Source organism: Bradyrhizobium sp. HKCCYLRH1030, assembly GCF_051168395.1.
In the GTDB taxonomy this organism is placed as follows: Bacteria; Pseudomonadota; Alphaproteobacteria; order Rhizobiales; family Xanthobacteraceae; genus Bradyrhizobium.
The window spans coordinates 1-56599 of sequence record NZ_JBNPUY010000016.1; the positions used below are offsets into that span (position 1 = coordinate 1).

General features: G+C 62.7%; 53 protein-coding genes and 1 pseudogene (1 of these 54 cut by a window edge). 39 read left to right on the plus strand and 15 right to left on the minus strand.

Translation table 11 applies throughout. From position 1 onward, the window contains the following. On the plus strand, positions 1-220 hold a 220-nt coding region (locus tag ACQR1E_RS31265), incomplete at its 5' end, for a hypothetical protein (protein ID WP_316171876.1). A gap of 1195 nt (positions 221-1415) precedes the next feature. Here the strand turns inward: ACQR1E_RS31265 and ACQR1E_RS31270 are convergent. Together ACQR1E_RS31270 and ACQR1E_RS31275 are read right to left on the minus strand one after the other, a co-directional pair. Continuing rightward, entirely contained in the window at positions 1416-2078 is a 663-nt protein-coding gene (locus ACQR1E_RS31270) for an SOS response-associated peptidase (protein ID WP_315718658.1), read from the minus strand. Between the two features lie 2 nt (positions 2079-2080). Next, positions 2081-2542 (minus strand): hypothetical protein, encoded by a 462-nt coding sequence (locus ACQR1E_RS31275; protein WP_316171875.1) that lies wholly within the window; start codon positions 2540-2542, stop codon positions 2081-2083. A gap of 612 nt (positions 2543-3154) precedes the next feature. Between ACQR1E_RS31275 and ACQR1E_RS31280 the strand changes: the two genes are divergently transcribed. The 20 genes from ACQR1E_RS31280 (at position 3155) to ACQR1E_RS31375 (ending at position 22706) form a co-directional block, all read left to right on the plus strand. Next, positions 3155-3433, plus strand: coding sequence for a DNA -binding domain-containing protein (locus ACQR1E_RS31280; protein ID WP_315718652.1), 279 nt, complete (start codon positions 3155-3157; stop codon positions 3431-3433). Positions 3434-4089: 656 nt separating this feature from the next. After that, positions 4090-4392: a helix-turn-helix transcriptional regulator gene (locus ACQR1E_RS31285; RefSeq protein ID WP_315770026.1), complete on the plus strand. Its 303-nt coding sequence runs from the start codon at positions 4090-4092 to the stop codon at positions 4390-4392. 2 nt (positions 4393-4394) lie between these two features. Beyond that, positions 4395-5276, plus strand: coding sequence for a replication initiator protein A (locus tag ACQR1E_RS31290; protein WP_315770028.1), 882 nt, complete (start codon positions 4395-4397; stop codon positions 5274-5276). A gap of 289 nt (positions 5277-5565) precedes the next feature. After that, positions 5566-6030, plus strand: coding sequence for a DUF2840 domain-containing protein (locus ACQR1E_RS31295; protein ID WP_315828462.1), 465 nt, complete (start codon positions 5566-5568; stop codon positions 6028-6030). 26 nt (positions 6031-6056) lie between these two features. After that, positions 6057-6539 (plus strand): S26 family signal peptidase, encoded by a 483-nt coding sequence (locus tag ACQR1E_RS31300; protein ID WP_316176343.1) that lies wholly within the window; start codon positions 6057-6059, stop codon positions 6537-6539. Between the two features lie 463 nt (positions 6540-7002). Further along, positions 7003-8763 carry a relaxase/mobilization nuclease domain-containing protein gene (locus ACQR1E_RS31305; RefSeq protein ID WP_316171874.1) on the plus strand — a complete coding sequence of 587 codons (1761 nt, stop codon included), beginning with the start codon at positions 7003-7005 and terminating at the stop codon, positions 8761-8763. Positions 8764-8780: 17 nt separating this feature from the next. Further along, on the plus strand, positions 8781-10775 hold the full coding sequence (locus ACQR1E_RS31310) for a conjugal transfer protein TraG (protein WP_316171879.1): 1995 nt from the start codon (positions 8781-8783) through the stop codon (positions 10773-10775). Positions 10776-10785: 10 nt separating this feature from the next. After that, on the plus strand, positions 10786-11214 hold the full coding sequence (locus ACQR1E_RS31315) for a CopG family transcriptional regulator (RefSeq protein ID WP_316171873.1): 429 nt from the start codon (positions 10786-10788) through the stop codon (positions 11212-11214). A gap of 158 nt (positions 11215-11372) precedes the next feature. Beyond that, positions 11373-11912: a hypothetical protein gene (locus ACQR1E_RS31320; protein ID WP_316171872.1), complete on the plus strand. Its 540-nt coding sequence runs from the start codon at positions 11373-11375 to the stop codon at positions 11910-11912. A 34-nt stretch (positions 11913-11946) separates the two neighbouring features. Continuing rightward, on the plus strand, positions 11947-13320 hold the full coding sequence (locus ACQR1E_RS31325) for an MFS transporter (protein WP_316171871.1): 1374 nt from the start codon (positions 11947-11949) through the stop codon (positions 13318-13320). A gap of 275 nt (positions 13321-13595) precedes the next feature. Then, positions 13596-14567 (plus strand): P-type conjugative transfer ATPase TrbB, encoded by a 972-nt coding sequence (trbB, locus tag ACQR1E_RS31330; protein WP_316161034.1) that lies wholly within the window; start codon positions 13596-13598, stop codon positions 14565-14567. Then, a complete protein-coding gene (locus tag ACQR1E_RS31335) occupies positions 14564-14890 on the plus strand; it encodes a TrbC/VirB2 family protein (protein ID WP_316166672.1) in 327 nt (108 codons plus the stop codon). The genes trbB and ACQR1E_RS31335 overlap by 4 nt, the downstream gene beginning before the upstream one ends. Then, positions 14890-15153, plus strand: coding sequence for a VirB3 family type IV secretion system protein (locus ACQR1E_RS31340; protein WP_315773483.1), 264 nt, complete (start codon positions 14890-14892; stop codon positions 15151-15153). The genes ACQR1E_RS31335 and ACQR1E_RS31340 overlap by 1 nt, the downstream gene beginning before the upstream one ends. A 7-nt stretch (positions 15154-15160) precedes the next feature. Next, complete coding sequence (trbE, locus tag ACQR1E_RS31345; RefSeq protein ID WP_316171869.1) at positions 15161-17602, plus strand: conjugal transfer protein TrbE; 2442 nt, start codon at positions 15161-15163, stop codon at positions 17600-17602. Next, positions 17599-18327 (plus strand): P-type conjugative transfer protein TrbJ, encoded by a 729-nt coding sequence (gene trbJ / locus ACQR1E_RS31350; RefSeq protein WP_434897979.1) that lies wholly within the window; start codon positions 17599-17601, stop codon positions 18325-18327. The genes trbE and trbJ overlap by 4 nt, the downstream gene beginning before the upstream one ends. Before the next feature lie 76 nt (positions 18328-18403). Further along, the gene (gene trbL, locus ACQR1E_RS31355) at positions 18404-19615 is read left to right on the plus strand and encodes a P-type conjugative transfer protein TrbL (protein WP_316204426.1); all 1212 of its coding nucleotides are present in this window, start codon (positions 18404-18406) and stop codon (positions 19613-19615) included. Between the two features lies 1 nt (position 19616). Continuing rightward, positions 19617-20300 carry a conjugal transfer protein TrbF gene (trbF, locus tag ACQR1E_RS31360; protein ID WP_315716441.1) on the plus strand — a complete coding sequence of 228 codons (684 nt, stop codon included), beginning with the start codon at positions 19617-19619 and terminating at the stop codon, positions 20298-20300. Positions 20301-20332: 32 nt separating this feature from the next. After that, the gene (trbG, locus tag ACQR1E_RS31365; RefSeq protein WP_434897980.1) at positions 20333-21265 is read left to right on the plus strand and encodes a P-type conjugative transfer protein TrbG; all 933 of its coding nucleotides are present in this window, start codon (positions 20333-20335) and stop codon (positions 21263-21265) included. Positions 21266-21339: 74 nt separating this feature from the next. Then, complete coding sequence (locus ACQR1E_RS31370) at positions 21340-22467, plus strand: TrbI/VirB10 family protein (protein WP_434897981.1); 1128 nt, start codon at positions 21340-21342, stop codon at positions 22465-22467. Between the two features lie 5 nt (positions 22468-22472). Further along, positions 22473-22706 carry a DUF2274 domain-containing protein gene (locus tag ACQR1E_RS31375; RefSeq protein WP_316166678.1) on the plus strand — a complete coding sequence of 78 codons (234 nt, stop codon included), beginning with the start codon at positions 22473-22475 and terminating at the stop codon, positions 22704-22706. Positions 22707-23004: 298 nt separating this feature from the next. Here the strand turns inward: ACQR1E_RS31375 and ACQR1E_RS31380 are convergent, their stop codons facing one another. Beyond that, on the minus strand, positions 23005-23721 hold the full coding sequence (locus ACQR1E_RS31380; protein WP_316204428.1) for an acyl-homoserine-lactone synthase: 717 nt from the start codon (positions 23719-23721) through the stop codon (positions 23005-23007). A 703-nt stretch (positions 23722-24424) separates the two neighbouring features. Between ACQR1E_RS31380 and ACQR1E_RS31385 the strand changes: the two genes are divergently transcribed. Together ACQR1E_RS31385 and ACQR1E_RS31390 are read left to right on the plus strand one after the other, a co-directional pair. After that, positions 24425-25231: a helix-turn-helix transcriptional regulator gene (locus ACQR1E_RS31385; protein ID WP_434897982.1), complete on the plus strand. Its 807-nt coding sequence runs from the start codon at positions 24425-24427 to the stop codon at positions 25229-25231. A 408-nt stretch (positions 25232-25639) separates the two neighbouring features. After that, positions 25640-27232, plus strand: coding sequence for an ABC transporter substrate-binding protein (locus tag ACQR1E_RS31390; protein WP_434897983.1), 1593 nt, complete (start codon positions 25640-25642; stop codon positions 27230-27232). Here the strand turns inward: ACQR1E_RS31390 and ACQR1E_RS31395 are convergent. Continuing rightward, positions 27219-28202, minus strand: a complete 984-nt coding sequence (locus tag ACQR1E_RS31395) for a LysR substrate-binding domain-containing protein (protein ID WP_315754364.1) — start codon at positions 28200-28202, stop codon at positions 27219-27221. The genes ACQR1E_RS31390 and ACQR1E_RS31395 overlap by 14 nt on opposite strands. Before the next feature lie 20 nt (positions 28203-28222). Here ACQR1E_RS31395 and ACQR1E_RS31400 point away from each other — a divergent pair, with 20 nt between their 5' ends. The 7 genes from ACQR1E_RS31400 (at position 28223) to ACQR1E_RS31430 (ending at position 34904) form a co-directional block, all read left to right on the plus strand. Beyond that, entirely contained in the window at positions 28223-29341 is a 1119-nt protein-coding gene (locus tag ACQR1E_RS31400; RefSeq protein WP_315754366.1) for an NAD(P)/FAD-dependent oxidoreductase, read from the plus strand. Further along, entirely contained in the window at positions 29322-29615 is a 294-nt protein-coding gene (locus tag ACQR1E_RS31405; RefSeq protein ID WP_315716423.1) for a (2Fe-2S)-binding protein, read from the plus strand. Before ACQR1E_RS31400 ends, ACQR1E_RS31405 begins: the two co-directional genes overlap by 20 nt. Continuing rightward, on the plus strand, positions 29612-31009 hold the full coding sequence (locus ACQR1E_RS31410) for an FAD-dependent oxidoreductase (protein ID WP_315754286.1): 1398 nt from the start codon (positions 29612-29614) through the stop codon (positions 31007-31009). Before ACQR1E_RS31405 ends, ACQR1E_RS31410 begins: the two co-directional genes overlap by 4 nt. 76 nt (positions 31010-31085) lie before the next feature. Further along, positions 31086-32024 (plus strand): ABC transporter permease, encoded by a 939-nt coding sequence (locus ACQR1E_RS31415; protein WP_315754288.1) that lies wholly within the window; start codon positions 31086-31088, stop codon positions 32022-32024. Further along, entirely contained in the window at positions 32021-32890 is an 870-nt protein-coding gene (locus tag ACQR1E_RS31420) for an ABC transporter permease (protein WP_315716420.1), read from the plus strand. The genes ACQR1E_RS31415 and ACQR1E_RS31420 overlap by 4 nt, the downstream gene beginning before the upstream one ends. A gap of 5 nt (positions 32891-32895) precedes the next feature. Then, on the plus strand, positions 32896-33891 hold the full coding sequence (locus ACQR1E_RS31425; protein ID WP_315716419.1) for an ABC transporter ATP-binding protein: 996 nt from the start codon (positions 32896-32898) through the stop codon (positions 33889-33891). Next, entirely contained in the window at positions 33891-34904 is a 1014-nt protein-coding gene (locus tag ACQR1E_RS31430) for an ABC transporter ATP-binding protein (protein WP_315754290.1), read from the plus strand. Before ACQR1E_RS31425 ends, ACQR1E_RS31430 begins: the two co-directional genes overlap by 1 nt. Before the next feature lie 127 nt (positions 34905-35031). Here the strand turns inward: ACQR1E_RS31430 and ACQR1E_RS31435 are convergent, their stop codons facing one another. Beyond that, positions 35032-36012 carry a response regulator transcription factor gene (locus tag ACQR1E_RS31435; RefSeq protein WP_315754292.1) on the minus strand — a complete coding sequence of 327 codons (981 nt, stop codon included), beginning with the start codon at positions 36010-36012 and terminating at the stop codon, positions 35032-35034. A gap of 329 nt (positions 36013-36341) precedes the next feature. Between ACQR1E_RS31435 and ACQR1E_RS31440 the strand changes: the two genes are divergently transcribed. From ACQR1E_RS31440 to ACQR1E_RS31465, 6 genes are all read left to right on the plus strand, one after another. After that, complete coding sequence (locus tag ACQR1E_RS31440) at positions 36342-37265, plus strand: sugar phosphate isomerase/epimerase family protein (RefSeq protein ID WP_434885781.1); 924 nt, start codon at positions 36342-36344, stop codon at positions 37263-37265. Positions 37266-37629: 364 nt separating this feature from the next. Beyond that, positions 37630-38733, plus strand: a complete 1104-nt coding sequence (locus ACQR1E_RS31445; RefSeq protein WP_315754296.1) for an NAD/NADP-dependent octopine/nopaline dehydrogenase family protein — start codon at positions 37630-37632, stop codon at positions 38731-38733. Positions 38734-38764: 31 nt separating this feature from the next. Then, the gene (locus ACQR1E_RS31450; RefSeq protein WP_315754299.1) at positions 38765-39727 is read left to right on the plus strand and encodes a DMT family transporter; all 963 of its coding nucleotides are present in this window, start codon (positions 38765-38767) and stop codon (positions 39725-39727) included. 215 nt (positions 39728-39942) lie between these two features. Beyond that, positions 39943-41322 carry an MmgE/PrpD family protein gene (locus tag ACQR1E_RS31455; protein ID WP_316171862.1) on the plus strand — a complete coding sequence of 460 codons (1380 nt, stop codon included), beginning with the start codon at positions 39943-39945 and terminating at the stop codon, positions 41320-41322. A 1236-nt stretch (positions 41323-42558) separates the two neighbouring features. Continuing rightward, positions 42559-42753 (plus strand): transcriptional regulator domain-containing protein, encoded by a 195-nt coding sequence (locus ACQR1E_RS31460; RefSeq protein ID WP_315754303.1) that lies wholly within the window; start codon positions 42559-42561, stop codon positions 42751-42753. Between the two features lie 4 nt (positions 42754-42757). After that, complete coding sequence (locus tag ACQR1E_RS31465) at positions 42758-43333, plus strand: DUF2285 domain-containing protein (RefSeq protein WP_434897984.1); 576 nt, start codon at positions 42758-42760, stop codon at positions 43331-43333. Positions 43334-43443: 110 nt separating this feature from the next. On the opposite strand, the gene ACQR1E_RS31470 is transcribed toward ACQR1E_RS31465, so the two are convergent. Continuing rightward, positions 43444-43920, minus strand: coding sequence for a helix-turn-helix domain-containing protein (locus ACQR1E_RS31470; protein ID WP_316187372.1), 477 nt, complete (start codon positions 43918-43920; stop codon positions 43444-43446). Positions 43921-44087: 167 nt separating this feature from the next. Here ACQR1E_RS31470 and ACQR1E_RS31475 point away from each other — a divergent pair, with 167 nt between their 5' ends. Next, positions 44088-44867: a hypothetical protein gene (locus tag ACQR1E_RS31475; protein ID WP_316187373.1), complete on the plus strand. Its 780-nt coding sequence runs from the start codon at positions 44088-44090 to the stop codon at positions 44865-44867. A 31-nt stretch (positions 44868-44898) separates the two neighbouring features. Then, entirely contained in the window at positions 44899-45270 is a 372-nt protein-coding gene (locus tag ACQR1E_RS31480; RefSeq protein WP_316187374.1) for a nuclear transport factor 2 family protein, read from the plus strand. A gap of 152 nt (positions 45271-45422) precedes the next feature. Here the strand turns inward: ACQR1E_RS31480 and ACQR1E_RS31485 are convergent, their stop codons facing one another. The 8 genes and pseudogenes from ACQR1E_RS31485 to ACQR1E_RS31520 all read right to left on the minus strand — a co-directional run bounded on the left by ACQR1E_RS31485 (position 45423) and on the right by ACQR1E_RS31520 (position 54002). Further along, positions 45423-46721 carry an alkaline phosphatase family protein gene (locus tag ACQR1E_RS31485; protein WP_316171860.1) on the minus strand — a complete coding sequence of 433 codons (1299 nt, stop codon included), beginning with the start codon at positions 46719-46721 and terminating at the stop codon, positions 45423-45425. 2 nt (positions 46722-46723) lie between these two features. Beyond that, on the minus strand, positions 46724-48001 hold the full coding sequence (phnA, locus tag ACQR1E_RS31490) for a phosphonoacetate hydrolase (protein ID WP_316187375.1): 1278 nt from the start codon (positions 47999-48001) through the stop codon (positions 46724-46726). Continuing rightward, positions 48001-49347, minus strand: a complete 1347-nt coding sequence (locus tag ACQR1E_RS31495) for an amidase (RefSeq protein WP_434897985.1) — start codon at positions 49345-49347, stop codon at positions 48001-48003. Before ACQR1E_RS31495 ends, phnA begins: the two co-directional genes overlap by 1 nt. Then, positions 49344-50396 carry a branched-chain amino acid ABC transporter permease gene (locus tag ACQR1E_RS31500; protein WP_316166925.1) on the minus strand — a complete coding sequence of 351 codons (1053 nt, stop codon included), beginning with the start codon at positions 50394-50396 and terminating at the stop codon, positions 49344-49346. Before ACQR1E_RS31500 ends, ACQR1E_RS31495 begins: the two co-directional genes overlap by 4 nt. A 6-nt stretch (positions 50397-50402) precedes the next feature. Further along, positions 50403-51257 (minus strand): annotated as a pseudogene (locus tag ACQR1E_RS31505) (branched-chain amino acid ABC transporter permease); the annotation flags it as partial. 6 nt (positions 51258-51263) lie between these two features. After that, complete coding sequence (locus tag ACQR1E_RS31510; RefSeq protein ID WP_316186196.1) at positions 51264-51989, minus strand: ABC transporter ATP-binding protein; 726 nt, start codon at positions 51987-51989, stop codon at positions 51264-51266. Continuing rightward, complete coding sequence (locus ACQR1E_RS31515) at positions 51982-52791, minus strand: ABC transporter ATP-binding protein (protein ID WP_316171856.1); 810 nt, start codon at positions 52789-52791, stop codon at positions 51982-51984. Before ACQR1E_RS31515 ends, ACQR1E_RS31510 begins: the two co-directional genes overlap by 8 nt. 2 nt (positions 52792-52793) lie before the next feature. Beyond that, on the minus strand, positions 52794-54002 hold the full coding sequence (locus ACQR1E_RS31520; protein ID WP_434885779.1) for an ABC transporter substrate-binding protein: 1209 nt from the start codon (positions 54000-54002) through the stop codon (positions 52794-52796). A gap of 159 nt (positions 54003-54161) precedes the next feature. Here ACQR1E_RS31520 and ACQR1E_RS31525 point away from each other — a divergent pair, with 159 nt between their 5' ends. Beyond that, the gene (locus tag ACQR1E_RS31525; protein WP_316166700.1) at positions 54162-55148 is read left to right on the plus strand and encodes a sugar-binding transcriptional regulator; all 987 of its coding nucleotides are present in this window, start codon (positions 54162-54164) and stop codon (positions 55146-55148) included. A gap of 95 nt (positions 55149-55243) precedes the next feature. Here ACQR1E_RS31525 and phnY read toward each other — a convergent pair whose 3' ends face one another. Continuing rightward, positions 55244-56599: the 3' portion of a phosphonoacetaldehyde dehydrogenase gene (phnY, locus tag ACQR1E_RS31530; protein WP_316171854.1), read on the minus strand. It continues 87 nt past the right edge of the window; only the last 1356 of its 1443 coding nucleotides appear in the window; its start codon lies beyond the right edge, outside the window; its stop codon occupies positions 55244-55246.

A 56599-nucleotide genomic window follows, 5' to 3' on the forward strand; every position in this document is an offset into this window, starting at 1 on the left:
AACCACAACGCGCCAATTCGTCCTCGAAACAGATGGCGTTCACGACGAAACTACTGCCGACTTTTTCAACGGAATCGGTCAAAAGCGTTCCTATGATCCTTTGACGGCCTGCTTCCAGTCCGCTCCGGGAGCGGACGTCGCGAGCGCCAACCGAGAAGATCCGCGAGGCGACGTCTCGAATCGGGCTCTCGGCCGGGCCATCTCAGCGCTCCTGAAATAGTCGCGCGGCGTGCCGTTGACGCGCACGCACTCGACTCAGAAAGGTGCCGAGGTGTCTATTCGTCGTCGACCCAAGCGCAACGATGCTAAGGGAGTCGCTTTAGTGCCTTCCTCCCAATCGATACGCGGCCGTCACTCATCATTGTGGGGCCGCCGTCCTTCTCAGCAGCGACATGTCTCGGCTACGTGGGGCACCGAATAGTGGCCATTAAACCAGAAATGGATTGGCTCTGCCGATTGCTAGGCCATGCTGGGGTACTGTGGATGGAGGACCGAAGCACGTCTGGCAAGGCGAACCGGGTTCGCATTCCACACATCCCGGTGCCCTAATCGACCCATAGCTTTGCCCTTCGAGGGCAGGATGGGTATGTCCGCCGAAGCCTACGGCTTGCTGTTCTGCCAGATCCCTGAGAGCGGGTTCGGCAGCGGGACATAATCGCGCGTGTTCTAAAGGGCAGATCGAGGGTGAAGATGGTAAAAGGGTCGCGCCGGCCGGGCTGTCGTGAACGGAGTCGCTAGCAAGTATGGACGCGTCTCCGCCATTCGGCTTTCATCCCTGGCGCATCATGATGGATCGCTCGCCGGGGGCAGTCGGTCCCGCGTCCCGGCTTCGCCGTCGCATGCTGACGCTCCTGCGGCTGCCCTCTTGACTGGTCTCGCGATCGCAGTCGGTCCCGCGCCGCAAAGCGGCGCTCCTGCGGCTGCTCTTTCGCGTTCCGCGCCCTGGCGGCTGATCGCCGCGCCTTCTCTTCAAAGAAGATCCCAGGGCAAAGAGGTTCCCAGGAGCAAGCGGCGCCTCGCGTAAGGCGGCTTCGATTCCCTTGATCTCTATCGTGGTAGGCGTTCGCCCAGCGGCGATCATTCATTCCGACCTTCGGCCGGACGCACGAGGCTGCGGATCGTGAGCTCGTCGTGTAGATGCCGAAATCTGGCAGGCTCACCTCCGCGATGCTTGGCCGGCCTGACCACTTTGTGCGCGACCGATCGTCTTGCAGTCCGGCTGTCCGAAGCCGTGCCGCGTGGTCTAGAATCGTTTTCCTTTGGTTCCGTCAGCTTCGCGGCAGCGACGCTACAACGCCACCCGATGACTCCACACGAGCGAGCGCTTCGAGTCTCGGACGCGGAAAAGGTTGTCGCCGGGAGCTGTAGGATTGGGGCGCAAGGCGAGCCCGTCTTTGTGCAATCCGCCGGCTCGTTCAGGCCGCAGGTATATCTTCCTTGGCCGGCCCGCGTGCGACGATCTCGAGCGCGCCATCGGGCAATGGACGTTGCAGCTCCTTGGCCTCGTTCCATGGCGCACGCAGCCAGACCTCCCTCTCTTCTTCTGTCGTCAGGATGACCGGCATCGCCTTGGGGTGGATAGGTGCGACCACGGCGTTGGGCTCCGTAGTCAGGAAGCCGTAGACCAAATGAGGGCCTGGCAGCGGCTTGGATTTCGTGCCGCGGTCGCCTTTGAACTCGGTCCAAATGCCCGCGAAGCTGGTCAAGGGGCGATCATCAGACAAGGCAAACCAGACCACGTCCTTCTTCTTCGTCTCCGGGTTCGGCTCGGGCGCATATTCGGCGAAGCTGTTGAAAGGCACAAGGCACCGGTTCTCGGGCTTGAGCCAGCCGCGCCAATGCGGAGACGACGTGTTGCGGATGTTGGTCACGGGTGGCCCGCCAGTCCGCGGAGGTGGTGGCATTCCCCACCGCATCATCATCATCTCGCGGTCGTCTCCGGTGCCGCGAATGATCGGAGCCGGATAGTCGGGGAAGACGCCCGGCATCGAGGGGAGATTGCCCGCGAACTGGCGAACGATCCGAAAAAGCGCGGCGATGGCGGCCTGATTGGTGGTGATCGAGTAGAGATTGCACATCGTCAAGATGATCCCGGAACCAAGCGTCTCGCGGTCGGCATGTGGTGAGAGTAGATGTGCTCGGTACTTGTCTTCAGGTCGATCACCGCGCCGCAGAAGCAGCGCGAGCAACCTGACTTGGTTTGGGTCGGCTGAGGACATCCGGCCTCCCGCATCTGATCCTTCCAGGCGACGAAGGCCCGGTGCTGGCGCCATTCGTCGAAATCTTGCTGTGACCGATTCGATAGGAAGACGTTCCATGCTGCCTGGAACGCGTCGCGCGCCTGCTCATAGGTGCTGGCGCCGCCAAGCTGTTGCTCGCCTGGGTGACTGCCTGGATAGAAGCCGCAGAACCACTGCCAGACGGGCGAACCGGAGGGGCCTTCGGGGCGCTCTGCAATCGTTCCCGCCTCGACGTCTCCGAAGTAAATGCGCCAGGTCTCGTTTGGCGAGTGCGGATCGCGGCGACGGGTGAGTGTAGGCATGCCGCATTGATTCCAGTCCCGCGGCTGAAAGTGAAGCCGCTACGCCTTGGGTGCAACTACATCGTCGTCCTCAATCTCTGGGACGGGCGCTTCGGGAACCTGAACGGGAGCGCTTGGTCTTGAGCTCGATCGAGAGCTGGATTCCACAGCGCTGTGCGCTCCTGTTTGGCGGCGAGAGGTCGTGGCCACTCTGCCGCTCACGGAACTCCATTTGGAAAGACGGTTCTCAGATACCGATCGTCAGCCCTCCCCGCGCGGGAATTCGCGAGCGTCGCCGGCGCTTTGGCAACATCGGCCGTGAGTATTATTCTCAAGATGAAATGTGGACGTGCGTCGGCTACACGAACGCAGGCGACGAGCCAAGCGTGAGCGAGCGCTTGCAGCAAAACGCCTTGGATTAGACGCAAGCGCTTCATGGTGGCGGCAAAGACGCGTCGAATTGTCTTCTCAAACAGCTCCGGCTTTGCCGGCATTTCAACACGGACATCTTTCTCTCACGCGGGAGCGACAGCTGAAGACGTTTGGAAGGCGGTCTCGTGCCCGGATCTCGACGGGGTCCGTGCTGCTTTTTCAGGTCGACAGGTTGTGTTCGCTCCAAACAGGTTCTGACCAATGCCCATTCCACCGCTCGATCCCGCTGTCGCCGACCTCGCGCCGACTGATTCCGTTCTGACAGCCTATGATGAAGAACATGCTGTGACGTATCTCCGCCTTCTGGATGCAGCATCCGAGGGCGCGGACTGGGAGGAGGTTGCCCGGCTCGTCTTGCACATCGATCCGGTCAACGAACCCCAGCGTGCCCGCCGCGCCTTCGATAGCCATCTGGCGCGGGCGAGGTGGATGTCTGAGAAGGGTTATCATCAGTTGCTACGCGGATCGGATCAGACGTAGCTCTGAGCTCCTGAGGCTGCGGCAGGCCCGCTTGGACTGGAAACAAGCCGCGGTCCGTCGCGAGCATGGACGGGCTCGCGAGATCATACGCAGGCAACCAAACTCAAGTTGCGGTAGAAGCGATCGAACATGCGGCGCAGCTTCAGCCAGCTTCGAAGCCGCCTTCCGGCATGCGCCGCGATCCACGGTCTTGGCCGTCACTCAGATCCTTCTCCAGGCGACTGAGGGCGTGGACAAGAGATCAGGGCGGAAGCCGCACGCGGAGCGTCCCTGGGTCGCGCCTGAGGCATCATCTGGCTGCCGCTCGCGCTTGATCCTGCCGGTGGGTCTGCGAGCTCACCCAATGGCAGCGGGCGGGCGATCGCTATCCGAGGATTTTCGGAACTGCCCTTGAGCGCGGCATTCAGCATGCCACTGATCGGCCTCCCATGCTCAGCTGCACTGGTCACCGGTGAAAAGACGGCTCGTGGCCGATAGGGGCTGTCACTAAGGCCGCGCCCGCCGCCGCAAAGACGAGTCGCTTCCTTGAGGCGAGGGGGTGCCGAAACCGCGCCCCTCGATCTCCGGCATCCCCCCTCGCTGCCCTGCGCGTCGATCATGTCCGTCGACGCGCCGAACGACCCGTGAGGGCGCGAACCTGTCCCGGAGGATGCTCGATGCCCGATCCGATAGCCGGTCCCCCGCCGCGCTTTCTTCGTACACCCGAAGCTGCGCGTTACCTTGGACTGTCCGGCCGCACCCTGGAAAAGCACCGCACCTACGGCACCGGCCCCTTATATCGCAAGATCGGCGGCCGCGTCGTGTATGCGCTCGACGATCTGAAAGCCTGGGCCGATCGCGGCACCAAGACGTCGACGGCTGATCCCGGCCAGGGCACCGTTCTGCCGGCGAAGCGACATCCAGGTCTCATTCCCTATGCAGGGCAGGAGCGTCGCGCGTCGCGGGCTGGGCGGGCTTGAACGTGCGAGGTTTGCGCAAATCCGAGCGCGATCAGCTCGATCTGTTTCGCGCGCTGCCTGGCGATCTGGCGCCGCGCGATGCGCAGGATCTGATGGCCTATCCGTTCTTCTCGCTGGCCAAGAGCAAGCGCGTCGTGCCGATCGACTTCCGCGCGGGGCCTGTCGCCATTCGGGTCGAGGCCGTCCCCGAACATGGCATGGCGACGATCTGGGACGCGGATGTTCTGATCTGGGCGGCGTCACAGATCGTCGAGGCTCGCGACGCCGGACTGAAGACGTCGCGCCTGATGGCCGCCACGCCGTATGAGATCCTGACGTTTGTCGGTCGCGGCACCGGCGTGCGTGACTACGACCGTCTGAAGGCAGGACTTGATCGGCTGCAGTCGACGACCGTGCTCACCTCGATTCGTCAGCCGGCCGAGCGGCGGCGGCACCGCTTCTCCTGGATCAACGAGTGGAAGGAGACGGCGGATGCCCATGGCAGGCCGTCCGGATTGCAGCTGATCCTGCCGGACTGGTTCTATTCGGGCGTCATCGATGACGCGCTCGTGCTGACGATTGATCGGGCCTATTTCGCGCTGACGGGCGGGCTGGAGCGCTGGCTGTATCGCCTCGTGCGCAAGCATGGCGGCCATCAGGATGGCGGCTGGAGCTTCGATCTCGGCTATCTGCATGCCAAGTCCGGCAGCCTCTCGCCGCTGAAGCATTTCGCCTACGACCTTCGCGAAATCGTCCGCCGCCAGCGCCTGCCGGGCTACGAACTGGTCCTCACCCGCGATCCAAACGGCACCGAACGGCTGAACTTCGCAGCCGCCGTTACTGACCCGGTCGCAAGGCGTTTCGCCAGGCATCGCCCCTCGAGCTCCGCAGGGGACAAGCTGTGAATTGTCTCGTGCTATCGGGGACCGGAGGACGCGTGCCATCGAGGACCGGATCGTCGTGCCATCGGGGACCGAAGTCGACCCTAAGCCTTTGGTCTGGCGCGTCCTTTCCGCCTTCTAACTTACCTAACCGCAAAATCCTTCGGATTTTGTCTAACGGGCCCGCGCTTTGGGGCGCCGGTGCACGCTGGCTTCTCCTGCTGTCGACAGCGGAGACCGCGCGAGACGCCCCCGGTTTCCTCATTCCCGGCCCGCAGAGCCGTCCAGATTTCGTCAACCTCAGAGTTTGCCAATGAGCGAGCTGACGCGTGTCCAATTGCTATGGCTGCAGGGAAAGATCGAAAACCGCATACGCTTCGGTCGAACTGTGCGGGAGCTTCGCCTCGACCATTATCGCCGGGAGGTCGCGTTCACGCCGGGAAGCGTCTTTGCGTTCGTGCGCTGGTCGTCGAACGATTACGGCACGGTGCTGTCGCGGATCAACGTTCTGCAGGCCGTTGGCCCCGGAGAAGCCTGTGCGACCGTGCCCTTCGTCGCTCCGGGAGCAGCGATCCTGTTGCAGGTGTTTGGCTGGCCGAAGGTCGAGCGGGTGCTGCAGCAGATCGACGCGATCGAGGCGCTCGGCATCGATCCGGCGGATGTCGCACCGGATCATTGGTGGCACGTTCAGAACCGCATGGCCGCCGGACAACCGCCGCGTCCCTACACGGATCTGCGCCATCGGGCCTGGCTGCATCGAAGGACGATCATGCCATGACGAAAGGGCTTGTCATTGGCGTCGCGATGCTCGCCGGGGTGTGGCTCGTGACGGAGGTCGGGCGACCAAGGTTGCGTCCGCTGCTCATCTGGAATGTCTCCGGCAGCGTTCCGATCGGCCTCTATCTGGTTCGGCCGGTCCGGCAATGGGTCACCAACGAGATCGTCGTTGTCCTGCCCCACGGCGTGTTGGCCGGATGGCTTGCGGACGAAGGCTACCTGCCGAGGGGCGTACCGATGCTGAAGCGCATTCTTGCTCTTCGCGGCCAGGCCGTTTGTCGTCGCGAGCATGTCATCCTGATTGATGGAGTCGAAGTCGGCATCGCGCAAGAGAGCGACAGACAGGGCCGGCCGCTACCGGCTTGGCAGGGATGCCGCATCGTCGGCGATGCCGAGCTCTTTCTGATGAACAGGCAATCGGATAGTTCGCTGGATGGACGCTATTTCGGTCCGACGGCGACATCGGACGTCATCGGGCGTGCCATTCCCGTGTGGACGAGGCAGCCGTGATGATGCACGCGTTCTGCGCACGACCTGCGAACGTCATGCCGACGTTGATGAGCAGCCGCTGCGATCGGAAACGGTCGTCATTGAGGTCGGCACGAGAGGCTTTGAATGACAAAGCCGACCGCAGCGGAATTCCTCGCGACGTTATCATGCGGTGCGATGCGTCGGCCTCAATGATGATTGTCCGTCGCAGTCTTTACGGTCGCCGATGCTTCGCTGTTGTTTCCGGCACGCCGGCGCGGGGCGTCGGACCGAGAGCCGAGGCGAGGGTCCAAAGCCAGCCGCAAGCTGCCGACGGTCGACTGCAAGATAAAAGCGGCTCGCCTGTTGATCAGCAAGCCGTTGACATGGCTCGCGTTCAACCGTGCCGTCCGGTCGGAGCGCGTGTCGCGCTGATGCTCTTTCTCAACAACATCAATGCTGCTTTCGGCACTATAGCCTCAATCCTTGCCGCGGGGTGCCGCGCATGAGCACCAGAGACCGCGAATTCCGCATCCGTCCGGGGCGCGTCCGTCAGGCGCGTGAGAGGAAGGCCAGGAGCTTCATCAATCGCGTCCTGCGCGCGGCGAACGCCGCGGGGCACGTCACGCTGCCCTCGGCGATCGACGGACGCCGGCCGGCCCGCACCCATTCGACCTTCGGCCGCGGCCGTCTCAGCTTCAGTCGCGAGCGCCTCTTTGCCTCAGGCCGCCGCGTCACGGTGAAGGCCCGCATCGCAAGGCACAAGGGCCACGCGTTTCGGTCGGCGCCGCTGGCGATGCATCTGACCTATCTCAAGCGGGAGGGGGTCACCCGCGACGGCGAGCCGGCAAGGATGTTCGATGCGCGAGCTGATCACGCCGACGAGGCCGCCTTCGAGGCGCGGAGCAGCGACGACCGGCATCATTTCCGCTTCATCGTCTCGCCAGAGGACGCAGCCGATATGGTGGACCTCAGAGCGTTCACGCGCGATCTGATGCGGCAGATGGAAGCTGATCTGTCGACGCGTCTCGAGTGGATCGCGGTTGATCATTGGAATACGGACCATCCGCACGTTCATGTGCTCGTACGCGGTGTCGATCAGACGGGCGCAGATCTCGTCATCGCCCGCGACTATATCGGCCGGGGCCTGCGCTCCCGGGCCGAGGAGCTGGTGGCGCTCGAGCTCGGTCCGAAGCCTGAGCACGACATCCGCAACGCACTGGAAAGAGAGATCACCGCGGATCGCTGGACACGGCTCGATCGCGAGATCCGCATGGCCTGCGATGAGGTGGGGGCCATCGATCTCCGTCAGCGGGTGGCAGCGGGTCCTGATCCCGAGGTCCACCGCCTGATGCGAGGGCGCCTGCAATATCTGGAGCGCCTGGGACTGGCAGCGGCGGCCGGACCCAACGAGTGGATGGTCGAGCTTGGCGCAGAGCGACAGCTCCGCGAGCTCGGCACGCGTGGTGATATCATCAGGACCATGCATCAGGCGTTCGCTCGCCGTGGTGAGGAGCGGAGCGCTGCGGACTACGTCATCGACGGGATCAACAGTCCATCATCGATCATGGGGCGGTTGGTCGACCGTGGACTCCACGACGAGCTGACCGGCGAAGCCTATGCCGTGATCGATGGCATCGACGGCCGCGCCCACCACGTTCGCTTCCGCGGGATCGAGGCCTTTGCGCAGGCGCCTCAGCCTGGCGGCATTGTCGAGATCAGGCGCTTTGGCGCTGCGGACGAGGCGCGGCCGACCCTGGTCCTGGCGACGCGCTCGGACCTGGCCCTGGCCGATCAGATCAAGGCCGAGGGAGCGACCTGGCTCGATCATCGGCTGGTCGAGCGTGAACCTGTCTCCCTGGCCCTCGGCGGATTTGGCGCGGAGGTGAGGAGCGCGCTGCGCAGCCGGGCAGAGTGTCTCGCGGACCGGGGACTGGCGCAGAGACATGGCCAGCAGATCGTCCCGCAACGGGATCTTCTGAAGACACTACGCAGGCAGGAGCTTGAATCCGTGGGCGCGCGGCTGTCGGCGACCAACGGCGCGCCGCAGCTGAAGGTCGACCCCGGCCAACAGGTTGCGGGCATCTACCGCCAGCGACTTGTCCTGGCCTCCGGCCGCTTCGCCATGATCGACAATGGTCTCGGTTTCTACCTCGTCCCGTGGTCGCGCGACATCGATCACCGGCTCGGTCAGAAGGTCACGGGCCTTGCGAAGGCCGCTGGCATCGACTGGCAGCTTGGTCGCAAGCGCGACCTCGGTCTTTAGCACTCGGGAGACACCACATGCCTGCGACCCGAATCCAATGGGCACAATTACTCGCCGTCGCGCTGATCAACCTGCTCGCGATATGGGCCGCGACCGAATGGACGGCCTGGCGGCTCGCCTTCCAACCGCGATTGGGGACGCCATGGTTCATGCTGGCCGGCTGGCCAGTCTACTTCCCACCGACCTTCTTCTGGTGGTGGTTCATCTATGATGCCTATGCCCCCTCCGTCTTTGCCGAAGGTGGGGCTATCGCGGTCAGTGGCAGTCTCGCGTCTATTGCGGTTGCGGTCGGCATGTCACTGTGGCGGTCGCGCGAGGCGAAAGCCACAGCAACTTATGGGTCCGCGCGCTGGGCCGAGCTGGGCGAGGTGCGCAAGGCGGGACTGCTCGGCGAGGATGGCGTGGTCCTGGGACGGTTGGGAGCGCGCTACCTGCGCCATGACGGACCGGAGCATGTGCTCTGTTTTGCACCGACGCGGTCTGGCAAGGGCGTCGGTCTCGTGGTGCCGTCTCTTCTGACGTGGCCGGGATCGGCGATCGTTCACGACATCAAGGGCGAGAACTGGCAGCTCACGGCAGGATTCCGCGCGCGGCACGGCCGCATATTTCTGTTCGACCCGACCAACCCGAAGGCCTCAGCCTACAATCCGCTGCTCGAAGTCAGGCGAGGGGCCTGCGAGGTGCGTGACGTCCAGAATGTCGCCGACGTGCTGGTGGATCCCGAGGGATCCCTCGACAAGCGCAATCATTGGGAAAAGACCAGCCATTCGCTTCTGGTCGGTGCCATCCTGCACGTTCTCTATGCCGAGCCCGACAAGACCTTGGCTGGCGTTGCCGCGTTCCTCTCCGACCCCCGGCGCACGATCGAGGCGACGTTGATGGCGATGATGGCGACGCATCATCTGGGCGCGGCCGGGCCGCACCCGGTGGTGGCATCGACGGCGCGCGAGCTTCTGAACAAATCGGAGAATGAGCGCTCGGGCGTCCTTTCAACGGCGATGTCATTCCTCGGTCTTTACCGGGATCCGGTGGTGGCTGCTGTCACGGGGAGATGTGATTGGCACATTGCTGATCTGGTTGCGGGGGAGGAGCCCGCGACGCTGTATCTCGTCGTGCCGCCATCCGACATCTCACGTACGAAGCCGCTCATTCGTCTGGTTCTGAACCAGATCGGCCGGCGTTTGACCGAGGATCTCAAGGCAAAGCAGAGCCGCCATCGTGTCCTGATGATGCTGGACGAGTTTCCGGCGTTAGGCCGGCTCGACTTCTTCGAATCCGCTCTCGCCTTCATGGCTGGGTACGGCATCAAGAGCTTCCTGATTGCGCAATCGCTCAATCAGATCGAGAAGGCCTATGGGCAGAACAACGCCATTCTGGACAACTGCCATGTCCGCGTCAGCTTCGCGACCAACGACGAGCGAACCGCCAAGCGTGTCTCGGACGCGCTCGGCACCGCAACCGAAATGCGGGCCGTGAAGAATTATGCCGGGCATCGCCTGGCGCCATGGTTGGGTCACCTCATGGTGTCGCGCCAGGAGACGCCGCGTCCGCTCCTGACGCCGGGCGAGGTGATGCAATTGCCGGCGGCTGATGAGATCGTGATGGTCGCCGGCGCACCACCGATCCGCGCCAGGAAGGTGCGATATTTCGAGGATGAGAGACTGGTCTCGCGCATCCTGCCGCCGCCGGACATCGCCAGGACCAGAGCGTCCGTGAGTGCGGATGACTGGTCATCGCTTGCGCCCCTCTCGCCCGTGCTCACTGGATCCCGGCTGACGGTGCCCACCGAGACAAGGGGCGAGCAGGCCAATGGCGGCTTGCGACGCGAGCCGGAGCTGCCGCAGCACGAAGCGATCGCGAGCGAAACGACGAGCCTAGATCCGGTGGACGAGTTTTCTGTCGTGCTCGATGACGATGATGGGACGCCGCAGCTGGTCAGCTCACGCGATGCGAGCACGACGGGGATTGCGCGTCAGGCTGCGCTCGACCCGCGCGATGACATGGGCTTGTGAGGACAGACCAATGCGGGATCGAATGAATGTCTACTTCCCGCCGGAGCTGCTGCGGCAGATCGTAGAGCTCGCCGATCGCAGGAAGCTTTCGCGCTCGGCCATCGTCGAGGCGGCGGTTCAGTCGTTCCTGTCGCCGGATGCGGCTGATCGGCGCGAGGCGGCGCTCACACGCCGGCTCGACAGGCTGTCGCGGCAGATGCAGCGGCTCGAGCGTGATGTCGGCATCCTTGCCGAGACGCACGCATTGTTCGTTCGCTTCTGGCTCACCGTGACACCCCCGCTGCCGTCCGAAGCGCAGGCCACAGCGCAGATCAAGGGACGCGAGCGGTTCGAAGGCTTTGTGGAGGCGCTCGGCCGCCGGCTGCAGAAGGGGCAGAGCTTCCTGCGCGAAATCCCCGAGGATTTCGTCAGACCGCCGTCGAGCGAGCCCGGCTCCTGACGCGGAGGAAGCGCCGATCGGGACCGTTCCGGCGCGCGGGTTGAGCTTGGCATCTACGCCAGAGTTTCTTTCCACCCGCTAGGCTTCGAACGTTCGAATCTTGCGCGTGCCAGGCCAGGCAAGCTGACCTAATCGACGGACCAGATGAGGTCCGAACGATGAAGAAAAAACTCACTTTGCAGCTATCCAGCGAGATTCTCGCCCGCCTTGCCGGCGCAGCCGAGGAAAGATGCGTGAACCGCACGATCGTCGTGGAAAAGGCGCTCGAACGGTTTCTAGCCCAGCCGCTGGACGGGCCGATGCCGGCGCAAGACCGCCTGCAGGGCCTGGAACAGCAGCTGCAAACGATTCAGCGCGACATCGCGGCCCTCAATGAGACGGTCGCCCTTCATGCACGCTACCATCTGGCGGTGACGTCGCTGGCGGATCAGGAGAGCACGGGCGCAGCAAGGGGCGGTGATCGTGATTTCGACCAGGCGATGCGGATTGGCGCGATCCAACAGCTGCAGCGTGACTTGTCGGAAAGGCAGCGAGAGAGGCGACCCGATGGCGCTGCGCGAGCCGGTCAAGTGAGCCAGCCATCTTCGGCTCAACTTCGCCGTGCCGAGCCTCCAATCGCCGAGGTGTCCTGGGGCGTGCCTGCCGCCGGGGAGGGCGGCGAGGATCCCTTTCGCCTCCCGCCTCAATCGAGCCGTTGAGCCATCCCGCGAGCACGCAGATCACGGCAGTTCGTTGTCGGCCTATGCCTTCGGCCGAAAGGGCACCAAAGCCGGAGACCAAGGCCATCGAGAGATCACAGGCTGGCGGCTCGCGGCCCTGGTGTTTGTGCCCTTCGCCATGGGCTATTTCCTGTCCTATCTGTTTCGCACCATCAATGGACTCGTCTCTGCCAGTCTTGCCTCAGAGCTCGAGTTGAACGCGGCCGACCTTGGTCTGATCACGGCGGCTTACTTCCTGGTCCTTGCGGCTGCCCAGATCCCGGTCGGCATGATGCTCGACCGCTATGGCCCGCGCCGAGTTCAGAGCGCGCTTCTTGTCGTCGCGGCCTTTGGCGCGGAGGCCTTCGCAAGGTCGTCGGGGCCGCTCTCGCTGCTCCTCTCACGCGCCCTGATCGGGCTCGGGGTCGCTGCGGCTCTGACCGCGGGCCTGAAGGCCATTGTTCTGTGGTTTCCGCGCGAGCGGGTGGCGTTGGTCAATGGGTACATGGTCATGCTCGGGGCGCTTGGCGCTGTCAGCGCGACGCTGCCCGCCGAGGCGATCATGGTGAAGACCGGATGGCGCGGCCTGTTTGACATCCTGGCCATCGCGACCGCTGCAGCGGCGATCCTGATCTATTGCCTGGTGCCGGAGCGCGAAACGCAGGCGTCGTCCGCGTCGGAAGCAGGTGGCTTGCGGAGCATTCTTCGCGACGTCCGGTTCTGGAGGGTCGCGCCGCTATCCGGAGCCTGCATCGGATCGGCGTGGTCGCTCCAGGGCTTATGGGCATCCGCGTGGCTGGCCGACGTGGAGGGCATGACCCGCACCCAAGTCGTGACAGCGCTTTGCCTGACTGCCCTGATGCTCAGCCTCGGTGCGTGGATGCTCGGTGCGCTGGCCAACTGGACGCGTCGCAGGGGAGTAGGTCCAGAGCGCCTGCTGGCCTTGATCGCCGTGCTCTTCATGGCGGCGCAGCTGGCGCTGGTGTGGCGGCTGCCATTGCCGGCGATCGCGCCCTGGCTGATCATCGCGATCGTCGGCGCCGCCACCGTGCTCAGCTTTGCGATCATCTCGGACTATTACCCGAAGGAATTGGCCGGCCGCGCCAACGGGGCGTTGAACGTGGTGCATTTCGGGTGGGGGTTTCTGGCCCAGTACGGGATCGGTGTCTTGCTGGCCCAATGGCCGCAATCCAATGGGCATTATCCTGTCATCGCCTATCAGGTTGCCTTCGGAGTGAACCTCGCGCTGCAGGCAGCAGCACTGATTTGGTTTGCCGCTCCAGGAGAGCAGAGACCGCGATCATCGGAGGCGAGCAGCGGGACCGAATTTGTCATGGCCGACCTCGTCGCGACCTCAAGCGATCGCCCGGCTCTCTCCCGCGAGCCGCCAAGCCATGCCAGATGGTGAGCCGACGCCGCGGCGCCGGCGGCGACCTTCGCCTTCGCTATAGCAGTGTTCGCCGTCGCTCTCGGCCGTGAGGGGGCGGTGCTGCGGGCCCATGACCTGCGCTCTGAAAGCTGCTGCCCCGCCTTGGTGATCTGCTTGTCCCGCCCGAAAGAGCCCTCCTGTCTCTACGCTTTCCTGCGCCAGGCTACACCCGAAGCGCTGTTGGTCTTGCTGCTGCAGGAGGTCTGCATCTTTGATCATCACAAGCGATGCTGACCGCGCTTCAATGATCGGAGATGAGAGTGACCGGCTTCGTCCAGACACAGCGCATCACGCGTGGCACCCGCATGCTGCGGACGGCATTGGGGCCTGCCATCGCGCGTCATCTCGACGATCAATCCGTCGTGGAGATCATGCTCAATCCAGATGGCCGGCTCTGGGTCGATCGGCTCGCGTCTGGCTTGGCCGATACCGGTGAGAGCCTCGCTGCCGGTGATGGCGAGCGCGTCGTCCGGCTGGTCGCGCACCACGTCGGGCTCGAGGTCCATGCGGGCTCTCCGCGCGTGTCGGCGGAGCTGCCGACGACGGGCGAACGTTTCGAAGGCCTGCTGCCGCCGCTCGTTGCGGCCCCGACATTCGCCATCCGCAAGCCCGCGATCGCCGTCTTCACGCTCGACGACTACGTGGCTTGCGGGATTGCGACCGCAGATCAGGCCGGCGCGTTGCGGCGGGCTGTTGCCAACCGCTGCAACATTCTGGTGGCCGGCGGCACCTCGACCGGCAAGACCACGCTGGTCAATGCCTTGTTGGCTGAAGTGGCGATGACCGGCGATCGCATCGTGCTGATCGAGGATACGCTCGAGCTGCAATGCTCGGCGCCCAACCTCGTGACGCTTCGAACCAAGCATGGTGTGGCGTCGCTTTCGGATCTGGTGCGCGCCGCGCTTCGGCTGCGCCCGGATCGCATTCCGATCGGCGAGGTCCGCGGGCCGGAGGCGCTCGATCTCGTCAAGGCTTGGGGCACCGGCCATCCCGGCGGCATCGGCACCATTCATGCCGGGTCCGCACTCGGCACCCTCCGGCGGCTGGAGCAGCTGATTCAGGAGGCCGTCGTGAGCGTCCCACGCGCTCTGATTGCCGAGACGATCAACGTGATCGCCGTTCTCGCCGGGCGCGGCTCGCAGCGGCGGCTCGGCGAGCTCGTGCGTGTCGAGGGGCTCTCACCTTGCGGAGACTACATCCTCGCTCCTTTGGGAGATCAGCGATGAAGGCGCGACTGTCTTGCTGGTCCATCGCCACGATTGCGATTGCTGCAGCCGCAGTGCTCGTGGCGGTGGCGCCGGTGCATGCGGCGGGCTCGAACATGCCTTGGGAGCAGCCGCTCAACAAGATCCTGCTTTCAGTCGAGGGACCGGTCGCCAAGATCATCGCCGTGATCATCATCATCACGACGGGTCTGTCACTGGGTTTTGGCGAAACCTCCGGTGGCTTTCGGCGGCTCATCCAGATCGTCTTCGGTCTCTCCATCGCCTTTGCCGCCTCGAGCTTCTTCCTGTCGTTCTTCTCCTTCGGCGGCGGCGTGGTGTTCTGATGGATAGTGAGATCAAGGGCTTCAGCGCGCCTGTGCATCGCTCGCTGACCGAGCCCATTCTGCTCGGGGGCGCGCCGCGATCGGTCGCGATTGTCAACGGCACCGTGTCGGCGGCGCTCGGCCTCGGTTTGCGGCTCTGGTTCTTCGGCCTGCTGCTCTGGTTCGTCTGCCACATGGTCGCGGTCTGGGCGACACGGCGCGATCCATCCTTTGTCGAGGTCGTGCGCCGCCACCTGCGGATTCCCAATCATCTCAGCCAGTGAGGCTCCCATGTTCAATTTGGCCGAATACCGCCGCACCAATATCCGGCTTGCGGACTTCCTGCCCTGGGCGGCGCTGGTGGACGAGGGCGTCGTCCTCAACAAGGACGGCTCGCTGCAACGGACGGCGCGTTTTCGCGGGCCTGACCTGGAGAGCTCGGTCGCATCCGAGCTCACAGCAGTCGCCTTCCGTCTCAACAACGCTCTGCGGCGCCTGGGGTCGGGCTGGGCGATCTTCGTCGAGGCGCAGCGGCATTCGGCCGGAGCCTACCCAATTTGCGTGTTTCCGGATGCCGCGTCCGCCCTGGTCGATGCCGAGAGAAAGGCACAGTTCGAGGAGCAGGCGGCGCACTACGAGTCGAGCTATTATTTGACGTTTCTGTACCTGCCGCCGCGAGAAGACTTAGCCCGTTCCGAACGCGTGCTCTATGAAGGCGCGCCGCAGCCGGAGGGCTCGCGCGGCCGCGACATCCTGCGCAGCTTTGTCGATCGCACCGACCGCATTCTGCAGCTCGTCGGCGGCTTCATGCCGGAATGCGGCTGGCTCGGCGACGACGCCGTGCTGAGCTATCTGCACTCGACCGTCTCGACCAAGCGCCAGCGGGTCCGCGTCCCTGAAATCCCCATGCATCTGGATGGGCTGCTCGCCGACCAGCCGCTGACCTGCGGCCTCGCGCCGATGCTGGGGGCGGTCAATCTCCGCGTGCTCACCATCATCGGCTTTCCCTCTGCAACGACGCCAGGACTGCTGGACGAATTGAACGGGCTTGCCTTCGCCTACCGCTGGTCGACCCGCGCCATCATGCTCGACAAGCAGGATGCCGTGAAGCTCGTGACACGGATCCGCCGGCAGTGGTTTGCCAAGCGCAAATCTCTGGCCGCGATCCTCAAGGAGGTCGTGACCAACGAGGCGGCAAGCCTCGTTGACAGCGACGCCCACAACAAGACCGCTGACGCCGATGCGGCGCTGCAGGATCTCGGCTCCGATGAGATCAGCCAGGCCTATGTCACCGCGACCGTGACGGTGTGGGATCCTGATCCGGCGAGGGCTGACGAGAAGCTGCGCCTGGTGGAGAAGGTGATCCAGGGGCGCGATTTCACCTGCATGACGGAGACTGTGAATGCGGTTGAGGCCTGGCTCGGCAGCCTTCCGGGGCACGTCTATGCCAATGTGCGCCAGCCGCCGCTATCGACGCTGAACCTTGCCCATCTTGTCCCGCTCTCGGCGGTCTGGGCAGGTGAGGTGCGTGACCATCATCTGAGGGCGCCTGCGCTGCTGTTCGGCCGCACCGAGGGCGCGACGCCATTCCGGTTCTCGCTCCATGTCGGCGATGTCGGCCACACGCTGGTGATCGGACCGACCGGAGCCGGCAAATCGGTGCTGCTGGCGCTGATGGCGCTGCAGTTCCGCCGCTATCCGAATGCGCAGATCCTTGCGTTTGATTTCGGCGGCTCCCTGCGGGCCGCCGCGCTTGCCATGGAAGGTGACTGGCATGATCTCGGTGGAGCGCTGTCGGCCGATAGCGAGACCTCGATCGCGCTGCAGCCGCTGGCAGGCATCGGCGATGTGATGGAGCGCGCCTGGGCGGCGGATTGGATCGCCGGCCTGCTGGTCCGCGAGAAGATCGTGGTGACCCCGGACGCCAAGGAGCATCTCTGGTCGGCGCTGACCTCGCTGGCTTCCGCGCCAGCTTCTGAGCGGACCCTGACCGGCCTGTCGGTGTTGCTGCAGTCGAACAGCTTGAAACGGGCCCTCAAGCCCTATTGCCTCGATGGCGCTCACGGACGACTGCTGGATGCCGATCATGAGCTCGTGGGCGATCGGTCGGTCCAGGTGTTCGAGACCGAGGGGCTGATCGGGACCGCTGCAGCTCCTGCTGTCCTCGCTTATCTGTTCCATAAGATCGCCCGGCAGCTCGACGGTCGCCCGACACTCCTGATCATCGATGAAGGGTGGCTGGCGCTGGACGACGCCGACTTCGCGGGCCAGCTCAGGGAGTGGCTGAAGACCCTGCGCAAGAAGAACGCCTCCGTCGTTTTCGCGACCCAGTCGCTATCCGACATCGACGGCTCGCCGATCGCACCCGCCATCATTGAGAGTTGCCCGAGCCGCATCCTGCTGCCGAACGAGCGGGCGCTCGAGCCACAGATCATGGGCATCTATCGTCGCTTCGGTCTCAATGATCGTCAGATCGAGCTCGTCAGCCGTGCGGCCCCTAAGCGCGACTATTACTGCCAGTCGCGCCGGGGCAACCGCATGTTCGAGCTTGGCCTCGGCGAGGTCGCGCTCGCCTTTGCCGCGGCGTCGTCCAAAGCCGATCAGGCCGCGATCTCGGACGTTCTGAAGTCCGCCGGCAGGGACGGCTTTGCGGCAGCGTGGTTGCGGCATCTCAAGCTTGGCTGGGCAGCAGACCTCATCCCGCGCCTCGACAATCTGGAGACGCGGCAATGATCTCTGGCAAGCGATGGGCCACGTCGTTGGCGCTGCTGGTTCTGACCTCGGCGGGGCCGGTGCGGGCCCAGCTCGTCGTCTTCGACCCCAACAATTATGCTCAGAACGTGCTGACCGCCGCACGTGAGCTGCAGCAGATCAACAATCAGATTGTGGCCCTGCAGAACCAGGCCGAGATGTTGATCAATCAGTCGCGCAACCTCGTCAACCTGCCGTATTCGTCATTGACGCAGCTGCAACAATCAATCGAGCGGACCCAGGATCTGCTCAAGCAGGCTCAGCGCCTGGCCTACGACGTGCAGCAGATCGAGCGGGCGTTCAAGACGATTTATGCGCCGGCAGCCGCCGGCGCCAGCGCCGCTGACCTCGCAGACAATGCGCGCTCACGCTGGCAGACGTCCGTGGCCGCGCTGCAGGATGCGCTCAAGCTTCAGGCAGGCGTGGTCGGCAATCTCGACACCATCAAGAGCCAGTCCGCCGTGCTGGTTGCCGCGAGCCAAGGAGCCGCCGGCGCCTTGGCTGTCAGGCAAGCCGGCAACCAGATCCTGGCGATGCAGGCGCAACAGCTCGCGGATCTGACGGCGGTTGTGGCCGCCCAGGGACGGGCGCAGAGCCTCACCATGGCGGAGCGCGCGGCGGCCCAGGATCAGGCACGCGAACAGCTCCGCCGCTTCCTGACGCAGGGTCAGGGCGACCAGCCCTCCAACGTACGAATGTTTCACTGATGATGACGAGCGTTCCGGACCAAATTGGCGGATCCCCCGCCGCGGCTGCCCGGCAGCTCATGGTTGAGATTGCCCGATGACAGGAACGGGGATCATCGATCAATTCCTGGAGACCTTTACCCGGACAATCGACAGCGGCTTTGGCCTGGTGGGCGGTGAGGTCGGATATCTCGCAACCACGCTCGTCACCATCGATGTGACGCTTGCTGCGCTCTTCTGGGCGTTTGGCGGCGAGGACGATGTCGTCGCCCGGCTGGTGAAGAAGACGCTGTTTGTCGGCGTGTTCGCCTACCTGATCGGCAATTGGAACAGCCTCGCCCGGGTCGTCTTCGAGAGCTTCGCAGCACTCGGCCTGAAGGCCTCGGGCTCGGCGCTGTCGGCGGCGGACTTCCTGCGCCCGGGCAGGATCGCGCAAGTGGGTCTCGATACCGGGCGGCCGCTCCTCCAGGCGATCTCGGGCCTCCTTGGATATGTGAGCTTCTTCGAGAACTTCCTGCAGATTGCGGTCCTGTTGTTTGCGTGGGTGGTCGTGCTCCTCGCCTTCTTCATTCTGGCCATCCAGCTCTTTGTCACCCTGATCGAGTTCAAGCTCACGACGCTTGCTGGATTCGTGCTCATCCCGTTTGGTCTGTTCGGCAAGACCGCCTTCGCAGCCGAACGTGTGCTCGGCAATGTCATCTCCTCCGGTGTGAAGGTTCTGCTGCTCGCCGTGATCTCAGGAACCGGCTCGACCCTGTTCGGTCAGTTGACCCAGGTGACGAGCGGCGATCCTCCGACCGTCGAGAGTGCCATGGCCCTGGTCCTGGCGTCCCTGGCGCTGCTCGGCCTTGGATTGTTCGGGCCCGGGATCGCCAATGGTCTTGTCAGTGGTGGACCGCAGCTTGGAGCAGGGAGCGCGGTCGGGACGTCGCTTGCAGCGGGTGGTCTCGTCGTGGCCGGCGCCGGCATGGCCGCTGGCGCAGCGGGGCTCGCAGGCGGCGCGATCTCTGGTGCAAGCCGTGCTGTCGCGCCGCTTGGTGCGGCGGCGTCCGGCGGAGGGCGCGTCAGCGGCGCTGCCGCCGAGGCAGCAGGAGCGAACGCGAGTCCCCTTCGCCAAAGGGCGAATGTCCAGGCTGGCGGCTCGGATCAGCCGGGTCAGGCCGATGGCTCGGGCTCTCCGATGTGGGCGCAGCGCATGAAGGCAGCGCGCGCCGTCCATCAGGGCGCATCTACAACGGCACAAGCCGTTCGCCATGCCGAGCGCGGCGGGCAGGGAAGCGCGGTCGATCTCTCCGAGGGGAAATCCTGACATGTTCAAGCGGTCATCTGTTCATTACGGCCGTACGCCCGAGCCGGTGACGCCCTATCAGAAGGCAGCACAGGTCTGGGATGAGCGCATCGGCTCTGCGCGCGTGCAGGCCAAGAACTGGCGGCTGATGGCATTCGGCTGCCTCACCCTCGCCGCAGGCTTCGCGTCCGCCCTGATCTGGCAGTCGGCCCGCGGTACGGTGACGCCCTGGGTGGTCGAGGTTGGCCATCTCGGCGAGGTCCAGCGGGTAGCGCCTGCGGTGGCTGACTACGTGCCGACCGATCCGCAGGTCGCCTTCCATCTTGCCCGGTTCATTGAGGACGTGAGAGGTCTGCCGGCCGATGGCATCGTGCTGCGCCAGAATTGGCTGCGCGCCTACGACTTCACGACCGATCGCGGCGCGGCTGCCCTGAATGACTATGCCCGCTCCAATGATCCTTTTAGCAAGCTCGGGAAGATCCAGGTCTCGGTCGAGGTCTCCAGTGTGATCCGCGCCTCGCCGGACAGCTTCCGGATCGCCTGGGTCGAGCGTCGCTACGAGAACGGCGCCTCGGTTGCGACCGAACGCTGGAGCGCGATCCTCACCCTCGTGTTCGCCATGCCGGACGATGCTGACCGCCTGCGCAAGAACCCGCTCGGCGTCTACGTCCAGGCCATCAACTGGTCGAAGGAGCTGTCGCAATGAGCAAGCCAATGGTCCGGAGGGCTGGAGGGCCAATGACGGCGGGAGCCGCCGTTCTGGTGCTGCTCTGCAGCTGCACAACGACCAATCTGCCCAAGATCAGCTATGACAGCGAAGCACCACCATTGCCGGCGCCGCCAGCTGCGCTGGATGGAAAGGTTCCACCGCTTCATCTTCCGCCGCCCTGGAAAGTGTCCCTTGGTGGCAAGGCGGGAGCCCAGGAAGAAGCGGAGCCGCTCGACCGCGTCGAGATGGCCAATAGCGCGGCGCGGGTCGAACCGCGCAAGAAGGGCTACTTCAACGCGACGCAGATCTATGCCTACAGTCCCGGCGCGCTCTATCAGGTCTATGCGGCGCCCGGGCAGATCACCGACATCATGCTCGAGGAAGGTGAACAGCTCACAGGGTCGGGGCCCGTGTCCGCCGGCGACACCGTGCGCTGGGTCGTCGGCGATACCGAGAGCGGTGCGGGCGAACGCCGCCGCGTCCACATCCTGGTCAAGCCGACGCGTGCCGCGATCGAAACCAATCTCATCGTCAACACCGACCGGCGGACCTATCTGCTCGAGCTGCGCGCTCGTGACAAGCCGTATATGCCCGCCGTGGCCTGGTACTATCCCCAGAATGCCGAGACGAGAGCGCGCCAGCTCGTCTTGAGGCCGGAGCTGCCCAATCCGGCGCTGCGACGCTTCCGCTATCGCATCGAGGGGGATGATCCGCCATGGAGGCCGGTCAACGCCTATGACGACGGTCGCAAGGTCTATATCGAGTTTGCCCCTGGCATTGTGCAGGGTGAATTGCCGCCCTTGTTCGTCATCGGGAGCGATGGTGCGCCCGAGATCGTCAACTACCGTGCCTTCCGCAACATCATGATCGTCGATCGGCTGTTTGCCGCGGCCGAGTTGCGCCTCGGCGGCGAGGAGCAGCGCAAGGTCAGGATCGTCAGAACCGACGGAGCCTCAGGGTGAAAAACGGGGAGGATGAGGCTTCTGCGTCTCAGGCTCCGTCTGCAGCCGAGAAGGCTGAGCGGCGCACGAAAAGAATGCGCCTGAACGGAGATCTTCCGCCGGTTACGCGGCTGTCGCGCAATGTCCTGGCCGGCGGCAGTGCAGTTGCGCTCCTGTTGATGGGAGGCGCCGTCGTCTGGACATTGCAGACCAACAGGCCGAGCAAATCGGGTCCATCCGAGCTCTACAGCACTGATCATCACGACATCGCGGACGGGGTTTCGGCCCTGCCGCGTGACTACACCAGTCTTCCCAGGAACGTCCCAGTGATCGGACCGCCGCTGCCCGGGGATCTCGGCAAGGCGATTGTCGCTGCGCAGGGCCAGGCACTTGCGGTCACCCCCGATCAGGAGCAGCTCCGCCATGAGCAGGAGCGGGATGCCGCTCGCTTGAGCCGCCTGTTTGCGACGGTCAATGTTCGTGGCACCGAGGCCGCGGCGAGCGGGCCTCAGACCAGCGAACGCGCGGGCGCGATGTCCAGTCCCGACGACGCATTCGCCCAGAATGGCCAGGACCGCAAGCTCGCCTTCGTCAATGCCGCGGTCGATCGCCGGACCACGAGTGCCGACCGTGTCAGCCGGCCGGCCTCCCCCTATGTGGTTCAGGCCGGGACCGTGATTGCGGGCGCCCTGATCACGGGCATTCGCTCCGACCTGCCGGGGCAGATCACCGCTCAGGTCACCGAGAACGTGTTCGATTCGCCGTCAGGCCGCTTCCTGCTTGTCCCGCAGGGCGCGCGGCTGATCGGGATATACGATAGCCAGGTGACGGCCGGGCAATCGCGCGTGCTCCTGGTCTGGACCAGGCTGATCATGCCCAATGGACGGTCGATCGTTCTGGAACGGCAGCAGGGCGCCGACGCTGCCGGCTATTCGGGTCTCTCGGACGAGGTTGATAACCACTTCAGGCAGCTGGTTGGCGCAGCGCTGCTCTCGACGCTGCTCTCGATGGGCAGCGAGGTCAACGCGGGCACCAATCAAAATACGAACAATGCCGCGATCATCCAGGCGCTCCGCCAGGGCTTCGGCAACTCCATGAGCCGCACAGGTCAGCAGCTGGTTGGTCAACAGATGAACGTCCAGCCGACTCTGACAGTGAGGCCGGGCTTTCCGGTCCGCGTGATCGTCAATCGTGACCTCGTGCTCGAGCCGTATCAGGGGTAGCAGTCATGGCGAAGCTGAAGATCTCGGAACTTCCCGATGAGAAGCCGGTCAAAATCACGGTCGAACTGTCAGCGAGCGTATTTCGCGATCTGCAGGCCTATGCCGAAGCTGTCGGCCGCCATTCGGACCAGCCGGCCAATGATCTTGGTCGCCTGGCCTCGGCAATGGTGGCACGTTTCATGGCGACTGATCGGGCGTTTGCCAAGTCGAAGCGGGCACCAGCCATCAAGGCCAGATAGTCCCGGAGCCACGCATCGCGTTGGCTTCCTCCGCAATGCATACAAACCAGGACCGACTGGCGCTCAAAGTTGATACATTCGGTGTTCCTGAAGCAGGAAGCTTGTGAGCGGCAAATCCAGCGTGGCAGGCTTTCTTGAGCGAAGGAGCCGACGCGTTGATCGCCACCGATTGCGGTGATGCCGCATCTTCTCCAGAGACGGTCAATCGCGCTGAGGCCCAAAGCCTGATGCAAGCGCTGATCGGCCCTCACTGGCGGGCCCTGCGGCGGCAAGATGGTCGAAGGTTCGGGGATCGCGCTCATCCAGCCTCCACGAGCCCTTCCAACTCTGGGCTGCAGGCCAGTCCTTTGGGCTCCGATGGAGCATCCTCTGCCAAGCGCGGGGACAATGCTGATGGGACAGGCCCAGGAGAAGGGCTTTCATGCAGCGCTTTAGGGACGCCTGTATGCTGGCGAACCAATTCCAGCACGGCTGATGATACCCCGATATAGGCTGCCCCAATGTCATGCCCCGGAAACGGCAGCTTCGCTCCCAGTGGCCTCACCGGGCAGCCATGGGCAGCGATGACATTCTTGAAGATCCAGCTGGGCATGACACCAAGATAGGACGAGATGCCGTTGGCGAGGCCGAATTCCTGACAAGCCTGTATGAGCTGCCCGATCACTCGGCGCCGTCCGCCGGTGCTCAGCGCACGATCGCAGCCGAATCGCGATGCTTCCCAGATTTCGTCCGAATGCGGCAGCAAGCCTTCAACCAGGTTAGGCCACAAGGACTTGACCATGTAGGGGCGTGTGGTCGGAATCAGCCGCGCAGTTCCAAGCGCCTGATCTTGCTCGTCCACGACAAGGATGTAGGTGGCTGCCGGTGTGTCGAACTCATCATATTCCATGCCCTGATAATGAGGCACGGACCACCCCTGGCGCTCGACGAACATCCGGTACCGCAACCGATGATGCGAAATCCAGGCTTCGCCATATCGATGGACGGTTTCCCACCTGATTAAAAGGGTACGCATGAGCATCTTCCAATGTGCCACGTGACGGGAAGATGCAGACTAATCGGCACAGCGTCAGCGAGGCAGCTACCCAGTCGAGTAGTTCGCGCGTCTGTGGAGCGGCTGCTGTCCTACCGGCTGCTCAGAGGAAGACAACTGTCAGACATCGCCCCAATATCACCTACAATCTGGCGCAATTCTGAGTTGTATTGGGGTGTAGTTCTTGGCTTTTGCAAGGCTCGTCCAGGCCCGTTTGAACGGGTTCAGCTTGGGATGGCCGCGAGGCCTGACTTGCGCGTGCTGCGTGCCGGGAGAATGTCCCTGGTGCGCATGATCCGATCGAAACTTGTACCAGCAATCTCGTGCATGCTGACACAAGTGCCGAAGATCGCTCATCAAACAGGCACTTTGCTGCGGGATCTGATTGCCGGAGTCGGCAAGATCGTCAGGGCCGCCGCTTCCGGAGAAGGGCATTGTTGATGACATCGCGGCTTCTGAAAAAATCAATCGAATATGATCGTCAATTGCACGACGGAGCGTATCATGGTACGGTCTACCTCAGGTTGGGTTGGAGTTTGGACAAGCAAGCGCCTGCTTCTCGCCTTGATAGAGGCAGACGAGGGGGCAAGGACGGACCGTCGGCAATCGGGACATTCAGACGGATTCGTTTTCACGATCACATCTGGGCGGAAGTTTGCGCAGCTTTGTCTGCCGTGAGGTAGCAATGGACCTCTTCAGCTTCATCGATTGTGCAAACCGCACGCAGTCGCTGTCCGACCTCTTCGATCTTCTCGTCAGTTCTGCAGCCGATGAGGGGTTCGGCCAAGTGGCTTATGGCGCCCTGAACTATGAAGAGACGGTACGGCTGCCAGAGCATCCGATGCCGGCCGTCGCTCTCAACTTTCCGCTCGATTGGCGAGAGCACTATTTCGAGCGTAAGTATCACGAGATCGATCCGGTCGTCAGGCGAACCCCGTTTCATAGCAGTCCATTCATGTGGGATCAGCTGCTCGAGCAGAAGCAGCTGCAGGATGGCGAGCGGTTGGTCCTTCGTGAGAGCCGCGAAGCCGGTCTCAAGCACGGGGTGAGCGTGCCGCTGTTTGGGCCATCGGGGCGCATCTCCGTTCTATCCTTTGCATCCAGCTTCGACGATGCCGACCCGATCCGGCATATGAAGCATCTTCACGCCTTGGCGTGTCAGTTCCATGTTGCTTTTGGCGAGCTTGCCCAGCCAGCGATGGGCAAGAAGGCGATTGGGCTCTCGCAGCGCGAACGCGAATGCCTGAAGTGGACCGCAGAGGGCAAATCCTCCTGGGATATCGGAATCATCCTCAAGATCAGCGAAAACACGATCAACTTCCACCTCAAGAAGGCGATGAGAAAGCTTGGCACGAACAGCCGGACGGTCGCCGTCGTGAGGGCGATAAGGCTTGGTCTCATTGAGATCCCCGGATTATCCGGCCCATCCGTGTCGGCGTGGATCGACACGCCACCGACTGAAGCCGACGCCGCCCAACCGTTGCCGCTCTGACACTCACGACGAAGCGCCGTTCCTGCGCGGCGCGCAATTGGCGAAACGGCGCGATGGTCGCGCGCAATCGCCAGCTTTGAGATCGATCGCTTCCGTAAGCCAACCACGGCGTCCTCCACCGATGCGCGCGGCGGTGCGGCGGCACAGGGTTCCGCGTGCCGCCCGTGACGGAGCTATGCTCACGCTCTCATGGGGGCCGTTCCGGATGGAGGCGACGCACTCCGGGTAGATGGTTCGCCGGGTCTGCAGTCGCTGCCGCCGCCTGGGTCCTGGTACTCGAACTTTTGGGTCGCGGTTGAGCTTCGCCATTAGCCCATAACGCCCAAGAATAGGTCTCCTTGATTTCGGACTTTGACAGAGATGCAGGACTCTTCCAGCCTGATGCGTGGGCAACGGGCGAGGCACCGGATGAAGTACGTCTCTATGAAGTACGTCTCTATGAAGTACGTCTATATGTTGGCTTTCTGCATCGCCGTCACGGTGAACGCGACCGGTGATGTGTCTGCAGCGGAAGCCCCGGGGACCACCCTGCAAATCGGGGCCGGTGGATCGGACATTACCACGCTCGACCCCCATCGTGCGACGACCAGCACCGACAAGCCGCTGATCGGCCTGATGTTCAACGGCCTGGTTCGATTCAAGCCAGGGAGCGCGGACCCTAAGGATCTCGAGCCCGATCTCGCCGAGCGGTGGGAAACGTCCCCAGACGGACGAGTCTGGACCTTCTTCCTCCGAAAGGGCGTCAAGTTTCACGGCGACTGGGGCAGCCTCACCGCAGATGATGTCGTCTACTCGCTGACACGTGCCGCAGACCCCAGCCGATCGAGCTTCGCTGCAGACTTCTCCGCGGTGGAGAGCATCGCCAAGGTAGACGGGTCCACCGTTCGCATGACCCTGAAGTATCCAGATCCGAATTTCCTCGGCCGCTTGTCCAACTATCACGGCGGAAACATTGTCTGCAAAAGAGCAGTGGAGGAGCTCGGAGACAAGTTTGCCTCCAATCCCGTCGGTACGGGTCCGTTTGCGTTTTCAGAGCATGAAACGCAGCGGCATGTGAAGCTGGTCGCAAACGAGGGCTATTTCCGCGGCCGGCCGCAGATCAGCAATATCATGTACCGTACGATCCCCTCCGACAGCGCCCGCGAGCTCGCCTTTGCGTCTGGAGAGCTCGACGTCATCCAAGGCCGGCGCGAGCAACGCTGGGTCGATATGACCCGCCAGCGCGGCAACATGGTCGTTGATGTCTTCCGTCCAGGAGAGTTTCGAACGCTTCACATCAGCAGCAGTATTCCGCCGCTCGATGACCTGAAAGTCCGACAGGCAATCGCCGCTGCGGTCAATCTCGACGATCTCGTGCAGTTTGTCGGTAAGAGCGTCAGTCTGAAAGGCTGCTCGGTCGTGCCCCCGGGCTATATCGGAGAGGACTGTTCATCAGGGGCTTATGCTTACGATCCGGTGAAGGCCAAGGCACTTCTGGCCGAAGCGGGCTACCCAAATGGCCTGACGCTCAAGGTCGTGGTGTCCAACATCTCGGCTATCCTGCCGACAATGGAAATTATTCAGCGCCAGCTCGCAAAGGCCGGTATCAAGCTGGATATGAGCGTTGTCGATCACGCCACCTATCAGAGCCAGATTCGCGGCAATGCCAGCGCTCTGGTGTTTTATGGCGCCGCCAGATTTCCGGTCGCCGACACGTACCTGACCGAGTTCTATCACTCGAGCTCGAGCATTGGAAAGCCGACGGCGGTTGCCAACTTCTCCCATTGCGACGTTGCGGACGCAGACATACAGGCGGCGCGGGTGGAAGGCAGTGTGGAGCGGCAGCAGGAGCTGTGGAAGGAGGCTCAGCGCAAGATCCACGACGCCGTCTGTTCTGTTCCGCTGTTTGAGCTTCAGCAGGTCTGGGGGCACAGCAAGCGTGTCAACTACGGCTATGAGCTCAAAGGAGCCATGAACCTCGCTCCGCCGATCACCGAGGCGACGACGCTTATGCCGCGCTGAGCGACTCCTGGGAGAGCCGTGCGGCCGTCGTGCGCGCCTGCTGGAGGAAGGCGTCGACCAGACTTGCATTGCGGCTGTCGCGCATTCGACAGAGCTGGAAGTCGTAGGACAAAGCGGGCTCGAAGCGTCTGATGGCCAGACGGTCCTGAAGCCCGCTGAACATCAAAGGGTGCACCAGCGCGACGCCGAGGCCGGCTGCCACGAATTCGCACAGGGTCGGCGAGACATTGGCAACGAGCACGGTGTTGGGTCTGACGTTGTAGGCGTCGAACATCGTCGCAATGCACTGACCGGCTTGGCTCTCAGGGTCGAAAGACACGAAGGGGATGTTGTCGAGATCATCCGGCTCCACAACGTTCTTCATGGCGAGGGGATGATCGGTCGGCATGATGCAGACGAGCGGGTGCTGGGTCAGCGGTTCGGCGATCACATAGGGATTGTCGATCCGCGAGCTGACAAGGCCGACATCGAGCTTGCGTGTGACCAGCCAATCCACGATCCATTCCGAGCTGCGTGACTTGACCGAGCAGAACACGTTGGGATGCTGCTGAAGGAAGCCCATCGTCGCCTGCTGGATGAACGAACGCGACAAAGCCGGCATGACTCCGACAAGAAGCTGCCCCTGCTCCTCGCGGCGGATCGCCTCGACGGCATTCTCCACCTGGCGGACACCTGAAAAAATACGATCAATCTCCTTGTAAAGCCGCATGCCGCGCTCTGTCGGAGCAAGGCGGCCCTTGACGCGATCGAACAGGCTGAGCCCGGTATCCTCTTCGAGATGAGCGATCAGTTTGCTCATCGCGGGCTGGGAGATGTTGAGGATCAAAGCGGCTCGGCTGATCGAGCCGCTCTCGATCACCGCTTTGAACGCCTCGACCTGTCTGAGATTGATCTGACGAGCCATCCCATAACCCTGAAGAATACAGCCAGAGATTTTCGACTTTGACCAAATATCTCTTTTTGTCGTCATATTGGGCAAGAGGAAATCTGATGCATCCTGAGATAATAGTTATCGGTGCGGGCACGGTCGGTGCTGCGATCGCTTATGGGCTTGCGCGAAGACAACGCCGAGTGCTCGTGCTCGACGGTGACGATCGCGACCATCGTGCGGCGCGGGCCAATTTCGGCCTTGTTTGGCTACAGGGCAAAGGCCAGAACATGCCCGCCTATCAGCAGCTGTCACGCCGTAGCGTCGACATGTGGTCCGACTTTGCGTCGGAACTCACTGATCTGGCCGCGTTGGATCTTCAGTATGAGCAGAATGGCGGTTTGGCGTTCTGCCTCGGAGATGACGCGTTCGAGAAGCGCCGCTTGGACCTTCAGCGGCTGCAGAATCCGCTCGGCGGAGCGGAGGCGGATTGGCGGATGCTCGATCGCGCTGAACTGGCCAAACTGCTTCCGAAGGTTCGATTGGGGCCTGACGTGGCCGGCGCCAGCTTCGGCCAGCGGGACGGGCATGCCAATCCGCTTCAGCTCCTTGCGGCTCTTCATGCCGGAATCCTGCGTCTGGGTGGAGATCTGCGCCCAAACGCTGCGGTGCGGCAGATCGTGCCCAGCGAGGCGGGCTTTACGGTGACGTTCGGAAACGAGACCGTCAGTGCGCCGCGCGTGCTGATCGCTGCGGGTCTCGGGTCTCAGGCGCTGGCGCGGCAAGTGGGTCTTGAAATCCCGCTGCGGCCTCAACGCGGGCAGATCCTGGTGACCGAGCGCCTTGAACCATTTCTGCCTCTGCCGACGAGTGGCTTGCGTCAGACCCGGGAAGGCACCGTGATGATCGGTGCTACCCATGAGGAGACCGGTTTCGATAGCTCCGCGACCGCGATCGCGGCGGCAGATCTCAGTCGGCGGACGCTTCGCATCGTGCCGGGGCTTGCTGAGGCAAAATTGGTTCGGCAGTGGGCCGGGTTGCGCATCATGACGCCTGATGGGTGTCCCGTCTACGCCCAGTCCCAGAAGCACCGGGGAGCCTTCGTGGCGTTGTGCCATTCAGGCGTCACGCTTGCAGCTCTGCATTCCACCGTCTTGGCCGATGCCATCTCGGCCGGCCAGTTGCCGGATTCGCTCGATATCTTTCATCAGAGTCGCTTTGATGTTTCGAAAGCTGCATGAGCCCGCTGAGACCGTGACTGTCTATGTCGAAGGCAAACCTGTCACGGCGGAGCCGGGCGAAAGCCTGGCAGCTGTGCTGCTCCGGCAGGCTGTCGTCTGGTCGCGCCCCACACCGGTCAAAGGGAGCGGGCGAGCTCCCTATTGTATGATCGGCGTCTGCTTCGACTGTCTCGCTCAGGTGGATGGGATCGCCTCGGTTCAGACCTGCATGACCCCGGTTCAGGAGGGCATGAAGGTTGAGCGCCAGCAGCGTAAGCGGTGCTTGCCGTCATGAGCACCACCGATCTTCTCATCGTAGGGGCTGGCCCTGCTGGCATGACAGCGGCCATCACAGCCCGCCGCTATGGAATTGACGTCCTGGTTGTGGATGATCAAAGTTCGCCTGGCGGGCAGATCTGGCGCTCGGTCGAAACCCAAGCGGCGACCCCGAGGGGCGCCATCCTTGGAAGGACTTATCAGGACGGAAAGGCTGCGACCGATGCATTCCGCGCCAGCGGCGCGCGGTACGAGCCTCGTACACAGCTTTGGCAGGTCGAACCTGGTTTTCGTGCCTTCGTGACCCATGATGGTAAGGCCCGGACGATCGAGGCGCGCGCCATCATCCTCGCAACCGGCGCCCAGGAGCGGCCTGCTCCCTTCCCAGGCTGGACACTGCCGGGAGTCCTCACGGTGGGTGCCGCTCAGGTCCTGTTGAAGACCGCCGGGCAGATCCCCTCCAAGCCGGTCTGGGTCGCTGGTTGTGGCCCGTTGCCGCTTCTCTACCTCGTTCAGTTGCTCAACGCCGGAGGTCAGATCGCCGGCTATCTGGACACGACACCGGCCGGGAGTCATTGGGCGGCGCTCCGGCATCTGCCGAAGGCCCTGCGTGCCAGTGGGGCGCTCCTCAAAGGGCTCGCGTGGACGGCCGTCCTTCGACACCGGCGTGTGCCCGTCGTCCGTCATGTCATCGACCTCGTGGCGCACGGATCGGACCGGATCGAATCCATCAGCTATCGAACGGCCGATGCACAAGAGAAGACCGTTTCCGCGGATAATCTGTTTGTGCATGAAGGTGTCGTGCCGAACGTCCATGCACCGCTGGGGCTGGGCTGCGCGGTTGAATGGCGTGACGAGCAGGATTGCTACGTTCCGGTTCTCGATCAATGGGGTGAAACGACCAAAGCCGGTATCTTCATTGCCGGGGACGGCGCGGGCATTGCTGGTGCGAAGGCCGCGCAATTTCGTGGGGCGCTCGCAGCACACAGGCTGGCAGTCAAGCTCGGCTATGCGGACGAGCAGATCGTGCTCAAGCAAGCGCTGCGCGTTCAAAAGAGTTTGGCTCGCGAACTTGTCTTGCGGCCCTTTCTTGACACCATGTTCAGACCCCACGGCAGGATTTTTAGTCCGTCCGATGAGACCGTCGTATGCCGCTGCGAGGAGGTCACGGCAGGAGAGATCCGGGCGATGGCGCAGATCGGCGGCTCCGGCCCGAACCAGATCAAGGCCTTCACGCGTGCAGGGATGGGCCCCTGCCAGGGGCGGCAATGCGGTTATACCGTCACCCGCATCCTCGCGGAAATCCAGGATTGTCCTATAGGGGAGATCGGCTTCTATCGAGTCAGGCCCCCGCTCAAGCCCGTGACGCTTGGAGAGCTGGCCACACTCGATCAAGAGGAGGAGGTGTTGTGAGGCACTTTCCCTGTCTGGAGAGAAGAGTTCAGTCCGAACATTCTGGTTTCTGTTCGCGAATGTGCTGGGTGATCCAATGATCAGCTTTGCCTTCAAGCGGCTGCTGCTGGCCATCCCCACCTTGCTGGTGATGCTGACAGCAATCTTCGTGCTGGTGCGTCTCGTTCCGGGTGATGCGGCATCCGTCATCCTTGGCGATCAGGCAACCGAAGCCTCGCTTCGCGCGATGCGCGCCCGGCTCGGGCTCGATCAGCCGATCCAGGTCCAATATCTTCACTTTCTCGGTGAGGTGCTCACCGGAAATCTCGGGCAATCGCTGAGCAGCGGCCGGACTGTCGTGCAGGAGGTCCTGCTGGTGTTGCCCTCCACGATCCAACTCACCTTGGCGGCCATCGTGATCGGAATCGTCCTGGGTCTGCCGCTCGGAATCCTCGCCGCGCTCGGCCGCAACAGCTGGATCGACTACGTCTCGCGGCTGGTCTCGTTGGTCGGGCTATCGTTCCCAGCGTTTGTGTCAGGCATTCTTTTGCTCATCGTATTCGCAATCCAGCTGGGATGGTTCCCCGTTCTCGCGTCCGATAGCACTGATCCGATCGAACGGTTACGAAGCCTTGCCTTGCCTGCGCTGAATCTCGGCTTGATCCTGATGGCCTATGTGGTGCGTGTCACGCGGTCATCCATGCTGGGAGTCCTTGGCGAGGATTACATCCGCACAGCGCGCGCGAAGGGAGTGACTCCCACGCGCCTCGTCATGCGACACGCTCTGCGCAATGGCCTCATTCCGGTGGTTACCGTTGTTGGCCTCTACTTCGGTACGTTGATCGGAAATTCGGTGCTCACGGAGATCATCTTCAACCGGCCCGGCCTCGGCAAGCTGATCTTCGGGGCACTCAACGCTCGCGACTATACGCTGCTCGAGGGGCTGATGATCATCTTTGCCATCTGCGTCATCGTCGTGAATACGCTGACGGACATTACCTATGGGCTTATCGATCCGCGGGTGAAATACAAATGACGGTTGGGGTTGCATCGGTTGCAGTGTCGCAGCCCAGTCGATTGTGGCTGGCCTTCTCCAGAAATCCTCTCTTCTGGCTGGGTGCGCTGCTCCTCGCGCTCATCATCGTCGTGGCGGTGCTCGCGCCTCTGATCGCGCCTCATGACCCGCTGGAGCAGAATATCGTGGCCAGGCTCGAGCCGCCGTCAGCGGAGTTTCTGTTCGGAACGGACAATTACGGCCGAGATGTCCTGTCCCGTCTGATCTATGGAGCCCGCATCTCACTGATGGTCGGTTTCGTCGCCATCCTGATTGCGATGACAATCGGCTGCACGATCGGAATCGTTGCGGGTTATGTCGGAGGAGCGCTGGATCAGCTCGTGATGGGAGTGCTCGATGTCATGCTCTCGTTTCCAGCTCTCCTGCTCGGCCTCATGATTGCGGCGATGCTCGGCGCCAGCCTTCAGAACCTGATCATTGCAATCGCAATCACGGAGATCGCGCCGTTTGCGCGAGTTGCCCGGGCGCCAACGATTGCCTTGAAGCAGCAGGACTTCGTGATCGCCGGCCGAGCGCTTGGGTTCGGACCCGTCCGGATCATGGGGGTTCATATTCTCCCCAATCTCATCTCGGATGTCGTGGTGATGAGTTCACTATGGATGGCTTCCGCGATTCGCACGGAAGCATCGCTGAGCTTCATCGGGCTAGGCGTTCCGCCACCGACACCGACCTGGGGCAGCATGATCCGCGAAGGGTTCGACAATATCCTCGACGCCTGGTGGCTCGCGGTCTTCCCGAGCCTTGCGATCCTGTTGACCGTGCTCGCCCTCAATCTCCTGGGAGACGCTCTGCGAGACGCCATCGATCCAAAGCTGCGGGGGGAATAGCAGGCATGACATCGTTTCCTAGGCCAGCTCTCGACCTGCGCAATCTGCGGACCGAATTCCGAATCGGCGGCCATTGGTACCCGGCAGTACGAAACGTCTCGGTATCACTGATGCCAAACGAGACGCTCGCGGTCGTGGGCGAGTCGGGCAGTGGCAAGAGCGTCACGGCCCTGTCCATCCTACGGCTGCTTCCGCATGCCGGTGCTCGCATCCAAGGCGGAGAGGTGTTGTTCGAGGGTCAAGATCTCGTGACCTTGTCCGAGCGGGACATGAGCACGATCCGGGGCAATTCGATTGCGATGATCTTCCAGGAGCCGATGACCAGTCTCAATCCGACCATGACCGTGGGAGACCAGATCGCGGAGGCGATCCTCATTCATCGCGGAGGGTCGCGCATGGAGGCCAAGGCTGAGGCGCTTCGGCTCTTGGCGGAGGTCAAGATTCCATCGCCGAAGAGCCGACTAGATGAGTATCCGCATCAATTTTCGGGGGGGATGCGCCAACGCGTCATGATTGCCATGGCGCTTGCCTGCCATCCGAGGGTTCTTCTGGCCGACGAGCCGACGACGGCACTCGATGTGACGATCCAGGCGCAGGTGCTGACTCAACTCGAAGAGCTCAAACAGGCCTACGGAATGTCGATGTTGTTCATCACGCATAATCTTGGCGTGGTTGCGCAGATCGCCGACCGCGTTGCCGTGATGTATGCGGGCGAGATTGTCGAGCTTGCGACTGTCGACGCGCTGTTCGCAAAGCCCATGCATCCTTATACGGCGGCGTTGCTGCGCGCCATGCCGCGAGCTGACCGGGCCAGCGAGAGTCTGGAGCCGATCCCCGGCAGTGTTCCGGCCCTGTCTGCCGTTCCAGCAGGCTGCGCCTATGCGCCCCGCTGCCCGTTCAAGGACCGCAGCTGTACCGAACTGCACCCAGAGCTCGTATCATCAGGTGATCCCGGACATTTGGTGCGCTGTCCCGTCAGACCGGTCGGAGGAGTGCATTGATGACGACATCCCTGGGAAGCGGCGACTTTGTTGTACGTCATCTTTCGAAGACCTTCGTGAGACACGGAGGTTCAGGCGCCAGATGCGTCCGGGCGGTCGATGATGTGTCCTTCCGCATTCCAAAGGGGGCTTCCCTTGGCCTCGTGGGCGAGTCCGGTTGTGGCAAGTCAACGGTCGCGCGTACCATTCTTCGGCTCATTGAGCCCGATAGCGGATCAATCTTATTCGACGGCATCGATGTCCGCGCCGCCAAGGGGGCCACCTTGCGCGCGTTGCGGCGCCGGATGCAGATCGTGTTTCAGGATCCGTATTCTTCGCTCAATCCGCGCCGAACAATCCGGCAGACTCTGGAAGAACCCCTTCGTGTTCATCTGCGACTCTCGTCCAAGGACATCCGCGAGAAGGCGGAAGCCGCCATGCTCGAGGTCGGGTTGCCGCGAGAAGCACTGGAACGCTACCCGCACGAGTTCTCAGGGGGGCAGCGGCAACGGATTGGCATTGCACGGGCGCTGGTCTTGGATCCCGAACTGGTCGTCGCAGACGAGGCCGTTTCTGCTCTCGATGTGTCGGTCCAGGCGCAAATTCTTCGACTGCTGGAGGGGCTGCGCGAACGCCGCGGCCTGTCGTTCTTGTTCGTTTCGCATGATCTCGGGGTGGTCCGCCATTTCTGCGACCGAGTCTCCGTCATGTATCTTGGGCGCATCATCGAAGAGGGGCCGACGGCAGATGTTCTTGACCGTCCGTTGCATCCTTACACCAGGCTTCTGCGCGACAGTTATCCAGTGCCGGATCCGAGGGCCCGCCGGCCTCTGATCCAGATCGTGGGAGAGGTTCCTTCTGCAGCCAATCCGCCTCCGGGCTGTGGCTTTCATCCGCGTTGCGCGCGAGCGGAAGGTCTATGTTCCGTCGAAAAGCCGCAGTTGGAGACGTCGGGAGACGGCCGATTCCGGGCATGCTACTTCCCGGAAACAAGCGAGATCGCGTGGGGGAGCCTGCGCATCGGAGCGCGATGACTTGAAGCCCCGCCAAAGAAGTTCATTGGCGAGTGTGCCGTGATCGTAATCCAGTCGCCCAATTCCTTGGATTGAGGTCGACCGAGCGGAAGCTTCGCTGGAGGCTAGCGCGAGAGCCGCTCCCTGATCAGCGGCGAGCGGTGTTTACCCGATCCGATCGGTGCAGCATTCGCGCGTTGCTGACCGGCTCAGGTCGGGGAAGGTAGGTGGCAGGTCCGTCCGGGGCGAAGTCGAGCGAATAGCCCAATCCTCGCACCGTACGGATATAGTTCGGCTCGCCACGTTCACAAAGAGCCTTGCGAATGCGGCTGATATGAACATCGATCGAGCGAACGGCGTTCTCCTGAGTATGTGCTCGAATGCTGGATAGGATCTGCTCCCGAGAAAAGACCTTTCGGGGGCATTCGAGGAGCTGTTGCAAGATCCGATATTCGACGGGGCAGAGGCGAATGCAGCGCGCTCCTCGGGAGACGCGATGCGCGTCGGACTCCATGACAATGTCGGCAAATCGAAGCACTTTGGGACTGGAACAAGTCGATTCGCGCAGAAGACCACGCAGCCGGTCGATGAAGATGTCCGGAAGAAACGGCTTCAATATATAGCTTGTCCGATCCGCATGGACGCACGCCTCCTCGAGGTGAGGCGATACGCTTGCCATGATCAGCGTCGGGACATTCTGCGTTGCAGGGTCCCGGTGCAACTGTTCGAGCGCGAAGGCTACGCGATCCCCGCACGATACATCGTCCAGGGCGATCAAGCCGGGGCGCGCGGCGGCGGCGGAGGCGATCGCATCTGTCAGGGTGCCAGTCAGCATGCAGTCGAAGCCGTTGCTCTCGAGAATGTATTTGAGCAGGCTCGTGAATCCCTTGTCGCCGACCAGCAGGACGCGTGGTCTCGAAGGCACGGAGATGGAGCGGCCTTCGTCGCGGGCTGTAGAAGCCGGCGCAGACATCTGGTCGCATCCCGCCGCGGATTGGTCGACCCCCGAATCCGGTTTCCAGCCGGTCGCGAATGCAAGGCCCTTGTCCTGATTTTTAGCTGAGTTTGCGACACTGCAGAACTCCTCGGCAGGCTCGTCGCTGCCAGCTAGGACTGCCTTGTGCACCATTCCCATCTCCATCATGTGTCTGCTGCATCAGATGCAGTAGAGCAGCTTCCGGCGCGCGCGGAAGCTACCAAGCCGGATAGGGGGCTGGACGTGTACGGCTGCCGCCGGCAACCTTAGGACGGGTACGGATCCGTGAATGGTGATGCAATTCCGCAGATGGCGGTCGTCGCTTGCGGAACAAGAAGACTGCGCTCCGGACCGCGGACCTCTACCAGGGTTGGTAGTGGCAGTGTGTGGTCGGTCGCCCTATCTTTGCGGTGCAGGCTCTCCGTGCCGCAGCCGGTCGCAAGTCATCAAGCTTTGGCGCGTCCAGTCGAAGGATCCATGATATGATTTTCGGAGAGGCGCAGATCGTCAGCCGCATCGGATTTGTGCAGGGTGACCTCATGGAGCCGGCTGACAAGAGAGGACGAGGCTTTCTCACGGATTGCTGGCGCGAGGAATTCTCGGTTGCCCAAAAAGTCGGCTTCGAATTGATCGAGTGGAGGATCGGTGACGAGCCGATCCTGATGAATCCTGTGATGTCTTCCACCGGACGAGATCAGATGCGGCGGCTTAGTCGCGAGTGCGACATCTGCATTCCATCGCTGTCCGCCGACTTCATGATGCAATCCCCCTTCTACAAGGTCACCGGCCGTGAGCATTGGGCGAGGCTCGATCTGCTCGGTGCCGTGATCGAGGCGTGTGCTGAGATCGGCATCAAGCTCCTCGTGGTGCCACTCGCGAACGGCGGGCAACAGCTTTCCTCCCGCGAGGCGGCGGCACTTCGATCCGGACTGGATCGGCTTGCGCCGCTCCTCGAGGCTTGCGGCGTCGTCCTCTCCCTTGAGTCTGATCTCGATCCGCCGCTCTTGGCATCGCTGATCGAACCATACCCGGCAGACCGGTTCGGCATCACATACACGGTTGGATGTCGAGCTTCGACAAGCGCTGATGCGCATGAGGCCCTTGCCGCCTGCGGCAACCGGATCGTGAACGTCCACCTGAAGGACTGGAATTTGCACGTCAACCGCGCTTCGCCGTCTCGTCAGCGAACCAACCTCGCCGGCGCGCTCAATCAGCTGAGACTCGCAGGTTATCGGGGCGATCTTATTCTTCAATCGACCCCTGGTAACTGTCGAGCAGCATTGCTCGCCCAGTATGGTGCCATGGCTGCGACCTGGTGGAGCTTCGGGGGGCCAGATCATCTCAGTCTTGCTCCAGGGATGGTCGAGGCGAACGAGAACCTGCAACAGCTGTCGCATACGCGGTGAGCTTGGAGCTCGACGCCACGCCGAGACGAATTCCCTGCAGGCTGTGACTTCGCACCTCTCTGCATGAATTGGTGCGTCCCAGAGCCCGCTTTGGACGAAGCATGATCCTGGCGGTTGCCCTTGACCGAGCGAGGACGGCGCCTCCGCGCGCGCGAGCCAGTCGTGCAAATATAAAGGCGATCTGTTGACTGCAAAGGCAAGTCAATGCGCGCATTTATGCGTTTCACCGCTAGCCCATTATTAGTGTCCGAGGCGCGTACGTTAGCGAGATGCTTCCGTATGTTTACAGGATTATTATGTTGACCGGATCGCGCTGCTCCAAGAATACTTGAATCTACGTTGGGTTGCGTCATGGAGCAGCAACATGCAGACGTCGGTTTCGATCATTGGTGCCGGGAATTGCGGATGTGCGTTCGCGGCCGATCTTGCCAGTCGAGGAGCGAACGTACTGTTATACGCGCATCCGGCGCATCGCCGGCACGCGGAGACAATCGACCGCAACGGCTATCTGGAAGCAGGCCTCAAGATCGAGGGCCGCTTCCATCCGGATGTCAGCTCGGACATGGCCGACGTCGTCCGGTTCTCCAAGTTCATCATCATCACGGTCCCGTCATATGGCCATGAGGCCGTCCTGAGCGAACTCGCAAAGTTCGACCTCAGCAAGCATGTCGTCATTTCGATCACGGGCAACTTCTTCGCTCTCATGGCGCGCAGACAAATCAATGCGCGGTACATCCTCGAAACCGCCACGGCGCCCTACGCCTCGAGAATGCAGGATGGCAAGGTGACGGTGATGGGCATCAAGAGCATCATGCCGATCGCAGCGATGCCGGTCGATGTCAGTGAAGCGTTGCGCGATGAGATTGGCGCGATCTTCCCGATGCCGCTGGAGTGGCGCAGCAATGTTCTCGAGATCGGCATGTCTTGCATTACCGGAGTGATTCATCCGACGCCGGCGCTGATGAACGCCGGATGGATCGAGACGCGAAAGGGCGACTTCTATTTCTATCGTGAAGGCATGTCGACGTCGGTCGCCCGCGTCATCGACGAAGTCGACAAGGAGAGAATGGCGATCGCCAGGGAATTTGGCTTCAAGCCGCAGCCTGTCGTGGCGATCATGAACAGCTACTACGACAGGGCCTTCGCCAGTTTCGGCGAGTTCGCCAGAGAGACGGTCGAACACAACACGACCAAGATGGCGCCGACGCACATGCGCGACAGGTTTATTGTGCAGGACGTTCCATACGTTCTGGTTCCCTGGTTCGAGCTCGGCGTCAAGGTCGGCCTCCATTCCACCGCGATCAAGTCGATCATCGATCTGGCCTCCATCGTCAACGAGACGGACTATCTGGAGACCGGCCGAAACCTGCGCAGGCTGGGACTGGATGCGGCTTCCAAGGGACAGGTGATCGAGACATTCAGCGCACCGCTCGCGCCCTGGGACGATGAGCTTCGCCGTATCGCGTAGATCTTGGCCGCTTCTCGACCATGAGGCTTGTATGACGATCATCAGCAGCCGGCAGGGCGTGCCAGACAGCTCGGTGTCATCTCACCTGCCGGCAATCGGCTATAAGGTGCTCTCGGCAGCGGTGCTCGCCGTCATGTTCGCCTTGATCAAGAAGCTGGGCGGCGAGTACCCCGTGGGACAGATCGTCTTCGTTCGGAGTTTCTTCGCTCTGCTGCCGATTCTCTGGCTTGTCCGGCGTCTCGGAGGTTATCGCCTGCTTCGCACCGAACGGCCGGGCGCTCATCTGCGCCGCTCCGTTGCCGGTCTTTGCTCCCTCTTCTTCAGCTTCACGGCGGTCGGGATGCTGCCGCTCGCGACCGCGACGGCGCTGGGCTACGCAGCACCGTTGTTCATTACGCTGTTTGCCATTCCCTTGCTCGGGGAGAGCATTCGCCTCCATCGTCTTGTTGCCGTCGTTTTCGGATTTGGCGGCGTGCTGCTGATGGCCCATCCCGATGGCCGGGGGCTCTCCTCGGGAGTCTTGTTCGCGCTGGCCGGTGCGGTGGCTACGGCCCTTGCATTGATCTCCATCCGCAAGATGCGGGACACCGAGACGAGCATGGCCATTGTTTTCTACTTTTCGCTCTCGGGCACATTGGTGAGCGCAGCGACACTGCCGTTCTCTGCAGTCTGGCCGAGCGTGACTGACTTGCCGATCCTCGTCGCAATTGGTGTTCTGGGCGGCGCTGCTCAGATTCTGCTCACCAAGGCCTACCAGATGGCGCCGGCGAGCGTCGTTGCACCCTTCGAATACGCCACCTTCGTCTTTGCCTTTCTGCTCGGTCTCCTCGTCTGGCGTGAGATGCCGGTCCCGATCGAGCTGGCTGGGATTGCCGTCGTGATCGCTTCAAATCTCTTCATTGCGATGTACGAGCAGCTGGCCGGAGTTTCGTCAAAGCTTCGCCTGCCCGGCAAGTGGCACCACACCGCGACGGTCCGCGCCAAAACCGACTGAAAGGATCGGCGCGGATCCGGCTCAACCCCATAACTCCGACGAATAGGTGCTCGCAAAATTCGACTTTGACTTCCTGCTGCCATTCGCGCGGAAGATGCTCAAAGGCCAGCTTCGTGCCACTTCGATAGAGTTCGGTTTGCCAATCATGAGTCGGACGGCTGCGCTACCTCACCTCGTCCGATCAGCACACATGTTGAAGATCCCTGGAGGCCCGCATGACATACACCGCTGCCGAGCTGTTGGCCGAATGGGTCAGCGCGAGCAAAGTTCCAGAAGAAGCCCGGATCAGCGCGGCGAAATGCGTGCTCGATTTGATGACCGCCGCGATAGCCGGCCATGAGACGCCAAATGCGGTGGCCGTGCGCCGAATAGCGAGCGCGACCTGGGGCCATGGACCGGCGGCGATGTGGTTTTCAGGAGAGCGGTCGACCGCTGCGGGGGCAACCTTCGTCAATGCGGCCTGCGCGTGCTCGCTCGACCTGGATGATGGCCACCGCGCCGCTTCGGGCCACCCCGGCGCAGCGATCATTCCGGGGGTATTGTCACTGCTCGGCAGTCCGTCCTTGGATGGGCAACGGGCGCTTGCCGCCATTGCCATCGGATATGAGATAGGCATTCGTATTTCTGCTGCCCGGGATCTGCGAAGCGTCCCGACGGTGAACAGCGGCCTCTGGAGCGGTCAAGCCGTTGCGGCAGCGGTGGGTTGGCTGAGAGGGCTGTCGCGGAGCCAGATCGCACACGCGATCTCAATCGCTGGGACAACGGCACCGAGCCAGTCGGCCACTCCATACACCCGGTTCAGAGGCAACAGCGTCAAGGAGGGCATCCCATGGGGAGCTGCCAATGGCATCCTGGCGGCCGATCTGGCCAAGCAGGGCTTCACCGGACCGATCGACATTCTGGACAGTTCAGAACGGTACGATCGCGCGCGGCTTCTCGACGGGCTCGGAACGAGTTGGCTCATCAACAGCACCTATTTCAAGCCCTATAGTTGCTGCCGTTGGATTCACGCGCCGATTGACGCGCTGATCACGTTGCTGAGCGATCATGACATTCATCCGGAAGCCATCATCAGCATCGATGTGGAGACCTTTGGGAGGTCGTTGACCCTGAGCAACGAGGTGGAGCCGCGTACGCTGGAAGGAGCGCAATACAGCCTTCCGTTCTGCCTCGGTGTCGCCGCGACCAGCGGCGCACCAGCGTTGCTCCCCTTGAGCAACGAGTCGCTGACAGACCAAAGGGCCATCGAGATCGCTGGACGCGTCCACATGACCGTCAATCCCGAATTTGAGCTGATGTTCCCGGCTGCGGTTCCCGGGCGAGTTCGCATCACCACGGCTTCGGGCACCTTTGAGCGGACCGTGTTGGCGCCGAAGGGAGAACCTACGAACCCCATGAGCTGGGACGACATCGGGTTCAAGTTCCAGGCCATTGCAGCTGGTCGCGCCGATGCTCGTGTCGCGGCTGGGATTCCAAATGCGATCGGCGCGTTGCGAAGGGGAGATGTTGCGCCGTTGCAATCGATGCTGGAAGCAAGGCTGTTCGCCAGCTCGAATGACGCGTCGCCCGTCGAGCGGCTTGAGGTCGCCCAGTAGGCCCAGCGAGCGATGAGACGGCGGCAAAAAGTCTTCCTGGCAACAGGTCTATGCAGATCGCTTTGTCCCATCCCCTGGACAGGAGCGTGCGTGCGAAGCCGGCGAGGAGGGACCGGCCACTCAGTTTCTGCAGCGGTTTGACATCTCCCCTAACCATGCTGTCTCATTTGGCTTCCTGATATGAAAATGACGAGAAAGCAGCACTGCCTTTAGGGGTAGTGGTGCTGAATGCAGTCGTATGCCTGTCACAATATCGGGAAATCCTTCAGTGCGGTGAAGACGACGCTACGGTCGCCGTCGACGTGAAAGCGCCATACGTCAATCGGATCGACCTTTAGTCTCTGTTTGAAATCTTGTTTTGAGCAGCGAGAAGGCCGGCATGGTCAAGACACCAGTTTTCATCGGACCTAGCGTCGCAACGGATGCTCCCTCCCTTGCACGAGCGGATACTGCCCGTCTGCTCTGTCCCCATCGGGCAGATTGCGGGACGAACTGGCGGGGGTCAAAGGCGAACCTTGTGTTCGCAGCAAAGCTGCTCGGCTGCTTGCGCACAGGAACGTCACCGCCACCATCTGCGCTCGAATGGTCCGGATTTGTTGAGCACTGGACTGTCATCGTTCGCGACGACATATGTGTGCTTGAGGGAACGGTATGGCGTCTCCCATTGTGCCAGGGCAGCTTGGCTGCACCTCTTTTGGCCATTGATCCTGCCGCAGGGTGGGCGCGCGCGCTCGGGGAATGGCTTACGATAGGGGCGCCTCACAAGAGCACCGGCGCAGCCGGACTTCGTCCGGAGCTGATCTCCGATCGTGCTGCACGATGGCTGGAACATCAGCTCGCCCCCACAGATTGAGCTGTGGCCCAGATCGCTTGACCGACATTGCCAAGGGCGGACGAAGCGCTTCTCAGACGGATGTGAGCGCCATTTGAGAGCGCGCGTGAGCTTCGAGCGTAAGCAAACTTGATAGGGTCGCGCGACCGCCGTCGATCTGCTGAAATCCTCAGCAAGTGGACCTGAGGCGAGGCTGGTATGCCGCAGACTGCAGCGGGGCCTCATCATCGCTGCCCGGAATCACGCGATTTGAGTGAAACCGAAAGTCCCTGGAATACGCAAAATCCACTGTGTTGCGCTCGATCGGTGTCAACGCCGCAGATTGATAGCCACGTGCAGGAGCCCTCGTTGCTAGCCTCTGCAAACCTTGGTGAGAGAGTGGAAATGGCAGGGACGAGTGTGTAATGAGCGAGTTCAACTGGAGGTCGTCCGAGTCTTACAAGAAGCTCGAAACAGCCGATGCGGCCGACTTTGCCTGGGAATGTCTACGTCGTAATCCAGACTATCGGCGAGACTACAGCGATCTGCTTGCACAAGACAAAGACGGCCCGACCGATCCTGAATTCCGGCAGCGATGGGGGCTTTCTTTTCGCGGCTGACCCAATGCGCCGGTTTGATGCTCAGGCCATATTCTGGGCGCCGGAAGTGCTGCCGACTGTGCTTCGGGTTGCTCCGACCTCGCAAGGCTCGCTTGCGCCATTCTCTCATCTCGACCTTCGCGGATCGCCCGGCATCGAGCTGAGACGGGCGTCCGACGGCTGGTACGCGGTGCTGCAGTTGGGCGGCGCCACGCACCGGCTGATGCTCGCCCGGCTTCCGGCGAAGGGGACGGCCGTGGCTGTCGAACTGCCGCTCGACCGTGATTTCGATTTGCAGACGCGCGCGGCCTATCGGCTTTGGACGGCGCTGAGACGAGGTCCGATCCGGCTGCCGGCTCACACCGGGCCCATTCAGCAGCGCCGGCGCCTCGTTCTTGCGCTGCGCGCCTTGGATGGCCGCCTCGAGGGCCAGAATTATCGGGCGATCGCCACGGTTCTGTTCGGGTCCGAGCGAGTTGAAGATCGGGGATGGAAAACGCACGACCTGCGCAGCCGGACGATCCGGCTGGTTCAAACAGGTCAGACCCTGATCCGAGCCGGCTATCGAAATCTGCTGCGTAGCCAACGGCGATCAGCATGATCGGCGCGCTGGTCCGTCTCGCAGCCGCCGCGGGAGTCGACCCTCTGGGCAAGGACTGCATGAGGGATGCGAAAACTCAGTCATTCGGCTTGGCCGATGTCCTGAGCGCATTACTCGTCGTCGCGCGAGCGGAGAAGTTCAGCCATCTGCAGCACCTTTCGGCGAAGCCGCTCGTCGGATATGCCGAAATAGAGCTCGAGCAGTTGGCGAGATTCGCGTTTGGTCACAAGCTCACTGAAGTCCGCCGTCTGCTCATGAGCCGCCTCTGGCACAGCGGCGCCTGCCTTGACGTCAATCTCGTCAAAGAACCACGTGATCGGAACAGCGAGCTGGTTTGCGATTTCGTACAGCCGAGATGCGCTGATCCGGGTCTCGCCCGCTTCATACTTCTGAATGAGTTGAGCTGTCACGCCGAGGCGTCTTGCCAGGTCATCCTGGCTGAGATCGAGCAGGTTCCGTCGCAGGCGCAAGCGCGTTCCCACATGCTGATCGACATGATTGGGCTTCTTGGATGACCTCCTGAGCCGCTTGCCTTGGTTTCGGGACGCAGCGGGGCGGCCGTCAGGGAGCTGTTTGGAAGTCGCCACGTCCGCTTACCTCATGCCGTATCCAAGATGTTCGTCCATGAAGCATCAATCTCAGCTTGAAACAATCAACCAGAATTATGTCATTCGCGCTACAACTACAGAGGATAGATCAAATGCAATCGTCGCCAGCCACGGTTTGATGTGCGTGACGTAGCAAAGGGCAAGGAATGTCGATGCAGGATTGCTGTCCTCAATCTGGCCGCGTGCCTTCCAATCTGAAGATCGATCATGGTCCGATCAGCCTCCTGGGACGCTTCTTCCTCGCCGCTGACACCGCCGCCCAAGAGCGCGGCATCAGCGTCTATTTTGCGAGCCTACAGGATTTGCTCGACATCAACAGCGCAAATTCCGACAGCTGGCGACCGCTGGTGCCGATCTTCCAGCCCGACCTCGGCGGCGCGACAGCTGAGAACACCTTCGTCATGGTCGGAAAAGACAAGGACGGGGAGATCGTCGCGACACAGGCGGGTCGGTACTACGACTGGACAGCCACGACGCTGTTCGAGGAAGCCATCTCGCTTCGTATGTTCTACGCAGATCCGGCAGCCGCCTTGGCGCGCGGCGACGGCTGTCTGATTGCGACCCCGGTGGCGTCGACGATTGCGGGGAGGGTCGTGTTTTCCGGCGCCGGCTGGTACCGGCGCGATTTTCGCGGCAGAGGGTTGGCGCGAATCCTGCCCCGGATTTCGCGTGCCTATGCTCATGCGCGCTGGAATACGGATTTCACGATCAGCATGATGGCCGACGCTGTGATTGCCGGCGGCATGGCGGATCGCACCGGCTACACCCGGATCGAGCGGTCGAGCGTCGAACTGGTCGTATCTCCGCTCGGATCGATGCGCTGTGGTCTTGTCTGGATGCCGGTGCAGGAGATGCTGGCCGATCTGGAGGCCGCCATGGGCGTAAGCTGGCGCGAGGAATCCGATCCGCGCGCAGCGGCGATGTGAGCAGAGCCGGCTCTCAATGGCGGGGGAAAGCATGCAGGGACCGCTGGGTCACCGGGAAGCCGAGGCATATGTCAGGCACCTGTTCGCGTGTATCGACGCTCACGACTGGGCAGGCTTGTCCAGCCTGCTGGACGACGGTGCCGTCTATGAGCGTCCAGGATATGAGCCCTTTGTCGGCAAGTTGGCCATCATGCAGTTCTATCGCCACGAGCGCATCGTGGCCTCGGGCGAGCACCTGCTTGAGCAGGTGCTGAGCAATGGCGAACAGATCGCCTGCTGGGGCAGCTTTGCGGGCCAGGACAAGAATGGGCGTCCCTTGAGGGCCAGATTCGCCGATGTCTATCATCTCAGCGGTGGCCGCATCGGCCTGCGGCGGACGTTCTTCGACAGTCCGGCGCTCTGATCAGCGCAGTGGCTACGCGCTCTCGGCACCAGTGAACAACTGCTCGCCCCAGGGGGCATCGACAGGATGGGGGGCTGCGGTGCAGCCGGCAGGCATTGGCCACAGATGCTTGGTTGGACATCGTTTGGGCCAATGCGTGTACAGCGCGGGCGTCAGGCCGTCATGGCGCGCGTCTCGGAACGCCAGGCTGCCGCCTGCAAGGCCTCGCCGTCCATCCCTGTGCGGGGCAGCCCGAGATGGGACAGCACTGTCGGCGCGATGTCGATGACGCGCGCGGGTGACTTGCGGATCCGACCCGGACTGAAGCCTTCGCCCCATGCCATCAGGAACGGAGCCTGCTCGTAGGTCCCGAGTCCTCCATGCTGTCCGCATCCAAGTCGGTCGGGCTTGCCGAGGGCAGGCTTGGCCGCGAGGCTCGAACCGCGGATTCCGAAGCGGTTGGGGACGTCGCTGGACCGCATGGACACAGCAAAGGCAAGGCCGCCGGTGTGAGCTTGTCCAACGCGGTCGAGCTCGTCCGGCCCGAAGACCTGCCCGGCCCAATCACTGCGTTCCAGAAGCGATCGCACGTTCTGCAGCGAGGGGCCGCGCTGGGAATCGACATAGATTAAGGCCGAGGTCCCGTTCGAGATGGCCAGAATCTCGTCGGACATGGGGTTGGCTTTGAGACCCGCGGTGATCAGCGCTGCATCGATGTCGACGATGTCCTCGACCGTTTGATGACCATGATCGGATCCGATCAGAAGGAGGATGTCCTCGCCCTGGTCGCGCTGTCTTTCGACGGCTGCGATCACCTCGGCCGCCCGACGATCCGCCTCCGCCAGCACGGCAAGATGGTCCGGAGAACCGAGCGGTGCGTTGTGTTGAATGTGGTCCGGTTCGCCAAGCCACAAAATGCCGACCGCCGGGCGACGCTTCACCATCACGTCGTCGATGAAGCGGGCTGTCATCCTGGCGTCACCGCCGCTGTCCAGCGTGACGTCCAATCGATCGCCGGCCGCGACTTCAATGCGGCCAGGTCCGAACGAGCCGGCCCGGTGATAGACAAATCCATGCCCGTCGGGATCATGGGCATAGGCAGCCCCGGGGGACACGTTGCTGAAGACGATCTGGCCACCCACGGTCTTGACGCGTTCCGCCAGGGTCGGCACTTGCAGTGAGGATCCCGTGACTCGGCGCTTGTGTTGCAGAAACTGCGGATCTCCGGCGTCGCGCAGCACCAACCTGCCGGATTCGATCAGGGCAACGGAATTGCCTTGCAGTCCATGTCTTGCCGGAGTGCATCCGGTTGCAACACTCGCCGACACGACGCGTGTGCACGAAGGAAAGACGGTCCGGTAGTCCTCGAACCATTCGGCGCGCGCGGCGAAATCTGCGAGATGGGGCGTGGTCGCAGGCGAAATGAGGTCCCGTCGAAGTCCGTCGAGGATCATGATGACAACACGCTTCATGGTCAAAGGTCCACCTCATTGAGTGCGACACTGAAAATATCGAAATTGCGCAAACTGCGCCCGTCGGGCGCGCCCGGGCTCGCGCGAAGCCGATGAGACAGGATGAAGGGGACGCGCTGCTCGGCGAGACCGCCATGCGAGCGCAGCCTTGCGCCCGCCAGGTTGGAAAGCTCGTGGTCGCACGCCCGGGCGCCCAGGGCGATTCCCTTTGCTGCGATCACGCAGACGTCGCCCTCGCGGTCGCGCGGCAGCTCGAAGCGGGCGGCCGCATCGTCTCCGGTCAAGGCGAGACCGACGCCCGGAAGCCCCGCGAGAAACGAAACGACGTCTGAGGCGCGCAGGACTGGATCCAGGAGGTGAACCCGGACGAAGCCGCCGAGCGCGCCGTGATGGCGGACGAACGGGTCGGTGATGGGACAGATCACCCGCGTCCGCCCGAGGCCGAAGACTGCGTCGAGCTGATCGCCGAGATACATGACATTGGGCGAACCATCGGCGTGCGCCATATCACTCATACCGTGATCGGCGACGATCCCGACGAGCGCGCCCTCGGCGAGCAGTGCGCCGAGCCTCTGATCCACCTTGGCCATGAACGCCAGGGCTTCCGGCTCGTGCGGTGCGTAGGCGTGCTGGACATAGTCGGACAGCGACAAATAGATCAGATCAGGACGATGATCCGCCAAGAGCCTGAGACCCGCGTCCAGGACGAACAGGGACAGGTCCGCCGAATACTGATGAGGGACGGAGCGGCCGATCCGCGCGGGCACGTCTGCAATGCCATTCTCGGCTTCGCTGCAGCAATCCGCCTTCTCGGCAGAGAACACGATTCCCTTGAGGTCCTTGCCAAGCGCCTTGCGGAGCTTGTCCTTGGCCGTCACGGCGGCCACCTTGGCTCCGGCACGGGAGAAGGCGGAAAGGATCGTCGGCGCTCGCATCGGCGATGCGTCCACCATCATCACCTCCTCTCCGCTCGCGGCATCGATGTAGAAGTTGCCCGACACCCCGTGGTGCGCGGGCGCGACCCCGGTGACGATCGAAACGTTGTTTGGATTGGTGAAGGTCGGTATGGCCGCGAGCGCCGTGGTCGCAAAGCCGTCGCGTCGCATGCGATCGAGGGCAGGGACGATGCCCGCGCTGCTCGCCGCTGCGATATAGTCGGGATCGCAGCCGTCGAAGCAGATGATGACAGTGGAAACGCGCGGCCAATTGTAGACCCGTCCGTTCACTTCGATCTGCGTGTCGGAACCCGTTGTCGGCTCGGTGGCGGATGAATATCGCATCAATGATCAACCCGTGTTGGCAGGCGGCAGGTGTGAGCAACCCAGGCGGCGCTCTGAAGCAGCTCACGGTCAGAGCCATGACGCCCAATGAGCTGGAGACCGATCGGCAAGCCGTGTGCGCCGCAGAGCAGCGGCAGTGAGACGACAGGCAGACCGCACAGGCTCCAGGGCATGGCAAGACTCCCCGAGCCGGGACCTTCATCGAGCCTTGTCGCCTCGCCCAGCGCCGAAAGGGTCACAAGCACATCGTGCTGCGCGAACAGCTTCGACGTCAGTCTGATCAAGCGATCGGCCAACGCGTTCAACTCGATGTAACGTTTTGCGCTGAGCGCAAGGCCTGCGGCAATTCCATCCTGCAGCGGTGGACACAACTTGGCAGACAGATGCTGGGGTAGATCGCCGAAGCGAGCCGCCAGATGAGCGTTCAAAAGGCCAAGAGCCACCTCGATCGCACCGCCGAACTCGCTCGGAAGATCCAGCTCGTGGACTGCAACCGGCAACGCACCGATGAAGGCCGTCAAAGCCTGGCCCGCGTCCGGAGCGACCTGCTCGAATCCCGGTCCGCGCACCACAGCCAGCCTGGGAGGGCGTCCGATCCGATCGGCGGCGCTGTCGACAACGGGATCAAATGCGCCGGCAAACAAGCAGAGATCCTGGACGGATCTCGCGAGATAGCCAATCTGCGCAAGCCGCGGCACCAGGATGTTGGAGCCTTCCATGCTTGCAAACCCGAACGACGGCTTGAAGGCATACGCTCCGCAGAATGATGCCGGCAGCACCGTCGAGGCGGTGTGCTGAGTCCCGAGTGCAAGAGGGACCATTCGGTCGACCACAGCTGCCGCCGAGCCGGCCGAAGACACACCAGGTGAGCGCCCAAGATCATTGGGATTGCGGGCAGCGCTTGGATGATACATGCCGAACTCCGACGTCGTCGTCTTGCCGATGATGATGGCGCCGGATCGCCTGAGCATCGCGACCGCCGCGGCGTCCGCTGCCGGGCGACGGTGGCGCAGCAGGCTGCTGCCATATTCTGATGGCATGTCGATCGTATCGAAGACATCCTTGACGCCGACGGGCAGGCCGTGGAGCGGTCCGGAGAGCCGGCCTTCCGATTGCGCCTTGTCGGCGAGGAACGCCTGCTCGCGCGCCGCGTCCACCGCGACATGAGTGAAGGCGTGGACCTCGCCGTCGCGTGCCGCGATGCGAGCGAGGCAGGCCTCGAGTAGTGTGGCCGCGGAGAGGCGTCGTTCGCGTATGGCCGAAGCTGCAGCCGTGGCTGTCAGCTGCGAAGGATCGCCATCCATCTCGCAAAGCTGACGCCGACTGTGTGGGATCGCGATGGTCATGATCGGCCCGTCTCCTCGAGGGTCTCGGCAGGTGCGAATGAGCTGGCGCTGGTCCCGCGGAGCCGTGAAGGCCAGGCGAACGCGTGTCGAGGCATCATCCCGTCACGAAAGGTCAGGACGCATGATGCGAAGACGATGCCCTGGAGCACCTGCACCCAGGCCCCATAGGGAGCGAGAAAGTGCTGCATCGTGACCAGGACCGCGGCGCCGACCAAGGGTCCGCTCAATGTGCCGAGGCCCCCGATGAGGCACATCAGAACAGCCTCTCCGGAGAGGTGCCAGTGCGCGCCGGACAAAGTCGCGAGCTGAAAGGCAACCGCACTCAGTGACCCGGCGAGGCCGGCACAGCTGGCGGCGATCGCAAAGGCGAACAGCTTGAGGCCCCGGGCATTCTGACCAAGGGACAGGGCGCGCCGCTCGTCGTCGCGGACCGCGACAAGCATCATCCCAAGCTGAGACGACAGCAGCCGCTTGATGCCGAAATGGACGGAGCAGAAGGCTGCGACGGCAAGTGCATAGACGGCGAGGTCGTTGCGCAGATCAATCAGACCGAACAGGAGGCCGCGCGGCACCGCCTGCAGCCCGTCCTCGCCATGCGTGAAGCTCGACTGGACGAACACGAAGTAGACCATCTGGGCGACGGCGAGCGTGATCATGGCTTGATAGATGCCACGCCGCCGGATCGCCAGCGCTCCCATGACGATGCCGAGCAGAATAGCGGCAGTGATCCCCGCCAGCATGGCCAGCTCCGGGGACATCGCCCAGTGCTTCAGCGCATGCGCGGTGACATAGGCGGCCGTCCCGTAGAGAGCCGCCTGTCCGAACGACATGACCCCGGCGAACCCCAGCAGGAAGTTGAACGACGCGGCTAGAATCGCAAAGCAGAAGATCTTGACCAGGAAGATCGGGTAGAGCAGTGCCGGCAGGACAGCGAGTGCAGCTGCGATGATGACGACGATCAGGATGCGCTCGTATTTCTTGTCCGCGCGTACATCCGGCGTGGCCGTGACCGGGGGAGGAATGCCGGCAAAGGAATGATGACGCAGCACCTCGATGCCGAACAGGCCCTGTGGCCGGACCGACAGGACGATGCACATGAAAGCGAAGATCATGACATTGGCCGCTTGCGGGAACACCGCCAGTGTCGCGCTCTCGAGCAATGCCAGGCAGTAGGCCGCCAGGATTGTCCCTCCGAGGGAGCCCATCCCGCCGATCACAATGATGGCGAAGACAACAAGCAGGACGTCGGACCCCATCAACGGACTCACCTGATAGATCGGCGCCGCAAGAGCGCCGGCGAGGCCCGCAAGAGCCGCGCCCAGCCCAAAGGTTGCCGTCATCACCGCAGGAATCGGGACGCCCAGCGCTTCGGCCATCGTGGCGTTCTCGGAAGCCGCCCGAAGCGTCGCTCCAGCCTTGGTTCGTGCGATCGCGATCCACACCCCAAGGCAAACAATAAAGGCGACCATGACGACCCACAGCCGGTAGACGGGGAACACTGCAAAGCCGAGATCGACCACGTCCGACAGCCAGGCGGGCGTCGTGAAGGGCAGTCCCGTAGAGCCGAAGATGACCTGAAATCCGCCCTGGATCGCGGTTGCGAGCCCGAAGCTCAGCATGAATCCATAGAGCGGATCGAGACTGTAGGTCCGCCGCAACAAGAGTCGCTCCAGCACCATCCCGGTCGATCCAACCAGAACGGCAGCCGCACACAGGCCCACGAGATAGGGAAGACCAAGGCGCGCAACGGCCGCCCAGGCGGCAAATGCACCCATCATGTAGAGCGCGCCGTGAGCCATGTTGAGGATGTTCAAGAGCCCGAAGATCAATGCGAGGCCGAGGCAGAGCAGGGCATAGAACGATCCATTGACCAGACCGATCGTGAGATAGGAGAGAACGAGGTTTGACATAAGGATTCACACGGCAACGTATTTGGAGAGGCGCGCTTCGATGCGCTCGGCCTCGCAGGTCGGGCAATTGTCGACAACCAGTCCGTTCTCGATTGCAACAACCCGGTCAGCGACGCCCAGCACGAAAGCGAGGTTCTGTTCGACCAGCAGGATGGTGTAGCCGCGCTGCTTGAGGGCGGTGATCGCTTGTTCGATCTGGCGGATGATGATGGGTGCCAGCCCCTCCGTCGGCTCGTCCAGCAGCAGAGTTCGGGCACCGGATCGCAGGATCCGCCCGATCGCCAGCATCTGTTGTTCGCCGCCGCTCAGCTGCCCGCCGAGATGGCGGGTCCGCGACCTGAGATTCGGAAACAGTTCGAAGATCTCATCATCACTCATGCCGGAGCCGCCCAGCGTGGGCGATAGCGCCATGTTCTCGGCCACGGTGAGGCTGGCGAAGATCCCTCGCTCTTCCGGACAGTAACCGAGACCAAGATGCGCGCGCTCCGATGGACGCAGCGAACGCACCTCTCGCCCCTGCACCAGCACATGCCCCGACTGCCGCTGCAACAGGCCCATGATGGCGCGCAGGATGGTGCTCTTGCCGGCGCCGTTGCGGCCCAGCAGCACGACGACCTCACCCTCCGATACGGTGAAGTCGATCCCGAACAGCGCCTGGACCTCGCCATACCAGGCCTTGAGGTTGGATATCGCAAGCGGAAGGCTTGCTTCGCTTCGTTCCGGATCAAGCATCAGCGGCTGCACCGAGATAGGCGGCGCGGACGCGGTGGTCGCGCGCAACGTCTTGATAGGATCCGTCGCTCAGAACGGCGCCGTTCGCCAGGACGGTGACGTGGTCCGCGAGCCGTTCGACGACCTTGAGATTGTGTTCAACCAGCAGGACGCAGCAATCCTGCGCTGCGTCGGCAATCATCTCGACGACTGGACCGATGTCTTCCCGGCCGAGCCCCGACGTCGGCTCGTCGAGAAGCAGGAGGCGAGGTTTGAGGGCGAGCGTGGTTGCAATTTCGAGCAGGCGTCGCCGGCCATAGGAGAGTTCACGCGCCTGCCTGCGTCGGTCGGAGGTCAGGCCAGCTCGCGCGAGCAGAGTCTCGTTGTGAGGGGCGAGATCGCCGCTGACGCGGCGGCGCAACAGCCGGAGTGGTGGGCTGGCATGGGCCTGCGCCACCAACATGTTCTCCTCGACCGACAATTCGGGAAATACCGCGCAGATCTGGAAAGATCGGGCCAGCCCGAGCCTGGCCAGCCGATTGGCAGGCCGGGCCGTGACGTCGCGTCCAAACAGTTCGATCTGACCGCGGGTGGGCTTGATGAAGCCGCTGATCGCGTTGAACAGGGTGGATTTGCCTGCTCCGTTGGGACCGATCACCGCGTGAATGCAGCCTTCCCGAAGGTCGAGCGACACCTCGTTCAAGGCGACGAAGTCCTTGAACTGAACCGTCAGAGCACGAACCTTCAGCACGGGATTGGTCGGCAGCGGGGCAGAGACAGCTCTCGGATCTTCGAAAGCCTGGAGCGAGGCGCTGGCGACCATGTTTATTGCGCCTTGGCCGCCTGCGAGCTGCAGCCGGATGCCGACGCGGGACGGAATGCCGCGCTCGCAGGAACCGTGGCTGTGCGGACGTAGAAGTCCCACGGCTCCTTGCTTTCGGCAGGCGCCTTCACGCGATAGACGCCGATGTCATAGGTCACCCGTCCATTCGCCTGAATGTGCGCCACGCTGCCGAAGCGGTCGACCGGCAGCTGCCGCATCTGGTCGTTGACAGAAGCGGCGTCGTCGCTGTTCCCTGCCCGTGCGGCCTTCAAATAGTGCAGCACGCTGACATAGACGCCGGCCTGCTCACGCGTTGGCATCCGTCCATGGGCGGCAAAAAACCGCCGGGCGAATGCGCGCGTCGCATCATTGTCGTTCCAGTAGAAGCCGGTGCTGATGATCAGGTTCTGCGCGGTCTCCAGACCGATACTATTGATATCCGTTACGAAGGCGTGTAGCGCGGCCAGCTTTTGCCCGGACCGCGTGATCCCGAATTGGCCGGCTTGCTTGATGGCGTTGACAGTGTCGGCACCGGCGCTGGCAAGCGCGATCACCTCGGCGGAGGAACTGCGCGCCCTCACCAGGAGTGTGGAGAAGTCGGCGGTGCCGAGCGGATGGCGAGCGCTGCCGGTCACCTTGCCGCCGCGCTCGTCCACGACCTGTTGGGCTACTCCCTCCAGATCATGGCCAAAGGAGTAATCCGCGGTGAGGAAGAACCAGGTCTTCAAGCCCTGGTCGAGCAGCGACGCCGCAGTGCCGCGCGCCAGCGCATAGGTGTCGTCGGTCCAGTGTGTGACATAGGGCGAACAATAGCGGCCCGTGATGTCGGTAGAGGCTGCGCCGGATATCAGAAGCGAGCGCTTCTTATCGGTTGCGAGCGGGATCAATCCGAAAACCACGCCCGAATGCGGCAGATCGACGATGGCATCGACGCCGCGCCGGTCAAACCATTCGCGGGCGATGCTGGAGGCGATGTCCGGCTTGTTCTGATGATCTGCCGTGACGATCTCGATCGGGGTGCCGTCGACGGTTCTCCCGAAATCGGCAACGGCCATCCGGGCCGCGAGGATCGAGCCAGGACCACCAACGTCGGCGACCACGCCGCTCTGATCTCCCATGACGCCGATCACGACCTTGCCGTCCGAGAATTCCGCCAATGCGGCACTCATCGAGACGGAGAGAAATGCAACCGACAGCAGAATGCTTCGCATGGTCAGCCCCCTATCATTATTGGCAGGGGGTGCTTAGCCGGGTTCGCTGACACATTTGTGACGAATGCGGTACAATTGGGCTATTCGGGATGGCAGTTGTCGTAGCGACCGCGACGGGGCACACATGGGTCCTGACCCAAACCCGACTCAGGCTGTGACGTGACCACCTCAAACCTGAAACTGCGCGACGGCGAGACCGACAACGCCGATACGATCCTGGAAGACCGGGTCCTGGTTGCCAGAATATGCTGGTACTATTTCAAGGAAGGGCAGACCCAGGAAGCGATATCGCAGCGGCTGAACATGACGCGGAAGCGCGTCAATCGGATCCTCGGGCTCGCGCGGGAAAGCGGCTTCGTACAGATCACGATCACCGATCCCGCCGGGCAGAGAACGAAACTCGAGGCGGAGCTCGCTGCACGATACGGCTTGACGCAAGCCATCGTGGTCCCAACCCCTATGACCGACCCGGACGTCAGGTCGTTTCTGGGAGCGGCAGCTGCCAACTACGTCGCTGAACGGCTCCCCGCGGACGGCTCGCTTGGAATTACCTGGGGAGGGACGATCAACGCAGCCGCCCAGAACCTGAGGCCGCGTCAGGGGCAGAACACCAAGGTCGTCCTGCTCTGCGGCGGATTGGCGGAAAGCGCGCCGATCAATCCGTACGACAACGCTGCGATGATCGCTCGCGCGCTCGGAGCCCGCTGTTATTATCTCACAGCGCCCATGTTCGTCGACGACGCGGCCTTCCGAGACCTCATCGTGGACAGCGAGCCGGTTCGCTCCGTGCTGGCCATGGTGCCAAGTCTGGACATGGCCCTCTTGAGCGCGATCGACCTTTCCGAGCAGTCAAAGGTGCTCGAATACAACGTCATCTCGCGCAAGACCTGGACATCGCTGCGAGCGGCCGGCGCGGTCGGAGACATTTGCGGCCACTACCTCGATCGCAGGGGCAAGCGAGTGGATCATCCGCTGTCGCGGCGGACCATCAATCCGCCTTGGGACCATATTCATCGGATCAAGCACCGGGTTCTGGCAGCGGGAGGACTGCAGAAGGTCGCGATCATTCGCGCCGCGCTGCTGGCCGGGCTCTGTCATGTTCTCGTGACTGATGAAAATGCGGCGGAGAAGCTGCTGATCGACTAGGTGCGCATTGCGTGCGCAGCCGCTTCGTTCCTGGCGCGGCGGCTCGACCGCTTTGATGACCCGCTCGGTGGCAACCGGCGAGCAGGTCGAGGGCCCTAGACCGGCCAGGGCAGGGAGTAGGTTTTCACCTGCGTGAAGCTGCGCATCGCCTCCAGGATGCCCTCCTTGTGACCGAGGCCGGACTGCTTGATGCCGCCGAACGGAGTGAGTTCGGTGCGATAGCCGGGAACTTCCCACACATTGACCGAGCCGACCGCGAGGCCCTCGATGAGCCTCGTGATGTGATCGAGGCGGTTGGAGCAGACGGCGGCGGAAAGTCCGAACTTGGTGGCGTTCGCAATCCTGATGATCTCGTCGATATCATTGTTGCATCGGATGATCGGCAGAACCGGGCCGAACGTCTCCTCGGCAACGAGCTCGCAAGCGGGCGAGACATGATCGAGCAGCGTGGGAGGATAAAAGGCGCCGCGAGGTTCACCGCCGAGCAGAAGCCTGGCACCTGCCGCGACCGCACCGGCCACGCGTCTGGCAATCAGCTGGGCTGCGTCTTCGCTGATGACGGTGCCGAGATCAACGCAAGGGTCGCTGGGGTCGCCTGTTGAGAGCTGCTGCATGTGGTGCAGGGCCCGCTCGGCGAAGTGATCGGCAAGCTCCTCCACGACGAGCGCCCGCTTCACGGCCGTACAGCGTTGACCGGAATGTCTGACTGCGCCCTGCACGGCCAGATGCGCGGCCCGATCGACGTCCGCATCCGAAAGGACGATGAACGGATCGTTCCCACCCAGTTCGAGGACAAGCCGCCGGTAACCTGCCCGTTCCGCGATCTGGTGCCCGACGCGAACCGACCCCGTGAATGTCACGAGCTCGGCGTCCTCATCGGTGAACACGCAATCTCCAAGATCGCGCGGCGTTCCGGTCACGATCGAGAGCATGCCCTCTGGCAAGCCTTGTTCGCGGAGGATCCTGCCCAGCGCAAGTGCCGTCAGGGGCGTCTGCTCCGACGGCTTGAGCACCACGCGGTTGTTGGTCGCTATTGCCGGCGCCAGCTTGTGGCTGACCAGGTTCAGCGGATGATTGAAGGGGGTGATGGCCGCGATGACCCCCGCGATCGGCGTACGCATTGAAAAAATGCGCCGTTGATGAGGGTTTCCGCCGATGTCTCCAGGGTAGATCTCGCCATCATTTTGAATCAGCGCATGGGCGGCAAACGACCAGACGTCGCAGGCGCGCCTGGTTTCATGCAGGGAGTCCCTCAGACAGAGACCGGTCTCGGCGGTTATGAGCTGTGCGAGCCGGTCCTGATCTCTTGCAATCGCACGCGCAGCGCCGAGCAGGATATCGGACCTTTCGCGGCGGCTCAGCTTTGGGCGGAAGCCCGCGGCTGCCGCGAATGCAGCCCGTATTTGACGTGGCTCTGCCTGCGGTACCGTCCCGACGAGCGCGCCGGAAAA

Bases quoted from the DNA above. Each gene is read 5' to 3' on its own strand.
- ACQR1E_RS31270 (WP_315718658.1), bottom strand. From the start codon at position 2,078: ATGTGCAATCTCTACTCGATCACCACCAATCAGGCCGCCATCGCCGCG.
- ACQR1E_RS31275 (WP_316171875.1), bottom strand. From the start codon at position 2,542: ATGCCTACACTCACCCGTCGCCGCGATCCGCACTCGCCAAACGAGACC.
- ACQR1E_RS31280 (WP_315718652.1), top strand. From the start codon at position 3,155: ATGCCCATTCCACCGCTCGATCCCGCTGTCGCCGACCTCGCGCCGACT.
- ACQR1E_RS31285 (WP_315770026.1), top strand. From the start codon at position 4,090: ATGCCCGATCCGATAGCCGGTCCCCCGCCGCGCTTTCTTCGTACACCC.
- ACQR1E_RS31295 (WP_315828462.1), top strand. From the start codon at position 5,566: ATGAGCGAGCTGACGCGTGTCCAATTGCTATGGCTGCAGGGAAAGATC.
- ACQR1E_RS31300 (WP_316176343.1), top strand. From the start codon at position 6,057: ATGCTCGCCGGGGTGTGGCTCGTGACGGAGGTCGGGCGACCAAGGTTG.
- ACQR1E_RS31305 (WP_316171874.1), top strand. From the start codon at position 7,003: ATGAGCACCAGAGACCGCGAATTCCGCATCCGTCCGGGGCGCGTCCGT.
- ACQR1E_RS31310 (WP_316171879.1), top strand. From the start codon at position 8,781: ATGCCTGCGACCCGAATCCAATGGGCACAATTACTCGCCGTCGCGCTG.
- ACQR1E_RS31315 (WP_316171873.1), top strand. From the start codon at position 10,786: ATGCGGGATCGAATGAATGTCTACTTCCCGCCGGAGCTGCTGCGGCAG.
- ACQR1E_RS31320 (WP_316171872.1), top strand. From the start codon at position 11,373: ATGAAGAAAAAACTCACTTTGCAGCTATCCAGCGAGATTCTCGCCCGC.
- trbB (WP_316161034.1), top strand. From the start codon at position 13,596: ATGAGAGTGACCGGCTTCGTCCAGACACAGCGCATCACGCGTGGCACC.
- ACQR1E_RS31335 (WP_316166672.1), top strand. From the start codon at position 14,564: ATGAAGGCGCGACTGTCTTGCTGGTCCATCGCCACGATTGCGATTGCT.
- ACQR1E_RS31340 (WP_315773483.1), top strand. From the start codon at position 14,890: ATGGATAGTGAGATCAAGGGCTTCAGCGCGCCTGTGCATCGCTCGCTG.
- trbE (WP_316171869.1), top strand. From the start codon at position 15,161: ATGTTCAATTTGGCCGAATACCGCCGCACCAATATCCGGCTTGCGGAC.
- trbJ (WP_434897979.1), top strand. From the start codon at position 17,599: ATGATCTCTGGCAAGCGATGGGCCACGTCGTTGGCGCTGCTGGTTCTG.
- trbL (WP_316204426.1), top strand. From the start codon at position 18,404: ATGACAGGAACGGGGATCATCGATCAATTCCTGGAGACCTTTACCCGG.
- trbF (WP_315716441.1), top strand. From the start codon at position 19,617: ATGTTCAAGCGGTCATCTGTTCATTACGGCCGTACGCCCGAGCCGGTG.
- trbG (WP_434897980.1), top strand. From the start codon at position 20,333: ATGACGGCGGGAGCCGCCGTTCTGGTGCTGCTCTGCAGCTGCACAACG.
- ACQR1E_RS31370 (WP_434897981.1), top strand. From the start codon at position 21,340: ATGCGCCTGAACGGAGATCTTCCGCCGGTTACGCGGCTGTCGCGCAAT.
- ACQR1E_RS31375 (WP_316166678.1), top strand. From the start codon at position 22,473: ATGGCGAAGCTGAAGATCTCGGAACTTCCCGATGAGAAGCCGGTCAAA.
- ACQR1E_RS31380 (WP_316204428.1), bottom strand. From the start codon at position 23,721: ATGCGTACCCTTTTAATCAGGTGGGAAACCGTCCATCGATATGGCGAA.
- ACQR1E_RS31385 (WP_434897982.1), top strand. From the start codon at position 24,425: ATGGACCTCTTCAGCTTCATCGATTGTGCAAACCGCACGCAGTCGCTG.
- ACQR1E_RS31390 (WP_434897983.1), top strand. From the start codon at position 25,640: ATGAAGTACGTCTCTATGAAGTACGTCTCTATGAAGTACGTCTATATG.
- ACQR1E_RS31395 (WP_315754364.1), bottom strand. From the start codon at position 28,202: ATGACGACAAAAAGAGATATTTGGTCAAAGTCGAAAATCTCTGGCTGT.
- ACQR1E_RS31400 (WP_315754366.1), top strand. From the start codon at position 28,223: ATGCATCCTGAGATAATAGTTATCGGTGCGGGCACGGTCGGTGCTGCG.
- ACQR1E_RS31405 (WP_315716423.1), top strand. From the start codon at position 29,322: ATGTTTCGAAAGCTGCATGAGCCCGCTGAGACCGTGACTGTCTATGTC.
- ACQR1E_RS31410 (WP_315754286.1), top strand. From the start codon at position 29,612: ATGAGCACCACCGATCTTCTCATCGTAGGGGCTGGCCCTGCTGGCATG.
- ACQR1E_RS31415 (WP_315754288.1), top strand. From the start codon at position 31,086: ATGATCAGCTTTGCCTTCAAGCGGCTGCTGCTGGCCATCCCCACCTTG.
- ACQR1E_RS31420 (WP_315716420.1), top strand. From the start codon at position 32,021: ATGACGGTTGGGGTTGCATCGGTTGCAGTGTCGCAGCCCAGTCGATTG.
- ACQR1E_RS31425 (WP_315716419.1), top strand. From the start codon at position 32,896: ATGACATCGTTTCCTAGGCCAGCTCTCGACCTGCGCAATCTGCGGACC.
- ACQR1E_RS31430 (WP_315754290.1), top strand. From the start codon at position 33,891: ATGACGACATCCCTGGGAAGCGGCGACTTTGTTGTACGTCATCTTTCG.
- ACQR1E_RS31435 (WP_315754292.1), bottom strand. From the start codon at position 36,012: ATGGTGCACAAGGCAGTCCTAGCTGGCAGCGACGAGCCTGCCGAGGAG.
- ACQR1E_RS31440 (WP_434885781.1), top strand. From the start codon at position 36,342: ATGATTTTCGGAGAGGCGCAGATCGTCAGCCGCATCGGATTTGTGCAG.
- ACQR1E_RS31445 (WP_315754296.1), top strand. From the start codon at position 37,630: ATGCAGACGTCGGTTTCGATCATTGGTGCCGGGAATTGCGGATGTGCG.
- ACQR1E_RS31450 (WP_315754299.1), top strand. From the start codon at position 38,765: ATGACGATCATCAGCAGCCGGCAGGGCGTGCCAGACAGCTCGGTGTCA.
- ACQR1E_RS31455 (WP_316171862.1), top strand. From the start codon at position 39,943: ATGACATACACCGCTGCCGAGCTGTTGGCCGAATGGGTCAGCGCGAGC.
- ACQR1E_RS31460 (WP_315754303.1), top strand. From the start codon at position 42,559: ATGAGCGAGTTCAACTGGAGGTCGTCCGAGTCTTACAAGAAGCTCGAA.
- ACQR1E_RS31465 (WP_434897984.1), top strand. From the start codon at position 42,758: ATGCGCCGGTTTGATGCTCAGGCCATATTCTGGGCGCCGGAAGTGCTG.
- ACQR1E_RS31475 (WP_316187373.1), top strand. From the start codon at position 44,088: ATGTCGATGCAGGATTGCTGTCCTCAATCTGGCCGCGTGCCTTCCAAT.
- ACQR1E_RS31480 (WP_316187374.1), top strand. From the start codon at position 44,899: ATGCAGGGACCGCTGGGTCACCGGGAAGCCGAGGCATATGTCAGGCAC.
- ACQR1E_RS31485 (WP_316171860.1), bottom strand. From the start codon at position 46,721: ATGAAGCGTGTTGTCATCATGATCCTCGACGGACTTCGACGGGACCTC.
- phnA (WP_316187375.1), bottom strand. From the start codon at position 48,001: ATGCGATATTCATCCGCCACCGAGCCGACAACGGGTTCCGACACGCAG.
- ACQR1E_RS31495 (WP_434897985.1), bottom strand. From the start codon at position 49,347: ATGACCATCGCGATCCCACACAGTCGGCGTCAGCTTTGCGAGATGGAT.
- ACQR1E_RS31510 (WP_316186196.1), bottom strand. From the start codon at position 51,989: ATGCTTGATCCGGAACGAAGCGAAGCAAGCCTTCCGCTTGCGATATCC.
- ACQR1E_RS31515 (WP_316171856.1), bottom strand. From the start codon at position 52,791: ATGGTCGCCAGCGCCTCGCTCCAGGCTTTCGAAGATCCGAGAGCTGTC.
- ACQR1E_RS31520 (WP_434885779.1), bottom strand. From the start codon at position 54,002: ATGCGAAGCATTCTGCTGTCGGTTGCATTTCTCTCCGTCTCGATGAGT.